The sequence below is a fragment of the Mesorhizobium sp. M1227 genome (assembly GCF_040318315.1).
GTDB lineage: Bacteria > Pseudomonadota > Alphaproteobacteria > Rhizobiales > Rhizobiaceae > Mesorhizobium.
This window is the reverse complement of sequence record NZ_JAMYLZ010000022.1, coordinates 57,672-100,411: the sequence shown is the minus strand read 5'-3', so window position 1 is coordinate 100,411 and position 42,740 is coordinate 57,672. Positions and strand designations below refer to the sequence as shown.

Genomic DNA, 42,740 nt, shown 5'->3' with positions numbered 1-42,740 from the left:
CTGCGCGAGCACAAGAAGGAGAGCCTGAGGGCCTTGGCCGCCTGAGCACCGTCATGTGTCCGCCGCTCCGCTAAACACGGGGGCTGCGCGGCGGACACGCCGACGTCACCGCAATGCCACGCCATTTTGCAGAACTTGACGCACACAACTGACGGCGCTTCGTTTTCTTCCCCTGGCCGTACCACCCCACCCGGCACACCTGGCGGGGACCCCGGTTTGCGTCCATTCCTCGCGGCCCAAGAAAGTCTCGCGGCGCCGTCTTCCACTTCGTTTCAGCCACTTTGGGTGCGGCCCGATCGTCCCCGGTCTCAAGACCACCATCGAGGCCGCGATAGGCGCGGCCCGAGAAACAGAAGGAACCATCACAATGGCGACGATCGGCACATTCTCCCGCACCGCGAACGGCTTCTCCGGCTCAGTCAAAACCCTGAACCTCAACGTCAAGTCGGTGACGTTCACGCCAGCCGAAGGCGACAATGAAAAAGGTCCGGACTTCCGCATTTTCGCCGGCGCCATCGAGTTCGGGGCGGCATGGAAGAAGACCTCGCGCGAGGGCCGCGACTATCACTCGGTCAAGCTCGACGATCCGAGCTTCCCCGCTCCGATCTATGCGAGCCTGGTCGAGACCGAGGGCGAGTTCTCGCTCATCTGGTCCCGCCGCGCCGGCGAGTGATCTGAGCTAACACAAAGCCCCGCGCAAGGCGGGGCTTCGCCATGTTCAGGTTCGCCACTGACCTCTATCTGGTGCAGCACGCTATGCTTTGACGGGTGTCTTGCGCGCCTTCTTCACCGGCGACTTGACTGCCCTTGCGGCTGTTGTCGCTGCTGCCGCGCGAGCAGCTCGTTTTGGTTTTTCTGCCGCAGCTGTTTCTGGCGCTGCCGCCTTGCGTCCCAGGCCTATTGATTTCGCCAGGGCCGAGCGGGTGGCCGCGTAGTTCGGCGCTACCATCGGATAGTCGGAGGGCAGGTTCCATTTCTGCCGGTATTCGTCCGGACTCAGATTGTAATGCGTTCCGATATGCCGCTTCAAGGATTTGAACTTTTTCCCGTCTTCCAGGCATATGATGAAATCAGGTGACACTGACTTCTTGATCGACACCGCCGGCTCCAGCTTGGCTGCGGTCGCAGCCACAGGTCTGCCGATCCCTTGCAAAGCGACATAGACATCCCCGATCAACTTCGACAACTCGCCGACCGGCAGCGGATTGTTCGAAACGTAGGCGGAAACGATGTCGGCGGTGATTGATACGAGATCAGCCTGGTCGCTTGGGTCTGGAGAAACGGTCATCGAGTTTTCCTCTTGTCTGACGGCTCTAATAGCGCGCGTTGAAACGGATGGGCTGTTTATTGCCAATCAGGCAAATAATTCGTTGTTCCACAACAAACCTCATTCGTCGCAAATATCAAGCCGGCAAGCTTTCGCTTCCATCGTTCTGCCCGGCTGCGGACAGAGTTGCTGATAAACCGGTGAAAGCTGCTGCACCGCAGATCGAGCGATGAACATGCGCGTACAATCTTTATCCTCTCGGCACTTGGCGGCGCGGTCCTCCTCGCGGCGGCGGCGGTGAATTGGAGCTTTGGGCGCAATTCATCTGGAACGCGTCGGCGACGTTCAAGTTGCCTGAACCTGTTCGGGCCAACGGGTCCGGCAGGCACATTTCGGGCGGCGTGGCGCTACATCTAAACCGCGCCTGGGTATAGTCGAGGATCTCGCTAATGCTCTCGCAGATGCTGGGCAGGGTGCCGCCGCAACAACGCGCGGCGGATGATCGGGCAGCGGCCCGCGCTTTGGTTGCGCTTTTCCGGGTTCGCTACGGCGCGGAGTGATGTTCGCGCCTTCGCTGATATCGCGTTCGATGTGGTCGGGGTCCATTGCGCTCGGAATCCGAGAAGGGATCCATCTTTCAGCTGCTCCTGGATCAGTATGGCGAGCCCGTCGAGCCTCTTGACGGTCGGTATGACCGAGCGCCAGATGCATCTTCACACCCGCCGCAACGACGATCATGATGCGTTCTCCCTTACCGCGAGATGCCGCTTGACTGCATCCGCATTGCTGCCGACGGACGCAAAGACGCGCCGCCCGTTGTCCAGTCGGACTGCCACCATGCCGTCCGGCGGCCGCACGAGATTGCACAGGGGAGCCGTCGCCGGCGTTCGTTTTTTCGCCCCATGGATGAGCGCAACAGTTGCCAATTGCGGCGTCTTGCGAGCGGTCAGGCCGAAACTCGACACGCCAGCGGAAGGCCGTGCTGGTGGCGACTCCATGGCGGCGGCAACCTCCGCCACTGACACCAGGCTTCTCCGTCTCCTGCACAATCGCCTGCTTCTGCGCGTCGCTGAAGCGGCGCCGGTCCGACCGCCCGTCAACCCGCAGTCTCAAGCGATTGGCGCCGCACGCAATCAGCGCTGCTTAATTGAGCCCGGGCACTCGGATGCAACAGAGATCGCCAGTCCAGTTCGAATTCGAATTCCTCAAGACGAGCGCGCCATTTGCGCAGCGCATGGGGGCGAAAGCCCGAGCGCCACGGCATATTCGGCAGGCCCCAATCCGCTCCAGTTCATCGCCTCCACATGCATGCCCCAGAACGCCTGCAGAGCAAATCGGATCGTGTCCGTACGCACGCTGTAGCAGTAGCGGCGCGGGCTCTTGCGTCGCTTCGGCGGCCCTTTCTTGCCCCGCTTTTGCGGCTTTCCCCGCGCAATTTCCGCAGATATTCCGCACGTTTGCGCCGATCTTCCGCGCTCACCGGATGACGCACCCACAGCTTGAAAGTCGTCATCGAAAGCTTGCGCCGGCGGCAATATTCCTCCACCTCAAAACGGCCCCCGATACCAGGTCGCGACATGCGTCGACCAGTACGAGTTGTCGGCCTTGTCCCAGGAACGTCGAGGCACCGCCGAAGATCCTCCTCGATAAGAAGGAACCCCACACGTTGCGAGATTGCACTAGGTGTGCAGGATCCGGACGGTTACAGAGTGCGGAGAGGGACAGCAAGATAAAGCGAGCTGGCGCTCGCCTCGCTTCGCTCGTAAGTGCTTGTCTGCACATTGTTTTTCCTGCCCGTGCCGACCTCAGGCAGAATGACGTGAGGTGCGGGGCTGACAGGCTATGGCTATGCTGTTGATCCGAAACGCAAAACTATCGTGCCGCAGCGATGTGCGATCCGCCATTCTTCGCCGCAGCAAGTCTTTGCGCGCCGTAGCACGCTCTGCGCTCCGGCCATCTTGAAGCACCAAATCCGACTGCCGATGCTGTCGGCATGGCAGATCGTGACAGCGACCAATTCCAGGTTCGCACTGGCCGGATGCGGCATGGTGGCGCGCCGGTCAATTCACGGACGCTGCCCTTCGTGCGCCAGGTCGAGATTGCCATCCGCAAGCAAGGCGGCAACCCCAATCGCATGGGCGGAAGTGGTCGCGCCGGGAAGGGGAGTGGCCGCTTCAATGCCCGCGGCCGCGGCGGCAAGGTGGTGGCCGGGTTGCCAAGGGACGGTGGCGGGTGGAAGCAGGACTCCAATGGCGTCCGCTTTCGTTCCCGCCGCGTCGTGGTGAAGGCGCGCGTCGTCAAGCTGCCGGCGCGAGGGAAGGCGACCACCGGGCGCGCCCAAAAGTTCGTGACGACCAGCAAGGCCGTCGATGCGCATCTGCGCTATCTCCAGCGCGACGGCGTCACCAGGGACGGCGAGAAGGGCAGGGTGTACTCGGCCTTCGACGACGAGGCCGACGGCAAGGCCTTCGTCGAGCGCGGGCGCGGCGACCGGCATCAGTTCCGCTTCATCGTCGCGCCGGAGGATGCCGCCGAGATGGAAGACCTGCGCTCCTTCACCCGCGATCTCATGCGACAGATGGAGACCGACCTCAGCACGCCTCGACTGGATCGCTGTCGACCATCACAACACCGGTCATCCGCATACCCACGTCCTGGTGCGCGGCATCACCGATGACGGCAAGATCCTGAACATCGCCGGCGACTACATCGCCCATGGCATTCGTCACCGGGCAAGCGAGCTGGTGGAACGGGAACTCGGGCTGCAAAGCGAGCTCGAGGTCGCCCGCAAGCTGGCCAACGAGGTCGGGGCCGAACGGCTGACGCGGCTCGACCGCATGCTGATCGCCGAACAGCAGGAGCACGATCTGGTCGATCTCCGTCCCAATGCCAGCGACAGCTACACCGTTTCCAGCAATCGCTATCTGCTGATCGATCGGGCAAAGAAGCTGGAGCACTTCGGCCTGGCGAGCGAGATGGAGCCCGGCCGGTGGGTCATCTCCGACAGGACCGAAAACGTGCTGCGGGCGCTTGGCGAGCGCAACGACATTATCAAGAGCATGCACCGGGCGCTGGAGGAGCACGGCCTCGCCGATGAACGGGGCGCGGCGCAATATGTCATGCACCGGCAGACCATCACCGAGCCGGTCGTCGGCCGCGTGCTCGCCAAGGGTCTTGCGGGTGATGAGATGAGCGACAAGCTGTCGCTGGTCGTCGACGGCGTCGATGGGCGCACGCACTATGTCGAGACTGCCGATGCGGCAAAGCTCGACGACATTCAGCGCGGCCATATCGTGGCGCTCGATCCGATCCTGCCGAAGGGGGAGCCACGTGCGGCCGACCGCAACATCAGTGTCGTGGCGGGCGAGGATGGCATCTATCGTCCGAGCAGACACCTGGAGGCGATCCGCGAGACGTTTTTGGAGCAGGGCAAGGACCCGGACGCCTTCGTCCGTTTCCATGTCCGCCGTCTCGAAGCGCTGCGCCGGGCCGGCCATGTCGAACGCATCGACGACGACCACTGGCGCGTTCCAAATGACCTGTCCGAGCGCGGCATCGCTTACGATGGCCACAACCGCGGCAAGGACTTCTCCGTCCGCGTGGTCTCGACCTTCGATCTTGACGCGCAGATCGGCAGCGACGGCGCCACCTGGCTCGACCGGGAGCTCACGGCCAGGACCCCCGTCTCGCTGGTCCGGTCAGGTTTTGGTCTCGACGTGGACAACGCGCTCGACAGACGGGCTGCCCAGCTCGTCAGCATGGGGCATGCCGAACGCGACGCGACCAGCGGCACCATCACCTTCTCGCGCGACCTTGTAGCCACGCTGGAGCGCCACGAGGTCACGCGCGTCGGCAAGGAAATGGCCGCTGCCCGCGGCCTCACCTTCGAGCCCGTCGAGCCCGGCAACAATATCAGCGGCACGCTGCTTGGCTCGGTCCGTCTTGCCAGCGGGCGCTTCGCCATGCTGGACGATGGTCTCGGCTTTCAACTGGTGCCCTGGCAGCCGATGCTCGAGAAGCGCATCGGCCAGCACATCACCGGCGCCGTGCAAAGCAGCGGCGGCATCGACTGGAGCTTCGGCAGAAAACGCGGGGTCGGAATCGGGATGTGAGGAATGCTCGCGCCGCAAAATGCGCAGGTGGGGCGAGAGCCGTAATTCAGATCTGCCGGAGAATGAACTGTGTCTCGACCGCGCGTGCGTCGATTGTTCCCAACTTGGGCACTCACTCGTATCAGGTCTCCCGCGACGACCCACAAACGCGCCGCTCCATAGGGCGGACACATCTGCGCCACTTTCCCTGTCCCTGTACGCCTTTGCGAAAGGGAGCCGGTCCATACAAAAGGATCACAGTTTGCCTTGTGCATCGTCTGATCGACGCGCCAGGCGAACGCCAGCACCGCCGCCGTTTTCCGGGATGAATTCGACACCGGCAGCTTCTAATGCTGCAGTTAGCGCCTCTAGAGTGGTCTGCCTCGAAGCCGTTTGGGCATTCTCAATTCTGACGAGCGTGCGAACGTTTATCCCGGATGCGTTGGCCAGATCCTCTCTCGTCCAGTCAATTAAGGCTCTCGCTGCACGAAGCTGGTGGGCCGATATGTCCTTTTTCATGACATTCTTCTTGTTTAAAGTCACAAAAAGTGACATATCAGGAGGGCAACAGAGGCGGCCGCACGAGGTGCTGGTAACACCCTGAGCGGCCTGACCACCACCCAAGCTGATTGGAGCTCGGATCATGGCTGATTCCGACAATACCACGACTCTGCCGTTCGTCACCCGCAGGAGAGTGCTTGCGGGAACAGTGGCGGCAACCACCGCGTGGACCCTTGAAGGGAACGCGTTTGCTGGCGAGGCCGGGATGACGAATGTGCCCCCCGACCCAGCGCTGGCGCTTTGGCGGGAATGGGAGACAACCCACAAGCTGACCGAGCGGCTTTGCCGCAAGCAGCAGCGCCTGGAGACGAGGCTTGTCTCGAACGTCGGCTTTCCTTGCGCAACCGTGTGCCTGCCCGAGGGTGAGGATGTGACGGTCCACTCGATCGAGGCGCTCAATGAAGTGCTCGGCAAGCGCCCGGACACAGCGGATCTCCGGGAAAAGGCCGAAGCTGACCTCGCGGCGCATAAGGCACGCTGGGACACGGCTGCGGAGGAGGGCGGCTATGCTGCGGCCCTTCGAGCTGAGCGCGAGGCTGCCAATCGGGCGCAGGATCTGATGCAAGCGCTCTCAACGACGCCTGCCACGAGTGTCGCTGGCGTGGCGGGCAAGCTCGATGCCGTGTTGCGCGAGGGTGAGGCCTGGGTGGAATGCTCCGAGTTTCCCTGGCCGCAAATCCGTTCGGCGCTCAGCGATCTGGTACGGATCGCCCAGCAGACGACTGACGACGAACCGCCCGCACCTGGCGGGCTGGCACCCGTCTCCGCGAGAAACGGCTTAAGAGCCGGTTGGCCTCGTAACGGCGGCTTGCTTGACTGAGATACGCGGCTGATCTCTTCCGGTCGAGTGGCTGCGCGGAAATAAGCCACCCATTTTCATGACTTACGTCGTGGCAGGCCATTTTGTTTTGGGACGCAATTCTCGGGGAGCGGCTGTCTTTTGCAGAATTGGGGATCGGTGAAATCCAACTCTTCGACTGAGCCGGTGATCAAGCCCCAACTGCGCTGCCGATCGATCGGGACTTCATAAAAGTCGTCGCCGCCATGCTTGAAAGCCTCATCCTCCAGCGCGACGGCTACGCCCATTTCCCGGAGATATTGCTTCTTCTCCAGGTGAGCATTGGCTAGAACTTTGGCAACCCTCTTGGCGGACTTTATTTGAGTGAAGGTCCTGTCGCCATTTGAGTACAGGACGGCTTGTCCCTTGTGGACCGCGATAAAGTTGCGGTCGCTGTTGAGCCTTTTGACGCCACCAGCAAGGAACAAGGGGCAGGCAGACAGGCAGTTGGCTTCTTCGAATCGACCTTGGCCGTCAATCTCTGGCATCGTGCGACAGACCGAGGCTTTGTCTTTGCAAACTACCGGTGAAGTCCCAATAGCGATTGTCAGCTTGTTCTTTCTCGCGATCCTGCCGAGTTCCTGGGCGGACTGACGGTCACCACCGTTCGATGCCAAGACGATGGGCAGGTGAACTGCGCCGAGGCTCTTCAGCAGCTTGCGCAAAGCCGATGGGGACGAGGTTTCAATCGAACCTGCAGCGTAGATCCACGCAGGGCAGGTTGGTTCACATGCGGGGTCCGAGTTCCGGATCACCTGGAAGGTCATGACAGTATCCGGGGCCCATGCCAGTGCCGGCATCTTCGGCAGTGCTGCAAAAAAGGCCACAGTCAAGAGCACAGCACGGCAGAGAGATCGAAAGAAAAGCAAAGCCGCCCCCCGGAAGCATTGTTAGAGAGCAATGAGGTGAACGTTGCACGATGTCAACTCGGTCGATTCATCCGTCGCTCGCGCGCCGTTTTTCCGAGCCAAAGGAAGCTGTGATTGCGGCGGCATATATGCCGGTGTTGACATTCGTGTCGCCCGCCTCGACCCGTTGCAGGGTCGAGCGCGAGGTACAGGCGCGCTCGCCACCCGCGCCATTGGGAGCCGCCGCCGGGCATCGTGGATATTCGCTCCCAGCCTGTGCAGGGCGTCTGACCGCGGCCGGAGGATTGTTGGGAGTGGGCATTGACACCTTTGCACTACTGATTACGCCTTAAGACTCTTGAGATGGACATTCTCGCAAACGGCTACCGATCCGCGCGTTGTCGATCCTCCGCAGAGCGCAGGCTGCGGTCAGGAGCCACCATTCCGGATACGTCGGCCGCCTCCTTCACCTTGCGCTCCCGCTCCTGCGGCGGCACCCCAGAGATCTTCAGTGCGAAGCCCCCTATTCTCGGCCAAGCTCATATGCGGATAGGCCGCATAGGAATGGAACACCATGGCCAGCCCACGCGCGGACGGGTCGATGCCGTTGGCGCGCACGCCGTCGATCATGAGGTCGCCTGCGCTGATCCTTTCCAGCCCGGCGATCATGCGCGGCAGCGTGGACTTCCCTCAACCGGACGGGTCGACGAAGACGATGAATTCGCGGTCCTCGACGTCGAGGTCGATGCCCTTGATGATCTCGGCGGCTCCATAGGATTTGCGCGCGCCGCGCAGCTTGAGCTCAGCCTTGGCTTGCCTCCCTGGCGCCGGTTGTCGTCTCCTCGTTCTGCACCATCGCCAGCGCCGTGCCGGGCTCGCCCTCCCATAGGATCAGGCTCGCCGCGCCGACTAGGCCCGCCCGGTCGCCAAGTTCGGCCGGAACGATCGGCACGTCGCGATAGGCTTGCATGGCGCGGTGCTCGACGGTCGCCCTGATGGTCGGTGCCAGGAGGTCGAAGCCGTTGGAAAGGCCGCCGCCCATGACGATCAGGTCGGGCGAGTAGAGATGCAGGAGGTTGGTGAAGCCGATGCCCAGCCACCGCGCCTCGGCCTCGACCAGTGGGCGAGCCGCCACATCACCCGCCCGCGCGGCCTCGACGACGTGTCGCGCCGAGACGTCGCCATTGTTGGACAGCCGCCGGAGCAGCGAGCCGTCGCCCGGCGCGGTCAGCCGTGTCGCCCGGCGTCCGAGCGCCGTACCGGAGGCGACCGCCTCGAAGCAGCCGACGGCGCCGCAGAAGCAGCGGTCGCCTTCGCCGGTGATGGTCATGTGGCCGATCTCGGCCGCCAGCCCGCGCCTGCCGTGATAGATGTGGCCGTCGGCGATGACGCCGCCGCCAATGCCGGTCGACACGGTCACGAATACCAGCGATCCGGTGCCGCGGCCGGCGCCGAAGCGCCATTCGCCGAGGGCCGCCGCATTGGCGTCGTTCTCCAGCCGCACCGGCAGGCCGAACTGCCGGCTGAGGATGTCGATCAGCGGCACATTGTGCCAGCCGGCCAGGGTCGGCGGCCCGATGACGATGCCCGCCTTGGGATCGAGCGGCCCCGGCGCGCACATGCCGATGCCGACCACCTTTGCCCGCGGATGCTCCGCCAGCAGGGTGCCTGCCAGCGCGATGATCTGGCCGATCACCGCCTCCGATCCCGCGCCTGCCATCGTCGGTGCCGAAACCCGGGCGATGACATCACCGCTGCGTTCGACGAGCGCGCCGCGCAGCTCCGTGCCGCCGAGATCGAAGGCAAGCGCAAGCGTGCTCATCAGGCGGCGACCTTCAGTCCGTGCAGCCAGGCCATGCGCTGCGCAAGGTCGGGATCGCCGAAGGCAAGCGAGCCCAGCACAACCGTCTCGGCGCCGGCGGCGCGCAGCAGCGGCACTGTCTCGTGGCGGATGCCGCCATCGGCGGCAAGCACGATGTCGGCCTCACGGCCGGCCTTCCGCATCAGCGCGCGTGCCTCGATCAGGCGCGGGCAGGCCTGATCGGACAGGCTCTGCCCTTTGACGCCGATGGAGGTGCCGAGCAGCGTCACGAACGCCACTTCAGGCAGGAAAGGCGTGACGACGCTGACAGGCGTTTCCAGCCTGAGCACCACGCCGGCTTCGGCGCCAAGCTCATGCGCCAGCCGCACGGCGCGAAGCCCCGCTTCACCATTCTCGGCATGCACGCTGATCAGGTCGGCGCCGGCCTCGATGAACTGCCGCGTCTGCTCCTCGACGATTTCGGCCTCGACCATCAGATGAACATGGATCGGCCTGGTCGTCAGCTTGGCGATTCGTGCCACCAGATCCGGAAAGAACAGGAAGCCGGGGGTGAAGCGGGCGTCGGCGACGTCGATGTGATGCAGGTCGACGTAAAAGTCTATGCGCTTCAGGTCGCGCTCCATGTTGGCCAGGTCGGCCGACCACAGGGAAAACTCGCCGAGCAGCCGGTTGCGCGGCAAGGCAGCGATGGCAGCACGGCCGGACAGGGATTTGCTCGTCATGACGCAACAAGGCTCCGGATGTTGAAGTGGGCGTGAAGGAAAGTGGTGATCTCGGCCTGCAGCTCGGCGAAATGCCTTTTGCCGTCGAGCGCCTTGGCAGCGATTTCCACAAAGGCCGCGCCGGGGATGGCATCCGCAAGTGTATGCGCGGCCGATAGTGGATGCACTGCATCCACAGTATTGCCGATGACCAGCACTGGAATGCCAAGGGTGGCGGCGTCGCTTGCCGAGACCTCAGGCCCATCGGCAGCGATATCGGCCAGGACTTGCGCAAACAATGCTGCATCCGGTCGGTCGAAATAACCGAACAGCGAGGCGAGATTGTCTGGTGCCTCGCTCTGGAGGCGCGCGGCGACTTCAGACCGCGAGAAGATCGTCCTGGCCTTGTCGGGGCCATGATCGAGGATGAGGCCGGCGACGTCGGCGATCGGCTGCAGGTTCACTGGCGCGCGTTCGAACGTCCAGGCCGGCCGCACAAGCATCAGGCCGACGACGCGGTCCGGACAACGGCAGGCAAGGTGTAACGTAATCCCGGCGCCCATGGACACGCCGCCAGCGACGAAACGGTCGAGGCCGGCCTGATCGGCGGCGGCCAGAACATCGTCCGCAAACATCGCCATTGAAAACGGTCGGCGGCTGCCCAGATCGGAGTCACCGTGTCCGCGGCATTCCAACGTGATGCGCCGGCAGCCGGCGTCGATGGGGAAAGCCTGCGCGACCTGTGCCTCGCCGCCGCCCAGCCCGTGCTGGAAGACGACGGCAAGCCCGTCGCCCTCATCGGAAATCCGCAGCGTGGCATCGTCGCGAAACAAGGTGGTCGGGCGCGCCATCAGACCAGCCCCTTCAGGAACCGGGCAACGCTTGGCGCTTCATCGGCCGAAAGCCCATGCGTGACCAGCGGCCCGTCAAAGCCTGATACTTTGAGCCGGGCGACGAAATCGGCAAAGTCGACGACGCCGCGGCCGGCGGTGGCGAAGCGGCCGTCGGCGAAACGGTCCTTGGCGTGGGCCATGGCGACGTGGCCTGCCGTGCGTTCGACCGCTGCGGCAACGATGGCGCGCGCCTCCTCGGCATTCACTCTTTCGAACAGGTTTGCCGGATCGAGCACGACACGCAGCCGTTTCGAGCCCATCTCTGCGATAAGGCGCACCGCGTCCAATGCCGAAGTGACGATGTTGGCCTGTTCGGGTTCGATGCCGAGGTCGACACCGTGACGCTCGGCCAGAGCAAGTGCCTTTTCCATCTCGCTTGCCATATCGGCCCAGGCCGAGGGATCGGCATTGCCAGGGTCATGCGCCCACTGGTCGTCGGCGTTGCGCGTTCCCGTGCACAGGGTGACGAGTGGAACCGAAAGCGCTGCCGCTGCCTCGATGACCGCGCCAAGACGTCGCAGGCCGTCGTCGCGCACTGCCTGGTCCGGATGCGCCATGTTGTAGGTGCCGGACAGCGCCGCCAAAGCGACGCCGGAGGCACCGGACGCAGCCGCAATAGTGCTGATGGCGTCATCCGGCACCGCATCCGGCATCGACGGAAGGCCGGCACAGGCAAGGTTGAACTGGGTGACGGCAAATCCCGCGTTGCGCACTGCGGCCAGCACGCCGGCCGGCTCGCTGCCCGGGAAGGTCTTGGCGAACACCCCGATCTGCATCAGACCGCTCCCGTCACGCTGGCGATCTCGACGCGTTCGCCGCTCTCGACCGAGCGCGCGATCGCCACCATGGCGCGGATCGAGGCGAGCCCGTCGTCGACATTGGCGCCGCGCATCGGCTTGCCGTCGAGCACCGTCTCAGCGAGGCTTTCGAGCTGGCGGCGGAAGAAATGGCCGTCAGCGCCGAGCGGCTTTCGCGAGGTGGCGTCCTTCTCGTGAAAAATGTCGACTTCACTCGCCCGGAAGTACCAGGGATTGAAGGTCTTCGCGATCACCGAGCCGTTCTCGCCATAGAGCTGGAAACCTTCGTGCCAGTCCATGCGCACGGCGACGGTGAGGTCGAGATGGCCGAGCGCGCCATTGGCGAACTCGGTCTCGACGAACCAGCAATAGGCGCCGAATTTCTCGTTGAGGCGGGCGCGCACGGCGGTGATCTCGCCGCACAGGAAGCGCGCCGTATCGACGAGGTGCGAGCCATGCGCCAGCATGAAATATTGCCTGAGATCGGCCTTCGGATTGCCGGCCGGCTTCCTCGCCAGCTTGCTGGTGATGGGCAGAGGTTGGATCGCGTCGGTGTTGGTGTAGCGATGGGTTGAGTCACAGTACCAGGCCTTCAGCGCCAGGATCTCGCCCATCTCGTCGCGCACGAAGTCACGCGCTGCCTCGAGCGCCGGATCGAAGCGCTTCATATGCCCGACCTGCAGCACCTTGCCGGAACGCCTGACCGCATCGGCAAGCTTATGGCCTTCCTCGACCGAGACGCCGATCGGCTTTTCGCAGAGAACGTGCTTGCCCGCCTCGAGCGCCTTGATCGACATCGGCACGTGATAGGCGTCCGAGGTGGCGACGATCACCGCTTCCAGCGCAGGGTCGGCGAGCATCGCGTCATAGTCGCCATACATCTTCTGCGGCTCGTAGGTCGCGCCCATACGCGCGAGCAGATCGGGTGCTGCGTCGCAGATCGCGTAGAGATCGGCATTGCTCGCCTTCACGCAGGATTCCAGATGCGCGAATTGCGCGATCGGCCCGCAGCCGAGCACACCGACACGAAGGCGACGGTCTTTCTTGCGGATCATCGCCTCAGGCTCCGTAGCCGCGCATGGTCTGGCGGTTGGTCTTGACCGCGCCGGCCGGATCGGCGGCGGCGGTTTCGGATTCCTCCTCCAGCACCAGCCAGCCGTTGAAGTTGGGCGCCGCGCTAGTGATCTCTATCACTTTCGCCGTGTCGCAGACGCCCTTGCCGAGCATCGCCCAGGTGCCGCTCGCATCGACATCCTTCAGGTGCACGTAGCGGATGCGATCGCGATAGGTGGTGAGCGTGTCGGCCATGTCCTTGTGGCCGCGCAAAATATGGCCCGTGTCCGGCACCCAGCCGACCAGCGAGGCATCGAGCAGCCCGAAGATGCGGTCGTAATCGGCGCGGTCGTAGAGCAGCGTGTTGTGGTGCGAGCTCGGATGCACCGCGACCTGGACGCCGACCTTGCGGCCGAGTTCACCAGCCTTGTTGTAGACCTCGGCCGCAATGGCGAACTTGTCGTCGCGCGGACCGTCCGACACGACGGTGGCCGAGCCCATGGAGACCAGCGCGCCCGGAAAGGCGGCGGCGAAATCGATCCAGCGCTTGGCGGTCTCGAGGTCGGCGCCGATCTTCTCCTTGAGTGTGAAGCCGCTGTCCGAACCGAAGGCGAAGGAGACCAGCGTCAGGCCGGATGTCTTCAGCGCCGCAGCGAACTCCGCCGGCTTGCCGGCATAGCGGCCGATCATCGTGTCGGTGATCTCGATGCCGGCATAGCCGCCATCGGCGATCGCTTTGAGCAGGTCGTCGGGGCCGCCGGCAAAACGGTCTCCGAGCATTTCCCAGGTGAAGGTCTGGCAGCCGACTTTGAGGTCTTTCACGTTCATCCTTTCATTCCTTGATTCCACCTGCGAAGGCCCTTCGATGATGTGGCGCTGGAAGAACGGCTCCAGCACGATCAGCGGCGCTGTGACGACGCTTGAGGCCGCGGCGATATCGCCTGCCAGCAGAGAATGTCCAATCCATCGATTTCGATGCGCGGCCTACTCCATCAGTTCTCCGGGGGGGACATCCTACTTGACCGAGCCCGCGGTCATGCCGGCGAGGAAGAACCTCTGGGCAACGAGGTAGATGAGCAAGAGCGGTAGCGAGCCGAGCACGCTCATCGCCATCATCTGGTTCCATTCGAAGGCGTGCTGCCCCATCAACAGCTGGATGCCGATCGGGACGGTGCGCATGGACGTTGACTTCGTCAGCGTCAGCGCAAACAGAAATTCGTTCCAGCACAACAGGAAGGTGTAGACCGACGTCGCCACGATACCAGGCAGTGAAATCGGGACGATCACCCGCCAGAGTGCGGTCCAGCTGCTGCCGCCGTCGACAGCCACCGCTTCATCGAGATCGCGGGGCAAGGTGTTCAGATATCCCGTCATCAGCAGGATCGCGTAGGGCAGCGTAAACACCAGGTAAGTCAGGATCAGTGCAACGTAGGTGTCGAAGATGCCATACGAGACGACAAGCCCGAAGAAGGGGATCAAAAGCGTGATCGGCGGGATCGTCTGCGTGCTGATGATGAGTGTGTTGAGGCTGCCCTTGCCGCGGAAATTGAAACGGCTGAAGCCATAGGCCGCCAGCAAGGCGATCAGCACCGTCAGCACGGTCACCGCTCCGGCCACGAAGTAGCTGTTGAAGAAGAAGCGCAGCTTTACCGGGTCGCCAAGGATGGCCGCATACGCTTCCAGCGTGAAGGCCTTCGGCAGGACGGTTGGTGGCAGGGCAAAGATTTCGGTATTCGACTTGAACGAGCTGCTCAGCATCCAGTAGATCGGGAAGGCCGCGAAAAAGAGCCCTGCGGCAAGCGCGACATGCAGCGCGACGGTGATCAGCCGGTCTTTCGGCGTGTGCCTTTTCCTCATGGTGACTACCGAGCCTTTTGATAGCGGATGTAGAACAGCGTCAGGCCGAGGGAGATCAGCAGGATGACCACGGCGCTCGCAGACGCCTGCGACAGATTGTAGCTCGAAAACGCCAGCTTGTACGTGTAGGTGCTGAGGACCTCGGTCGAGTAAATCGGACCGCCGCCCGTCGTTATCCAGATCAATGGAAAGACCTGCATGGTCCAGATGAAATCCAGCAGTGAGATGCTGATGATGATCGGCATCAGCTGCGGGATCGTGATGAAGATCAGTTTCTGGTAGGCCTTCGCCCCGTCGATATCGGCGGCCTCGTAGAAATCCTTGGGAATGCCCTGCAGGCCTGCGAGGAGGCTGACCATGAAAAGCGGATAGCCCGCCCAGATGTTGGCGAAGGTGACGGCGTGCAGCGCGGTCTCGGGCGAGGAAAACCATTCGACCTTAGAACCGATGATGCCGATTTGCATGAGAATGCTATTCACGACACCGTTCGGCTCAAGCAGGAGGCGCCAGATCACGGCGATAATCACTGCGGTGAACAGCCAGGGCAGTATGTAGAGCACGCGCAGGATATTGCGCAGCGTCGGATTGATGCGCTCGCTGTTCAGCATGAGCGCGAAGGCCATGCCGATGGTCATGTGGAAAATGACACTCATGCATGTGAAGTAGAGCGTGTGCCACAGCGAAGCCCAGAACACGGGGTCGTCGAAGATCGCCTGGTAGTGTTTCAGTCCGGCAAAGGACGGGTCACGACGCAGCACCGCGCTGTTCTGGAACGAGTAGGCAATCACCGTCACCATCGGCAGCAGCATCAGAAGCCCGATTATGAGCAGCGAGGGCGACAGATAGAGGTAGGGTGCGACCGCTCGTTTCAGCTTGTGATGGGAGCGCTTTTGCCGGGTCATGTGCCAACCTTGGGATACGCCTTCAGCGAGAAGGTAAGCTTCGGAAACAGGTCCATCTCAAATTGCCGATCCGTTGTTGCCGGGTGGCCTGCCCGAGTCAGGCCACCCGGTCGAACATAGCAAACGGGAACAGGCCGATCAGAATTTCGCCATCCAGCCCTTCTGAGCGGTGGCTGCAGCTTGTTCCGGAGACTGCTCGCCGGCGAGCATCTTCTGGGCTTGAACGTCGAACTGGGTCATCAGGTCTTCAGCCACCGGCAGGCCCGTGAACTCATTGGCGAGATAACCGGTCTTGAAGATTTCGAAAGCCTTGCCGAAAGCTTTGTCCGAGGTCACGAAATCGGGTTTGGCTTTGACGTTGCCCGGGAAGGCGTTTGCAAGCGACACGAGCTTGGCGTTCACCTTTTCACTCATCAGATATTGGACGAGTTTCCAGGCTTCCTCCTGATGTTTCGAGGCAGCAGAGATGCCGATGCCCCAAGAGGCATAGGGAAGGCCGCGCTTGCCGGTGTAGTTTTCTACGACCGGGACCGGGATGAGGTCGAAGTTCAGCTTGGGGTTGCGTTTGCGGATGAGGTTCACATGCGCGAGCGAGTCGATCATCATCCCGACGCGGTCGTTGACGAATTCCTCGACCTTTTCCTGCTCGGTCTTGGTGGCGATGCCGGGCGAGATGGTGCCGGCGTCGTTGAGTGATTTGACGAAGGTGAGCATATCCACCACCGGCTTGCCCTCGAGAGCGGGCTTGCCGTTCGCCATCATCGACTGACCCGAAGCCCAAACCCAAGACATCATGTCGTTCTGGACGCCGGATGGCGTTTGCAGCGACAGGGGCAACACCCAGCCATACTGGTTCTTTTCGGCGTGCGTCATCTTCTTGGCGGCTTCGAGAAACTCCGCGCGGGTCGACGGCAGCTTGGTCACGCCTGCCTGGGCGGCGAGGTCCAAATTCACGAAGACCGGATAAACGAAGGAGGCCACGGGAAACATCACCGCCTTGCCGTCCACCTTGATGATGTCCGCGACCTGGCTCTTGTCGAAACCACTCGCATCCATCATCGGATTCATGTCGGCGAGTGCGTTCTGCGCATTCAGATTGTTCACCCAGGCGCCGTCGAGACCGACGACGTCGCTGAGCGTTCCGGTTGCGGCACCCACCGAGATCTGGTCTCGCGTGGTCGCGTAGGGGCCGCTGACCAATGTCACCTTGATTCCGGGGTTTGCGGCCTCGAAGTCATCCATGATTGCCCTGAGCGAGCCAGCCGGCAATTCAGGCTCCCACCATTGGGTGAATTCCAGCGTCGTGTCCGCCATGGCGCTGGTTGCGCCAAGCAACCATGCGGCCGCGGCTATTTTCAGCATCGCGGATTGCATCCGAAACATCATGTTCTCCTCCTTCTACAAGATCGACCGCACAATGCGGACGATCGTCTGGTTTATTCAGAAGCCTTCTTGCGAGTATCTTTCGCAGGCGCCTCCCTCTCGCCTGCGGTCTGCTGCAGATCTTCAGATCGCTAGATGCGTCTCAGGATCGAAGAAGTGGAACTTGGCCTCATCCACGGCCAACCGGATTTCCGAGTCGGAGTGGATGGCGCTGGCCGGTTCGAATCTCGCCACCGCGTTCGATGCCAGGCCAAAATCCTCCGCTGCGTCCGGATCGCCGGAGTCCACCCGGACCGCGTCGATGTTCAGGTGGACGATATGTTCAGAGCCGAGCTCTTCGATCGAAGTCACCTTTGCGGGTATCGTCTGATAATTGCGGCCGGATTCGAGGCCGCTGTCATAAAGATCCTCGGGCCGTATGCCGAACACGATCTTGCGCCCCTCATAGGACCTCAGAGCGGGCCTGCCGACGAAAGCTGCATCCTGCAATCGGATGGCGAAGTCGCGAAAACCGAGCTCGCCGCCCTTTAGGGTCGCTTCGAAAAGGTTCATCGACGGAGAACCGATGAAGCCGGCGACGAAGGCATTCACCGGCGACTCGTACAGTCTCTTGGGTGTGTCGACCTGCTGCAGCACGCCGCCCTTCAACACCGCGACCCTGTCGCCCATCGTCATCGCTTCGATTTGGTCGTGGGTCACGTATATGGTCGTTACGCCGAGCTGCTTTTGCAGGCTGGTGATTTCGGCGCGCATTTGAACACGCAGTTTAGCATCCAGGTTGGAAAGGGGTTCGTCCATGAGAAAGGCGGCCGGCTCGCGCACCATGGCGCGGCCCATGGCAACCCGTTGGCGCTGTCCGCCTGACAGGTTCGCGGGTTTGCTGTCCAGCAAAGACGTCAGTTGAAGGGTTTTGGCGATCTCGTCCACGCGCTTCTTGCGCTCGGCCTTCGGCTTGCCTGCCAGCCGCATCGAAAAGGCGATGTTTTCGAACACCGTCATATGCGGGTAGAGCGCGTAGCTCTGGAAGACCATCGCGATGTCGCGGTCCTTGGGCGGCATGTCGACGACGTCGACTCCGCCGATCCGAAGGCTGCCGCTGGTGATGTCCTCCAATCCCGCGATCATTCGCAACGCGGTGGATTTGCCGCAGCCGGACGGCCCGACGAGAATCAAGAACTCGCCGTCCTCGACCGATAGGTTCAATTGGTCGATTGCGCGAAAATTGTTCCCGTAAGTTTTGCAGATATTCTCTAGAATGACTTCTGCCATCTTCCTCCCTCCACAAGTATAAGCCAATGATTCTTATAATTTTCCTCGGCTTATGTTCACCTGCGAAATGTCTCCTCGGATAGTTTCAGCCTATGTTCCAGTATCGACGTACGCATTTTTCAGTTCGACTGCTGACGGCGCGTTCGTCGATGCCAGGAGTTCCGTGACCTGGTCGTCGGTCGGAAGCGCCTCGCGCCCGCCACGCCCCGTTATCGAGAGGGCCGCCGCCGCGGCCGCGAATGCCACCCGGCCTGCGGTGTCGGCTCCGCGCATCAAGGCATGCGCGTAGGCGCCATGAAAGCAGTCACCCGCGCCGGTCGAGTCGACGACCATCACCCGGTGCGGGGGCAGATGCCAGAGACCTGTCTCTTCACGCCCGCGATAGTACACGCCCCTGCCGCCATCGGTCAGAACCACGGCGGACCGCGACGGCGACCACAATGCATCGAGCATCTCGGCGGGCGATCGGCGCCCTGTGGCAGTCCGTGCAAAGCCGAGGGGAAGAATGAGATGGTCGCAGAGCGCGATCAGCCGCTCCGTGGCCGGGCCGCAGCTCCATTCGATATCGCCGAGGATGGCAAGACCGAGATCGCGAGCGCGAGCCACGACATCCAGCGACCGGATCGCGTAGCTATCGACGATCAGGACAGTCGCGCGGCTGAGGACCTCCTCCGGGAAGTCCGACGCGGTGCCCAGCATCGCGTCGTCGTCATACGCGATGAACCGTTCCCCGTCCGAGCCGACGGTAATGTGCGAGCGCACCGGGCGCGCGTCCGGGTGGCGCGGCGCGAATTCGGTTTCAACACCGCTCGCAACGAGATCGCGCAGCACGGCGTCGTCAGCGGCGCTGCCCAGCCATCCGACGAACCCGGCGCTTCCGCCGAGCCGTGCGACGGCGGCTAGCGCCGTCGCGACATTTCCCCCGAAAGACCGGGCACTATGCAGAACCTTCCCCTTGCCCGCCGACAACGGCTGATCGACATAGACGATGTCGTCGATCGCAATAGCGCCGAAGCCGAGGATTGAAGGGAAGGTGGGCATCGTTCAGGCACCCGCCTTTGCCAGGGCGTCTTGCGCCGAAAGGCCGTCATGGATGACGCCCCGAAAGGCAAGCGCAGCCTTCTCCGGATCGCCATGCCCCCAAAGATTGCGGCCTACCACGGCACCGCGTGCGCCGGCACGGATGGCGTCCGCCGTCTGCTTAAGCGCGCCGAGCAGCGTATCGGTTTTCGGACCACCCGCGATCACAACCGGCACCGGGCAGGTCCGGACGGTCTCTCGGAACGACTCGAAATCGCCCGTGTAGCCGATCTTGATCACGTCGACGCCGGACTCGTAGCCGATGCGCGCCGCATAGGCGATCTCGTCGGGGGTGAAGACGATTCTTGCTCCGTCGGTGAAATCGCGTGGGTAGATATGCGCCACCACAGGCATGCCGTAGCGCGCCGCCGCGTTTACCGAATCGGTGAGCCAGCGTATGTATTTGCCCTCGGTCGCGCCGCGCACCGGAATGGCCACGGCCAACGCATCGGCCCCGGCGCGCACCGCATCCTCGGGCGTTGCGATCAACTCGCTGATGCGATCGTCCGGAGTGAAGCAGCCCGCCTGAATCACCAGAGAAGCCTTGCCCGCATATTGCGGCCACAGATGGCGCGCGGTGCCAGGCTGGATGCTGACGTAATCGGGTCTGCCCGCCATGACGCGTGCAAGCGCACCCGGCAGGTCGGCAAGGCCGCCTTTGCGCACGTCACCATAGCCGACGAAGTGGTCGACGGCGCCGCCAAAAAGGTTCCCCGATGGATGCGAGAAGAGGCGCGCAAGACGCACCTTGGTTCCTAGGCTCATGAGTGCAAAATTCCCCAATCGTTTGATTTCAAAATCCTGGACCCAGTGTTTCCGAAAGAAATAAGAAAAACAATCTTTCGAAAGCTTTCGAATTTGCGTATTTTTGCTAAGGTGAGCCGAGGCCAGAGCGGTTGCTTGGCGTAGGGAGGCAAGGGCAGGGCAATGTTGTCGGAGCAGAGACGCCAATCGATCCTGGGTGAGGTGCAACGCAGCGGACAGGTTCGCACGAAGGACCTGTCAGACGGGTTTGGCGTGTCGGAAGTCACGGTGCGCTCCGACCTCGAGATACTGGACCGAAAGGGACTACTGACCAAGACCCGTGGAGGGGCGGTGACCCGTACCACCGATTCGACTACGGCCGCGTTCGCCCGGCGGATGCAAGCGAACCTCGACGCAAAGAAGCGCATCGCGCGGGCGGCGGTAGACCTCTTCGAGGACAACCAATCGGTCATCTTCGACGGCGGCTCGACATTGATGCAGCTTGCCATGCAGTTACCGCCGCTCAGCAATGTCGTGGTCGCGGCCACGGCCATGAATATCGTGCAGCACCTTATGCATCGTCCCGGGCTCGACGTTCATATGATCGGCGGCCGGGTCTATCCCGACACGGTGAGCACACTGATCACCGATGCCGATACGGCTCTCGGCGGCTTGGTGGCGCATCAGGTCTTTGTTGGAGCGCATGCGATAGACTCGTCACTGGATGTGGTCGACGTGAACGAAGACATGGCGCGAACGAAGCGAAACCTCGTTCGCATGGCCCGGCGCGTTGTCCTCCTCGCCGATTCGAGCAAATGGGGCGTCAGCGGGACCTCCAAGGCATTTTCGCTGTCGGCCGTCGATGTGGTGATCACCGACGATGGCCTGCCCGGTCCAATACGCAGCCAGCTTGATAGGATCAGGGCCAAGGTGATCTATGCCTGAACCCGTCTCGGTTCCTACCGCGACGGAAAGATCCAGTGCGCGCATGACTCACGGGATTCGCATCGGCCGTTGGCCGTTTTTCATGTCAGTCATGTTCTCCTCCTCAAGGCTGGCGGCCTCCAATGCTGCGCCAGCGTTTTCACATGCTCTATAAAAATTTTACGCGCGTCAAGATTTAAAATGTTATATAGCGGCTTTCGACTATGAACCTTGCCGTAGCCAGGCCATGACCGCGTTAGAGGTACGATCTGAAATGCACAGAAAATCAAAGACAAAGCTCGGCGTCGGCGTCATCGGATGCGGCAACATCTCGATGACCTATTTGCGCAATGCGGCTCTGTTCGGCGGGGTAGAGCTCAGCGCCTGCGCCGACATTTCGGCCGATATGGCTGCGCTGCGCGCCAGGGAGCATGGCATCCGCGCACTCGGCGTCGACGCGCTGCTGGCCGACCCGGACATCGATCTTGTTCTCAATTTGACGATACCGGCGGCGCATTTCGACATTTCGCTTTCGGCGCTTTCGGCGGGAAAGCACGTCTTTACCGAAAAGCCTTTGGCGACATCGGCCGCCGACGGCCGCCGGCTGGTCGAGGAGGCGAGGGCGCGCCGGTTGCAGCTCGGCTCGGCTCCCGACACCTTCCTCGGCGCTGCCGGCCGGCGGGCGCGCCGGCTGATGGATGAGGGTGCGATCGGCCGCGCTGTGACCGGCACCGCCTTCATGATGGGGCGCGGCATGGAGCACTGGCATCCCAATCCGCAATTCTACTATCAGCCAGGCGGCGGCCCGGTCTTCGACATGGGCCCTTACTACCTGACGATGCTGGTCAACCTGCTCGGCCCGGTCGAGCGCGTCATGGCGATGGCGACGCGCGGTCAGGAGGAACGTCTGATATCAGCCGAAGGTCCTTACAAGAACACCAGCTTTAAGGTCGGCACGCCGACCACCATCCTGTCCCTGCTGGAGTTCCGCTCTGGCGCCACCGTCACCTTCGGCGCGTCCTGGGACGTGTTCAAGCACTCCAACCATCCGATCGAACTGCACGGCACCGAAGGCTCGCTGCGATTGCCCGATCCCGACACATTCGGCGGCACAGTTTCGCTCTCGGCGCGCGGCGACGACTGGGCCGATTTCGCCAGCGAGGCCGAACTCTACGGTGCGCGCAACTGGCCCTATGTCGCACCCGACCGCGCCAACTACCGCATGCTAGGCGTCGCCGATCTTGCGCGGGCGCTGGCCGATGGGCGCAAGCCCCGCGCCTCCGGCGATCTGGCGCTGCATGTTCTGGAGATCATGGAGGCGATCCTGGCTTCGGGCGAAAGCCGCGGCTCAATTGCCGTCAATGGGACCGTCGACCAGCCGCCGCTGCTCGGCGAGGACGAGGCGGCAGGTCTGCTTGCCTGATGGGGAGGGAGATCCATGATGACATCGCCTTCAGCGCCGTCCCTGTCCCCACTCGACCCGGAAGCCCGGCATGTGCTCGAGCTCGGCCGGCAGGCCGACGCCTTGCCATTCGAGACCGGTACACCGCAACAGGCACGCCGTGCCTACGAAGAAGGCCTTCCGGACCAGCAGGGTGAGCGCGAGCCGGTGGCTTCGGTCACTGAGCGCGCCATCCTTGGACCCGGCGGTTCGCTGACGCTCAGGATCTATCGCGGGCAGGACGCGCCTGATGCAACTGCCCCGGCGCTGCTTTACCTGCATGGCGGCGGCTGGGTGATCGGCAATCTCGATTCCCATGACGAGATCTGCCGCTGGTTCGCCAATATGGCGGCTTGCGTCGTCGTTTCGCCCGCCTACCGGCTGGCGCCGGAGCACAAATTCCCGGCCGCGGTCGAGGATTGCCGCGCCGTGCTCTCCTTCATACAAGAGGCACCTGGCGATCTCGGCATCGACGCTCTGCGCATTGCCGTTGCCGGCGACAGCGCCGGCGGCAATCTCGCCACGGTGCTTAGTCTTCTCGCGCGGGGCGATCCTATTCCGTTGACCGCGCAGCTGCTGTTCTATCCCAACACTGATGCCGCGCAGACGGCGGACAGCTATCGCCGTTTCGCCGAAGGTTTTGGCCTGACCGCCTCGACCATGGCCTGGTTTCGCGATCACTATGTCCGCTATGCCGCCGACATCGACGACTGGCGCGCCTCGCCACTCAGGGCGGAAAGCCTCGCGGGCGCGGCGCCAGCCTTCGTCGCCATCGCGGGTCACGACATCCTCGCTGATGAAGGCGAGGCCTACGCCGGGCGTCTGCAAGATGACGGTGTGCCGGTCGTGCTGCGGCGTTGGCCAGGCCAGATCCATGGTTTTGTTTCCATGGGCCGCCATGGCACGGCAGCGCGACAGGCCGTTGGCGCTGCGGTCGCCGCATGGCGCGGCTTCGATTCGGCTTTTGGGAAAGATCAGGCCGACTGACGCATCACCAGCGTCGCATCGAGACTGACTTTGGGTGCGACCGCCGTGTCGTCCTCCTCAAGCACCGCCAGCAGCATCTCGACGCTGCGCCCGGCCATCGAGGCGAAGTCCTGCGCCATGGTGGTGAGACCGGGGCAGGTGTAGCGGCTGAGTGGATGATCGTCATGGGCGGCTACCCGCAGGTCGCAATCGCCCTTGCGGCCGATCTTGAGTCCGCGCGCATAGGCGGCGGCCATCACGCCAAAGGCCAAGCGGTCGTTGTTGCACAGGATGGTCTTTCCCGCCAGGCCGCCATTGTCGAGCATCGTTTCCGTCTGCTCGTAGCCGATCCGTTCGAAATCCCAAGTGTAGTCCTCGGTGTTGCCGATGACGACCGGCTCATGCCCGAGCCGCTTCATCGAGGCGACATAGCTCTCCAGCCGTTCCGGCGAGTTGTGGTTGACATGCGGGATGTCGAAATAGACCGGGGCGCCGCCGGACCGGCAAAGATAATCGACGATGGTCGAGACGCTCTGTGCGTTGTTGTTGCCGACGAACGGCGTCCCGCCTTCGAGATAGGTGTCGAAATAGACGACCGGGATCGCCTGCGTCAGCTTTTCCAGCGTGCGGTGGTCCGAGCGCACGCCGAGCGGTGCGATCAGCGCGCCGGAGACTTTCAGCGACAGGATCGTTCGCGTTGCCTCCACTTCGAGTTCGCGCGAGCCGTGCGAGGAGATCACGATCGGCCAGTAGCCCTCGTCGCGCAGCCTGAGTTCTATGCGGCTGACCATCTCCGAATAGAAGGGATCGGCCACCGTCGGCACCATGATGCCGATGCTGCGGGTACGCTTGCGGTTGAGGTTGCGCGCGAACAAATTGGGCTGGTAGTCGGACGAGCGCAGCGCTTCCTCGATGCGCTTTCGCGTCGCCGGCTTGACGCTGGTCGGATCGTCGAAATATTTCGACAAGGTCGGCCTGGAGACGCCACAGGAGCGGGCGAAATCCTCCATCGTCTTGTGCTTCATCGCCAGCGATTCCCCGCCTTCCGGAAACCTCGTTCCTTGTGCTGTCCGGCACCTACTTACGGTGCGCCGGCGTGCAACCGCAAGGCAAAATTTTACAGAAAACTGTAGCTGTTTTAACGCGTATAACAAAATTATTCCACGCGTAAATTTATTAATTGGCGCAAAAAGTGCAAGCCGTATTGACTCTGGATGTCGGTTGCCGCCAGGCACAATTGTGCGCGACTGAAGTCCGCAGTCGGACTGGAGCGAGACGCCGGGAGGAATTCCGCGATGAAGAAGCTGGTCTCAGCCGGCGAGATCCTCGTCGAGATCATGGCCGAGCGTATCGGCCAGAGCTTTCTCGAACCGGGCCCGCTGCTGGGGCCTTATCCGTCCGGCGCGCCCGCCATCTTCATCGGCCAGGCCGCAGCGCTCGGCCAACCCGCCGGCCTGATCGGCGCGGTCGGCGAGGACGATTTCGGCCAGTTGAACATCGAGCGGCTGCGGACCCTGGGAGCTGACGTGTCGGCGATCGCGGTTCACAAGGGCCACGCGACGGGCACCGCCTTCGTCACCTACCGGGCGGATGGCAGCCGGCACTTTGTCTTCAACATCCGCAACAGCGCCGCCGGCCTGGTCGGGATCGATGCCGCTGCGACAAGCATGCTGGCCGGCGCCGACCATGTCCATATCATGGGCTCGTCACTGTTCTCCGACCGCGCCACCGATGTCGCGTTGTCGGCGATCCAAACGGTGAAGGCCAAGGGCGGGACGGTGTCCTTCGACCCCAACATTCGCCGCGAGATCATGCAGGCCTCCGGCATGCGCGAAGCGCTCGACCAAGTGCTCAAGCAAACCGATGTCTTCCTGCCGAGCGGCAACGAACTGTTCCTGTTTTCGTCGGCCGGCGACGAAAAGGGCGCGGTCGACGACCTCCTGCAGCGCGGCGTTTCCTGCGTCGTCCTCAAGAAGGGCACCGACGGCGCCGCCTTCCACGACCGTCACGGCACGGTGGCCTTGCCGGGCTTTGCCATCAACGAGGTCGATCCGACCGGCGCCGGTGACTGTTTCGGCGCTGCCTTCGTCTCATTCTGGCTTCGTGGTGCGGCACCCGCCCAGGCGCTCATGATCGCCAATGCGTGTGGCGCGCTAGCCGTTACTCGCAAGGGGCCAATGGAAGGTATCTTTCCGCTGGCCGAGGTTGAGGCTTTCGCAACCACCGCCGGGAGGGGCCGGCCGTGAGGGCCGCGATGCAGAGATTTGCCAGCATCGCGGTGAAGCGCGCCGCGGGTGAGAAAGGCGGCATCGCCTCGATCTGTTCGGCGCATCCGCTGGTGATCGAGGCCGCGCTCCGCCACGGCGCGTCGCGCGGTTCCGATGTGCTGATCGAGGCGACCTGCAACCAGGTCAATCACGAAGGCGGCTACACCGGCATGACGCCCGCCGGCTTCCGCAGCTTCGTCGAGGGCCATGCGCAAAGGGCCGGCTTTCCGCTCGATCGCCTGATCCTCGGCGGCGACCATCTCGGTCCCAATCCGTGGAAGCATCTTCCTTCCGCCGAGGCGATGACGAAGGCGAAGGCGATGATCGACGCCTATGCCGGCGCCGGCTTCACCAAGCTGCATCTCGACACCAGCATGGCTTGCGCCGACGATCCAGCCGCGCTTGCCGACGAGACCATCGCTGCACGCGCCGCGGCGCTTGCGGCCGTCGCCGAGGTGGCGGTCGAACGCATTGGCGGCGAGAAACCGGTCTACATCATCGGCACCGAAGTTCCGGTGCCGGGCGGCGCGCTCGAAGCGCTCGACCATATGCATGTCACCGAACCCGATGACGCCCTGCGCACCGTCGAGATCCACCGACAGGCATTTTCGCGCGCCGGCCTCGATGCTGCCTTTGCGCGTGCGGTCGGCGTCGTCGTCCAGCCGGGCGTCGAATTCGGTAATGCCGAGATCATCGCCTACGCGCCGCGGAAGGCGACGCAGCTGGTCGCCGTGCTCGGGCGCATGCCGCAATTCGTCTTCGAGGCGCATTCGACCGACTACCAGCCAAACGAGGCGCTTGGGGCTCTGGTGCGCGACGGCTTCGCCATCCTCAAGGTTGGACCCTGGCTCACCTTCGCGCTGCGCGAGGCGTTGTACGGGCTGAGCCACATCGCCGACGTGCTTGCGCCAGACCCGTCCCGCGAAAGCCTACCGGCGGCGATGGAGCGCGTCATGCTGGCCTCGCCGGACAATTGGCAGAAATACTATCCGGGTACGCCGGACGAGCAGCGCGTGCAGCGGCACTTCTCCTTCAGCGACCGCATCCGTTACTACTGGCCGACGCCCGACGCACAGCACGCGACACAGACGCTGCTGGATTTTCTGGGCGACAGGGACATTCCCCGCCCTTTGATCAGCCAGTATCTGGGGCAACTCGATGCCGAGGTTGCGGCAGGTCGGATCGAGCCCGTCGCGCATGACCTGCTGATTGGCAGCATCACCCGTGTCCTCGATTCCTATGGGCGTGCGACGTTACAGCAGCGCGGATCGTCCTAGATTCGCCGTTGCAGGGTCGAGCCGCGCCCGGAGGACGCGCGTGATCTAAGATGTGCGCTCAGCCGACACACGCGGAGCCTATGCCGGACCTTCGAAGTTGGGCTGCTGTTGGACTAATATAAGCAGGGCACAGCCAATTCGACGGTGAGAGCATCGCGGAACCATACGGAACGATACGGGAATACTTCTGATTTTGGCCCACGAAAAACCCAATCAAATCGACGTTCCTAGCACATCCTCCGGGCCCACCATTATCGTTGTCTTTCAATGATTTAGAGGAATTGTTGCACTTGGTTAGCCAAGTCAAGGCTGGCGAACCGCCGTCCATAGCGTTTGATTTTATTGACTTATGGTGGGCCTGTGGAGGCCGCAGATGTGTTGCCAACCGCCGGTGGAGTGTCAGGATCGTTTATCAAGTGCTTGAACGACGCCGGCACGGTGTTCGGAATAGAAAGCCGCGCATAGTCCCCTACGCAATCGACCTCGAATTACTGTCTGGATGCTACATCGGCCATCGCCGCACCCCACCCTGCGGCGATCTCGTAGCCCATGCGTGAGAAGCCGAATTCGCGATCGAATGTGTTCGGCGCTTTGACACGCCAGTTCTTCATGACCTCGCCCGGGAGGCCGCCAGCAGCGGCGACGACCAAGTCACGCTCGCCGGCACGGAGTTCACGACGGCGATCATTTGGCGTAGCTGGGAACAGGCCGGCTACGTCAGGCAAGACGGTCCGGCTGCAGCTAGGAAGTTAGTCGCGACCCACGGCGGACGGCTCCGTACGCGCGCGCGGCTTACGGCAAGCTGCTAGCCTCAATCTCCGGATGAGATCAGGGTCGCTCAGACCGGGTCTTCAGGATCTGGTACAGCACGTTTCGAATGCGCTGCCCAACGGTTAGCCGGTTGATCACGCCTTCGCCTCCTGTTCATCGCAGATGAATGGGCTGCGGTTCAGATGATCTGTGCCGCCAGCGCCACGCCGACCAACGACGTGCCGACGCCTGCCGTGCGGATGGCTCGCGGCCAGCGCCGAAGTGTCAGGGCGGCTAACGCGCCGGTCGCGTGAAGAGCCGAAGTTGCGACCACGAAGCCGACCGCATAAGCGATGCCGCTGGCCGTCTCGGGAATTTCGAGGCCATGGGCATTGCCGTGGAAGAGGGCGAAGAGAGCAGTCAGCGAGGCGGCCACAGCGAGCGGAAGCGGCTTGGCAAGCGCCATCATCGCGCCGAAGACCACCAGCGACAGCGTTATGCCGGTTTCCAGTGAGGGCAGGCCGATGCCGGCGATACCGAGCAGGGCGCCAGCGAGCATCGCCGAGACAAAGCACGATGGCACGATGATGATCCCCTTGCCGCCGGCGCGAGCGGCAATGATGCCTACAGCCATCATGGCAAGCAGGTGGTCCATACCGGTCAGCGGGTGCTGAAGGCCGTCTACAAACCCGTGGGCATGAAAACCGCCGCTATGGGCGAAGGCCAATGAGGGGATGAGGGTTGTGGCGGCTGCCAGGGCGAGTCTACCGAAGAATGAAAGCGTTCTGTTCATGGTTCTGGACCTGTTTGATAGGGGTGCGATCGGTTCAAGGCCGGTGCTCATTGTCCGGCCCCTGGCATGGTGAATTGTGCGGCGCCGGACCTGTCGGCCAGCAGTCGCGCCTCGCCGAAGTCAAGGGGCGTTTGTGCCTGGCCGTTATGGTAGACGAAGGCCAGGCGGCGCCGGCGCGACGTCAGTTTCGCGGGCAGCGGGTGATAGGTGACGCCGGCGCCGCCAATCAGCGGCATGACGGCGCCGACATCGACCATGTCCTGCGTCTCGACGCGCAGAAGATGCAGCCGCACGCCGTCGGCGGTCTCGCCGACGAACGGAATCCCGGCGAGGCGCAGGAAACTGGACGGGTCGGGCGCCCGCGAAAACCCTTCGAGAAACGCGATCTCGACGAGATCGAGATCGGTCGCCCGCGCGTCGGCGGGTTCGGGCGCATGGTCGTGCGGTAGATGCGGTGTCTGCCATTGCAACGGCTTGCCGGCCGGCCCGTTGTGGCCGACGGGGTGGGGATGGTGATGATGACCGTTCGGCCCGTGATGGTGACCGTCGCCATGATCATGGCTGTGGTGGTGATGATCATCGTGCATGGTCAAAAGCTCGTCGGCTTGTCGATGATGGATTTGTGTTTGCCGAGATTGCCGTGCGCGACCATCGAGCCTAGCGCCTCGACGACAACCCGCACGCCAAACAGCGCCGTGATGTCTGACGTGTCGTAGGGCGGCGACACCTCGACCACTTCCAGTCCGCAGATGCCGGGCGCCGACACTAGCCCGAGCAGCTTCAGTGCCTCGCGCGGCAGGAAGCCACCGGGCTCCGGCCAGCCCGTACCCGGCACGAAACCGCAATCGATGCTGTCGACATCGAAGGAGATGTATACGGCGTCGGTGTCCTTCCATGCGAGCTCGAGCGCGATCTCCGCCGCCTTCTCCAGCCCCATCTGTTCGATATCGGAGATCGTCAGCACGTTGGTTCCGCGCTTTCTCGCCTCGGCCACGCCGTAACGGGGCACCTGCCAGCCGCCGATACCGAGCTGCACCAGATTGGTGGCCGAGACGTTCGGCAGGTTGGTCGCCCAATACCAGGGCGTCGTGTGCATACGTTCGTCGAGATCCTTTTCCTGGATGTCGATGTGGCGGTCGAAATGGATGATGCCGATTCGCTTGGAGGTCACGTCGGCGATACCGCGCACGCACGGAAACCCGATCGAATGGTCGCCGCCGAGCATGATCGGCAGCGCGCCGGACGAGGCGACATGGCTGACGCCCTTGGTGATCTGGTCGAAGCTCTTTTCGAGATTGGCGGGGATGGTGAAGACGTCGCCGGCGTCGCAAAGCGTCATCTGCTCGCGCAGGTCGACACCGAGCTCGTAATTGTAAGGGGTGTAAAGCGCCGAGATGCGGCGCATGCCTTGCGGCCCGAAGCGGGTTCCGGGCCGGTAAGTGGTGCCGCTGTCGAAAGGAATGCCCATGACGGCAGCGTCATATCTGCCGACATCGCGGACGTTCTCGACATAGGGCGCCTTGAGGAAGGTGTTGATGCCGGCGAAGTGCGGCAACTCGCCTCGCGCGAATGTCGGGATCGACTTGTCGATGATCGAATCCGATCCGGGCAGGCCCATGTCGAGTGCCCATTTCTGTTCCTTGCGCCAGCCGTCCTCGGGCAGCTTTCCTTCCGCCTCGATAGACTTCCAGCCCTGCATGTCGCGGATCTCGAAGTTCGGATGGTGGAAGCGTTGGCGTGGCTGGTGGTCGGTGAGCCCGGCGCGACGATGCCGGCGTTCTGGACTATCTCTGTGCATGAAACCTCCTTCACGACGCCGTCGTCGCGATTGCGCTATCCAGTCGGGTCGTCCCGACCATCGTGGCCACTTCGGCCACGTCTCGTGCGGAAGCCCGGTGCTTGCGGTCGAGCTTCAGATCGTAGGTGATCGTCGCGCCATAGGCGGACGGGAACTGGGGGTCGTGGCGCACCTTGTCGAAGACCAGCACGCGGGTGCCGAGCTTGAATGCCTCGCCGATATCGTGGGTGACCATGACCACGGTCATGCCGTGCTCGGTCCAGAGCTCGGTGAGCAGCTCATGCATCTCGATGCGAATACCGGGATCGAGTGCGCCGAACGGCTCGTCGAGAAGCAGGATCTGCGGCCGGCCGAGCAAGGTCTGCGCGATCGCCAGCCGCTGCTGCATGCCGCCAGAAAGCGTGGCCGGATAGAGGTCGCGCGCATGGCCAAGCCCGACCCGTTCCAGCATGGTTTCGGCTTCTTGCCTGGCGCTTTTGCGTCTGGCGCCGAAGACGCGGCCGAAGGGTCCGCCAGAACGGAAGTCCTCGACCAGCAGCAAGTTCTGCAGCGCGGTCAGATGCGGAAACACGGAATAGCGCTGGAAGACGATGCCGCGCTGCGGCGTCGGCTCCGGCACGATCGGCTGGTCGCCGACGACGACCACGCCGCCACTTTGCTGTTCCTGGCCAAGCAGGATGCGCAGGAACGTCGATTTTCCACAACCGCTGGCGCCAACCAGCGACAGGAATTCACCCGCTTCGGCGGAGACATTGACCCGTTCCAACACGCGAGCGTCGCCGTAGCTCTTCTCCAGCCCATGGACGAGGATCCGGCTCATCTGCTCCGCACCGGATGAGCCCAGGGCGAGATGACGTGAGAGAGCCGCACGAGCAGCCAGTCGGTCATCACCGCAAGCAGCGTGATCCAGGCGACGTAAGGCAGGATGACGTCCATCGATAGGTAGCGACGAACGAGGAAGATGCGGTGGCCGAGCCCCTCGGTGGAGGCGATGGCTTCTGCCGCGATCAGGAACAGCCAGGCCGGCCCAAGCGCCAGCCGTACGCAAGTGATGAGGCGCGGCATGACGTGTGGCAGCACCAGCCTGAGCACCATGGTCCAGCTGTTGCCGCCGAGCGTCTGTGCCTTGGCGACGAGCTCCGGCGGCAATTCCATCACCCGGTTGGCGATATCGCGCACCATGACCGGTGCGACGCCGAGAGCGATCAAGGTGATCTTGGCCGTTTCGCCGAGGCCGAGCGCAATGAACAGGATCGGCAGCAGCGCCAGTGGCGGGATGACGCAGACAACTGTGACCAAGGGCAGCAGAAAGGCCCTGACGCGCGGGATGAAACCTATGGCGACGCCGAGGCTGAGCGCCACCAGCGTGGCCATGCCGACGCCGGCGAACAGCCTGATCAGGCTGGCATAGGTGTCGGCCCACAGGATCAGGTCGCCGGAGCGCTTGTCCGGCACTGTCGCCAGGTCTGAAAAGGCCGACCACATCTGTGCAGGGGAGGGCAGCAGCTTGTCGCTGGGATTGACCGCCAGCCTTTGCGCCGAAGCGAAGAGATAGGCAATCGCCACGGCGGCAAACGGCAGCGTCCCAAGCAGCAACGCTCCGCCGCGCGAGACCGTCGCGTTGATGAGGCGAAGCCGCGCTTTCGGCCTGCTAGGTTGCAGGCGGGCGACTTCGGGGCCTGCCGCGGCCTGCATGATGCCGGTACCTCTGACTAGCATGTCGCGCTCCCGCGTCAGAGCGTTCCGCCCGCCGCCTCTGCCATAAAGGCCGGATCGAAGCGCAGCTTGACGTTGTTGACATCGCCCAGCGTCGAGCCATCGGGGAAGCTCATGCCGATCACGTCGACGGTCGGCGCGTTGGTACCAAGAATGCCGTGGCTGAACAGGAAGTTGCGCACCAGATCCATGGTCTTCGGCAGTTCGGCGCCGTTGGTGAATGCGACCGCCTTGGCCGGCTCGAAGAACATCGCCGTTGATGCAAGCTGAGCGTCGAAACCGGCAAGATCCGTCCCCGACGCCTTGGCCATCTCTTCCTTGGCCGCCTTGCCATCGGGCGTGCCCGACGTCATCAGCGCCATGGCTTCATACCATGCACCGACAAGCGCCTTGCCCAAGGACGGATTGTCCTTCAGCGTCGCGGTGTTGACGACCATCATGTCGATGATCTCGCCGGGAATCTCAGTCGAATCGAATACCTTGTGGGCGCCCGGCATGGCGGCGATTTCCGAGACCAGCGGATTCCAGGTGACGACGGAGGTGACATCGCTGGTGCCGTAGGCAGCGACCATGTCGGCATCGGAGGTGTTCACCACCGTAATGTCCTTTTCGGCCAACCCCACCGTCTCCAGTGCGCGCGCAAGTAGGTAATGTGAGACGGAAAGCTCGACGAGATTGACCTTCTGGCCGGCAATATCCTTGAGCGCGGCCTTGTTCTTGAGGATGACCGCGTCGTTGCCGTTGGAGAAATCGCCGACGATCAGGGCCGTCGTGTCGACACCGCCGCCGGCCGGGATCGAAAGCGCATCCATGTTGGTCATCGAACAGCCGTCAAAGCCGCCGGCGGTGTACTGGTTGATGCTCTCGACATAGTCGTTGATGCGGGTGATCTCGACATTGATGCCGTATTTGTCGGCCCACTTCTTCATGATGCCGCTGTCGGAAAGATAGCCCCACGGCATCCAGCCGACATAGATCGACCAGCAAATCTTGAAGTCTTTCTTGGGCGCCGCTTGCGCGGCTGAGATGAAGGGGAGGCTGAGTGATGCGGCTAGGATGATTGCGGCCAGTTTGCGAAGCATTGCATACCCCTGTTTGCGATCCGGATTGCGTCCGAACGTCTGTTTGGGGGGTTCACGGAGCGCGCATCCGGGAGAGGTTCGCGCCAGCAAACCCGTGCAGGGTTCTCCCGGGATTTTGGCCCGCCGTGTTCCGCCGGATGCCTCAATGCATCTCAAGCGGTCGCGTCTCTTGGACCAGCACCGTGATCGACACGGCCGGAACCCTAGACGCTCTGCACGTGAACAACGAAGCAAGGGGCGTGCCAGTCCGGAAAGCCGTCCTGAGGCGGCCTTTCCCCGGATTTGCAGGCAATCGCGTTATGCTGATGCCACAAAAGTCATCGCAACGCCGACGGATTAGGCAAAGAAAATCTAGCGTCAACCAATATGAGCAGCCTTGTGCCCTGGGGAACTGCGCTGAGAAAATGGTACCCTGCTCTATAGTCGCCCCGCACATATGTCCCCAGTAGGGACACATTCAGGGGAGGGCGTGAACGCCGATCCGGATGCCAATTGGCGCCGACCCATGTGACAAGTGCGCCCGATCGTGCAAGGGCAATTCGTGAAATAAGCGCGACTGCAATGATGCTAGGGAAGCCCGATCGCGTGTCGGGAGGCAGTTGTGAAAGTTGCGATCATCGGACCAGGCTCGCTCGGGAAGGCCTTGGCGAAACGTCTTGGCCTCGCCGGGCACGAAATTCGCCTCAGCTTCAGTCGTGACGAAGGCAAGTTGCGCGCAATCGCGGCAACCCTCCGTGTTGGCTTCGGTGCCCCTGACGAAGTAGCGAGATGGGCCGACGTAATTGCCCTGGCGACGCCATGGCCGGCTCTCGAGTTGGCGATGGACGCGCTTGGCGATTTGTCGGGCAAGGTCGTCTGGGACAATACCAATGCAGTCGCGCCTGACCTTTCCACGATGCTGCTAGGCACTGCGACTTCTGTAGGCGAGGAGGTTCAGAGGCACGCGCCGGGCGCGCTTGTCGTCAAGTGCATTCCGACGTTTGCCGAATTGCTTGACAGGGATGATCCGCGTCTCAACGGCGATCCGGTGACGAGCTATGTCGCCGGCAATGACGCTAATGCCAAGGCGGCGGTTTGCCGGCTTCTCGCCGATCTACCGACAATGCCGGTCGATGTCGGCGATCTCACGGCCTCGCGCCTGATCGAGCCGATGATGCTGCTATTGGTCCAACTCGCCTATCGGCGGGGGATGGGGCCGACAATTTCCTTCAATCTCATTCGACAGGACGGAACCGGTTCATGACTGATTATCTACCCGCGCGGCGCAACGCGATTCCAGTAGGACGTCTGCTGATCGATGGCCAATGGCGCGATGCCGTCAGTGGCGAGACTTCGACGACTTTTGATCCGACCACGGAGGCGGCTATCACCGATATTGCGAAGGCGGACGTCACCGACACGAGCGATGCCGTCGCGGCCGCGCAGCGGGCTTTCGAGCAAGGACCCTGGGCGCGGATGCATCATGAGGAGCGCGCCAAGATCCTGTTTCGCATCGCCGATCTGATGGACGAGCGGGCCGAGGATTTCGCGGTGCGCGAGGCGATGGATATGGGTATGCCCTATCGCGATTTCCGCGATATCATCATGCCGCACTGCTCAGGACTGTTCCGCTTTCATGGCGGGCTCGCCATGAGCGCGATGGACGGCGCCTATCGTACAAGCTACGAACCAAATATCAGGATCCTGACGCGGCGCGAGCCGCTCGGCGTGGTCGCTGCGATCACCCCGTTCAATTTTCCCCTCGCGCTGTCCTGTTCGAAGATCGCGCCGGCACTCGCGGCGGGTAACACGGTCGTTCACAAGCCTGCGACCGACACGCCCCTGACGGCCCTCGCCTTGGCGCAAGTCATCCTCGACGCGGGCGTGCCGCCGGGCGTCTACAATCTCGTCACCGGCCCGGGCGGCACCATAGGCGACGCGCTGGTCAACGATGTCCGCGTCGACAAGATCGCCTTTACCGGGTCGACCGCCGTCGGCCAGGGCATCATGCGCAACGGTGCCGGGACGATGAAACACCTGACCATGGAGCTCGGCGGCAAGAGTCCCAATATCGTTTTCGCCGATGCCGATATCGATGCCGCGATACAGGCAGCCTTCTGGGGCATCTTCTGGAACAAGGGCGAAGTCTGCGTCGCCGGATCGCGCCTGCTGGTCGAACGCGCCTGTTATGACGAGGTCGTCGAGAAGCTGAGCGCCATGGCGAAGTCGGCGACGCTCGGCGATCCGCTGGACCCTGCGACGATGATCGGGCCGATCGCATCGCGGGGCGAGTATGACAAGGTCTTGAGCTATGTCGAAGAGGGCAAGCGCACCGCGCGACTGGCCGCGGGCGGCGGCACCCGCCAGGTCAACGGCAAGGGCCTCTTCATCGAGCCGACCATCTTCGCCGATGCGACCAACGACCTAAGGATATCGCGCGAAGAGATTTTCGGCCCTGTCCTGCCGGTGATTCCATTCGACAGCGAGGAGGACGCGATCCGGATCGCCAACGATACGAACTACGGGCTCGCCTCGGGCATCCAGACCAGCGATCTCGGCCGCGCCTTGCGGCTCGCCGACCGGATCAAGGCAGGCTCGGTCTGGCTGAACTGCTGGCACAAGTACCATCCTAATGCGCCGTTCGGAGGTTTCAAGATGAGCGGCTATGGCCGCGAGCAGGGCCGCGAGGCGTGGGAAAGCTACACCCAATACAAGACGATTTGGGCGAATCTTGGCGAACCGGTCGAGATGGCGCGATGAGCGTGCGCGATTCCAACCCACTCGACCCGCGGCATCCTAAACGCGTCGCGATGGTCCTTTCAAACCCGGCTGTGTCAACCACCACAGGCTGGCCGGTCGGGTTTTGGTGGAGCGAGTTAACTCATCCCTGGCTCGCCTTCACCGCGCGCGGATATAAAGTCGCGATCTTCTCGCCTGAGGGCGGCAAATGCGAGGCGGATGCGTTGAGCGACCCGCGCGATCCGTCCGGCTATTCGGATACGGATCTGATCTCGCTCGGTTTCCTGTCGACGCCGAAACTGGCGGCGCTGGTGGAGACGACCCGGCCCATCGCAGAGCTGTCGGTCGACGCGTTCGACGCGATCGTCGTCGCTGGCGGCCAGGCGCCGATGTTCACCTTCGAAGACGCAACTGAGTTGCAGCGGCTGTTCGTCAACTTCTTCGCGGCCGGCAAGGTCGCGGCTGCCTTGTGTCATGGCGTCGCGCTGCTGCGTTACGCGCGCCTCTCAACCGGCGAGCTGCTGGCCAAAGGGCGCACTGTTACGGGGTTCGCCAATGTCGAGGAGGACTTCGCCGACAATGCCGTCTGGGAGATGGGCGCGCTGCCGCACGGTACGCATCTGATGCCATGGCGGATCGAGGATGAGATGCGTGCGCTCGGCGCGAACTATATTCAGGCCGGGCTGTGGCGCGATTTTGCCGTGCGCGACGGCAATTTGATCACCGGCCAGCAGAACTTCTCCGGAGCGGCGACCGCCCGTCTTGTCATCGAGGCGCTCGGTGGCTGAGGACCAAAGACCGCTCCTGTCGGTGAAGTTCGGGAGACAAACTCGCCGTCAGGGCGGGCGATGCCAAACGACATCGGCCCAATAGGATCCGGGGTCCGTCCAAGAACTCCACCTCAAACAACCACTATCAGCAGCGAGGATGAACCATGGCCGTAGTGACGACACTTGATATTGCCGGCCTGACGGCCGAAGATTATAGCCGCATCCTCGATCGGATCGGCGTGGAGAAACGGCCCGCTGGCGGCATCTACCAGCACATCGCGCATGCCACAGACGATGGTTATCGCATCATCGAGATATGGGACGACAAGGCAGGCCTGGAGCTCTTCTTGCAGGACACATTGTTTCCCGCCGCACAGGAACTGCAAGTTCAGCGTGAAATGACCATTATGACCCAGACACTGCACAATATCTTTGTGCCCCGGATTGGTGAACTGACTGCCCTGGCAAATGATGCGCCTGGTGGACCCGACAAACGGGCAAAAGTGTAGGCATCAAGGATCGAGGATGCGGCGATCGATCATCGAAGTCCTGGAGGAACTTGCGTCCGGACGCCCGGTACAACGATGGTGATCGCGGCAAGTGCAAAGAGGTTGTTCTTTCCTGCCGGCGACTATCGCCATGCGCCGGCCGGAGTCGTTCAGCTGCGTGTGATTCGCAGCGGTTCATCCTATGCAGAGATCGATCTTGGCCGCGGGCTGCGGCGCGTCTTCACCCGCCCCGGCGACCTGCTGCTCAGTCTTCCCGAGCGTGCCACGCGGTTCAAGATCGAGGAGCCGCGAGAGCTGACGATGATCACCGTTGACTCCGCGCTGGCGTCAAGGCTCCTGGTATCCGCAGGCGGGACCCCCGAGGACCTGGTAATCCTGACCGATCGACCGATACGCGATTCGCTGGTGGCCGAGTTGTGTCGACGCCTCGAAGGCGACCCGCCCGCCAACCCGATCGTCCGCGAATGGACGCTGGGCCTGGTTTTCGCGAACCTGCTTCGTCTCGGGCATGCACGCCAGCGGCAGCAGAAGTCTCCGGTCCTAACCTCGCAGCGGTTCGACCGGGTCCTCGCTGCGATTGACGGCGATCTGGAAAAGGGGGTGTCGATCGACCATCTTGCTGGAATCGCGGGAATACCACGACGCGCCTTCACCGCCGCCTTTCGCGAGGCGACGCAATTGCCGGTACATCAATTCATTTTACGCCGCCGCGTTGATCGCGCGGTCGAGCTTTTGGAAAATAGCGATCTGCCGCTGGCCGAGATTGCTCAGCACGCGGGTTTCACTCACCAGGCCCATATGAATCGCGTCGTGACCCGATTGAAAGGGCTGTCGCCAGGCCGGCTGCGGTCTCGCAGGCGCGACGGCTGACTTGTGATCTATTCCAGCATCAGGATTCGAATGGCGGAGATGTGAGTTGCTGAAACGTCCGTTGGCTAAGATGCCCGACAGTTTGCGTGCAGAGCTCGAGGCCGCAAATCTGATGACTGCTTTCGAGCAACGGCCTCCCTATCAGCGCAATGATTACTTGCATTGGATCGAGCGCGCCCGTCACCCGGAAACACGCCGAAAGCGCATAAATCAGATGATTGACGAGCTTACGAAGGGAGGAATCTACATGGGAATGCAATAAGAGCTGGCATCGCCGCGAAGCTAGCAGATCCGTCAACGATCATCTTCCGATCCATGGCCTATCGAGATCGGGTGCTTTCCGCATTGATCTTCATCGGTTTCCCACGTTTTGCGCAGAGGATGCAGAGAGCCAAATAGTGACAATCGAACCTATCCTCCATTTTCGTTTGCGGCAGGTGGCCATATGATCGTGACATCGCAAACCAATAACGTGCTCGGCAGCACGTCGGGAAGGTGGCGCGTCTGGTCGCTCTCGGACGGTTACATCGAGATGCCGGCGGACCTTCTGCGGGATCCGCAGGATAATCTGGTGCCGCAAGCTGCGAAGGCAGGGGCGCTTCGCCTGTCTGTCAATTGCTTCGCCCTTGCAGGTCCAGGCGTTGACGGCGTTCTGATCGACAGCGGAGGAGGGGGCTGGGCCCTGACAGTGGGGCGTCTTGAGCAGGCCATGGCGGAAGCCAAGATCGACCCGGCTTCGATCACGGTCTTGGCGCTCACCCACGCCCATCAGGATCATGTGCACGGACTTTTGACCCCCGACGGCCGAGTGCTCTTTCCAAACTTGAAGGCGATCGTAATTCCCGAGGCGGCTGTGCAGAGCTTTTTCGCTTACGCGCACCTTGCGCAGTTCCGGCCCCTGCTGAAGCCTGTCCAGAATGGCGACCAGGTGGGTGAGCGATTGAGGGCGGTCGCCTTGCCCGGTCATGCTGCCGGTCATACCGGCTACACGTTCGACACGGACGAGGATCGTTTCCTATTCTTCGGGGACATCGTTCATGTGCCGGCCTTGCAGTTCGGCAATCCCGCGTTCAGTTGGGGCTATGACGACGATCAGCTGACCGCGCGCGCAACCCGCCTAAAGGTTTTCAGTGACGCGGCCGAGGCGGGGACGTGGATCGCCGGCGCGCACCTTGGCTGGCCGGGCATCGGTCGCGTGGTGCGTAAGGGCGAAGCATACGGCTATGAGCCGGCAGGAGGACGAGTGACCGGATAGGCGGCCCCGTGCTGGTCGGTTTATACCGCTCTCTTCGCCCAAGGCAAGGATCTCGACGAGCAGCGCGCCGCACTCCGGCGTCCTCAACGGCGGCGGTACCATCGTCCGGCCCACCAAAATATCTGATTCTTGATCCACTGGCGGCCGATCTGCCTGAGGCTTACCGGATCGGCGTCTCGCCGCGAAACAGCGGCTGGTGCGCCCGCATCAAGGCGGCAATCCGGTCGGCGACTTTCCGTACCGGCGGGGAGTGACGTTCCTCGTGATGGGTGACGATCCATTGGTCGGTTTCGAGTTCGGGGATAGGCTGAGCAACGCGAACCAGCCGCGGATCGCCGTCACCGACGAAGCACGGAAAGACCGAAAGGCCGGCGCCGGCGGCCACCAGTTCGCGCACCGAGTGGGTGTTGTTGCCGCGTACGGCGATGCGGTCGCCGTGATGGGCTTGCAGCCAGCGCGCCGAGGCAATGTTTGCGCCTTCGCCGGTGACGCCGACGAACAATCCGGCGGCGATGCCGTTGATCAGGTGACGTCCGGAATAAATGGCGTGGGCGACCTTGCCGCTCTGACGGCCGGCCAGCCACTGCTCGGTCGGGCGCTCGCTGCGGATGCCGATGTCGGCGGCACGGCGGCCGATGTCGACCCGGTCGATGGTGGTGACGAGCTCTACCCTTATGCCGTCATCGACCGTCCAGATCTCGCCGATATGGGCGGAAACGAAGGCCGAGGTCCATGGCCCGGCCGAGACGCGGACAATGCGGTCGGGCAGGTTTCCCTCGCGCCAGCGGGTCAGCGACTGCATTGCCGCCTCGACGTCTTCGGCGCGCCGCAGCAGTTCCTCGCCGACCGGGGTCAGCCGGTAGCCGGTCTGCTGGCGCACGAACAGAGGTTCGCCGATCTGCTTTTCGAGCGCGGTGACGCGTCGTCCAAGGGTGGCTGCGCTGAGGCGCGTGGTTCCCGTCGCTGCGCTCAAGCCACCCAGCCGCGCAACGTCGAGAAACAACCTCAGATCGTCCCAGCCGATATCCATTTTGCAGAAATGAAAAACTCCTTGCGACCGTGGCTGTAGCGCAAAGCAGGCATCGTGCGCAAGTATGCAGGCATTGGAGGCGTTGGACAATCCTGCCTGGCGGGACAGGGACAAGCGCCTCGGCTGGCCAAGAAGCAAACTGAACCCTTTCGATCGCGCATGCGATTGGCGCAGAGGTTTTGCGCTTCCGACCAACCCAGGCGCGCAGGCATTCTGCGTACCAAAGGAGACGATCATGTTGGATGAACTTCGATACCGTTTCGCCCGCTGGATTGCCTATCGCCAGACGCTTGCGAGCTTGAGGCAGGCCCGGGACAGCACACTGGCGGATGCCGGCATTTCTCGCGAAGAGATCCGCGAGCGTGCCCGCCACGCCAGCTTGCGTCGTTGAGGAGCCGGGCATGCAGATGATGATGCTTTGGGATGGCCGCTCGGTACCGCGCATCGGCATCGGCACCTGGGCGGCGGGTGGCCCCGCGCGCTGGCGTGACACGGCGACAATCTATGGCGAGGTCGATGATATCAGGTCGCAAGCCGCGCTGGCGATGGCTTATGAGATCGGCGCGCGGGTGTTCGACACGGCTGCCGCCTACGGCGCCGGCAATGCCGAACTGATCCTCGGGCGGGCGTTGAGGGGTAAGGACGAAGCCGTCATCGTCACCAAGGTCGGCTATTTCGGCGATCCCGAAACGCGTAAGATCGCACCCGAGGATGCCTCTGCCGCGGCAATCCGGACATCGATCGACAATTCGCGGCAGCGCCTGCAGCGGGATTGTATCGACGTCGTGCTGCTACATATCAACGAGTATCCGATCGAGCGCGCCGGCGAGGTGTTCGATACGCTCGGCCTGTTGCGCCAGGAGGGCAAGATCGGCGGCTTCGGCTGGAGCACCGATCACCGCGAACGGCTTGCCGCCTACGCGCCGCGCGAGGGGTTCGTCGCCGTAGAGAACGACTTCAATGTGTTTACCCCGGCGAACGAGCTGATGGCCGTTGCGGCGCGCGAGAACCTCGTCTCGTTCAGCCGGCTGCCGCTGGCAATGGGGCTGCTCACCGGCAAATACACGCCGGCCATGCGGCTGCCCACCAACGATGTGCGCGGCGGGAATGCCGAATGGATGGTGTTTTTCAGGGATGGCGCCGCCAACCCGGACTATCTGTCAAGGCTCTCGGCAATCCGCGACCTGCTCACCTCGGGCGGACGCACGCTTGCGCAAGGCGCGCTCGGCTGGATACTCGCCAAGTCGGCAATCGCCTTGCCGGTTCCCGGCTTCACGCGGCCCGAGCAGGTCGAGGACAATCTCGGTGCGCTGGAAAAAGGGCCGCTGCCGGAAACGGTGATGGCCGAGATCGACGCAGTGCTGAATATTGCCGAGACTGCGTAGGGTGTGGTGAATCCGGAATTCGCATTGGCGATAATGCGACCAACTTCGATCTCTCTGATGTCTGCCGATATCGCATTTTTCTTAGTCAAGCTTCCGTGGCGCAATTGAACACGGACGGAGCGGCGGACACGCTCGAGTTGAAGGTCCGCCGCTCCGGTTTTCAGATCAAAGAGTGATGCTGCAACGGGAGATGGGTAGCGAGCTGCGCTTGAGCTGCGCCGCCGACCGCGTCGCTGTCGAGAGAGAGCGACCCGGTTGAGCTGTCAAAGATGATGTGGTGGGAACCATCATCCGTGGCCGTAACAGCAGGGGACGTATGCAATGAAAGCCCTCCCGACTTGAGGTCGGCAAGCGCGGAGTGGTCGAGCTGGACTTTGTCCTGAAGCTTGCTGAAGTCGAAGGCATCGTTGCCGTGACCGGATGTCAGGTCGGCGACGGCGCTCTTGTGGACACCGGCGCCGGCATTTTCGTTGCCCTGGAGCAGTTGGGCGAACCCGTGGCCGGTCAGGCTGGTTGCCGTTTTCTCGGATGGGCTGCTGGTCGCGGCAAGCTCCGAGCCGGACGAAAGCGCGGGGCTCAACGCGGCCAGCACCCGGTCAACGCTGCTGCCTCCCTTGTCGCCGGCAGTATCATGGCTGGTGTCGTTGCTGCCGAACAGATCGGTCAGAGCGTGAAAACCGCCGCGGTCGGAGGGGGAAGCGGCGGTCACAGTCGAACTGCCATCGCTTGCGATGGGGTGCGAAGGCGCCGTCGCGGTCGAGCTGCCATCGCTGGTGCTATCGCCGGTGGAAGGGGCGGTCGCAGTCGAGCTGCCATCGCTCGTGGTGGCGCTGGCGGCGGCGGTCGCAGTCGAACTGCCATCGCTTGCGATGAGGTGCGAAGGCGCCGTCGCGGTCGAGCTGCCATCGCTGGTGCTATCGCCGGTGGCGGCATGGGAAGGCGCGGTCGCAGTCGAGCTGCTATCGCCGGTTGCGGCATGGGAAGGCGCAGTCACAGTCGAGCTGCTATCGCTGGTGGCGGCGTCGGACGCGGGCGCAGCAGCACTGCTGTCACTGCTGGTGATGTCTGAGGCCGCAGCGGTAG

At 62.8% G+C, this 42,740-nt stretch carries 44 protein-coding genes, 2 pseudogenes and 1 riboswitch (1 of these 47 only partly in view); of the genes and pseudogenes, 18 read left to right on the top strand and 28 right to left on the bottom strand.

What is annotated here, in order from left to right:
- Nucleotides 1-367 precede the first annotated feature (367 nt).
- Entirely contained in the window at nt 368-673 is a 306-nt protein-coding gene (locus NKH28_RS22845) for a DUF736 domain-containing protein (protein ID WP_352542838.1), read from the top strand.
- Between the two features lie 81 nt (nt 674-754).
- Here NKH28_RS22845 and NKH28_RS22840 read toward each other — a convergent pair whose 3' ends face one another.
- Both NKH28_RS22840 and NKH28_RS22835 read right to left on the bottom strand, forming a co-directional pair.
- Complete coding sequence (locus NKH28_RS22840) at nt 755-1,288, bottom strand: Ros/MucR family transcriptional regulator (protein ID WP_352542837.1); 534 nt, start codon at nt 1,286-1,288, stop codon at nt 755-757.
- Between the two features lie 324 nt (nt 1,289-1,612).
- Entirely contained in the window at nt 1,613-2,314 is a 702-nt protein-coding gene (locus tag NKH28_RS22835; RefSeq protein WP_352819293.1) for a hypothetical protein, read from the bottom strand.
- Between the two features lie 946 nt (nt 2,315-3,260).
- Between NKH28_RS22835 and NKH28_RS22830 the strand changes: the two genes are divergently transcribed.
- Complete coding sequence (locus NKH28_RS22830; protein ID WP_352980493.1) at nt 3,261-3,944, top strand: hypothetical protein; 684 nt, start codon at nt 3,261-3,263, stop codon at nt 3,942-3,944.
- Entirely contained in the window at nt 3,925-5,379 is a 1,455-nt protein-coding gene (locus NKH28_RS22825; RefSeq protein ID WP_352980492.1) for a DUF3363 domain-containing protein, read from the top strand. The genes NKH28_RS22830 and NKH28_RS22825 overlap by 20 nt, the downstream gene beginning before the upstream one ends.
- A 234-nt stretch (nt 5,380-5,613) precedes the next feature.
- Here the strand turns inward: NKH28_RS22825 and NKH28_RS22820 are convergent, their stop codons facing one another.
- The gene (locus NKH28_RS22820; RefSeq protein ID WP_352980491.1) at nt 5,614-5,877 is read right to left on the bottom strand and encodes a helix-turn-helix domain-containing protein; all 264 of its coding nucleotides are present in this window, start codon (nt 5,875-5,877) and stop codon (nt 5,614-5,616) included.
- Nucleotides 5,878-6,001: 124 nt separating this feature from the next.
- Between NKH28_RS22820 and NKH28_RS22815 the strand changes: the two genes are divergently transcribed.
- On the top strand, nt 6,002-6,739 hold the full coding sequence (locus NKH28_RS22815) for a hypothetical protein (RefSeq protein ID WP_352980490.1): 738 nt from the start codon (nt 6,002-6,004) through the stop codon (nt 6,737-6,739).
- A 56-nt stretch (nt 6,740-6,795) separates the two neighbouring features.
- Here the strand turns inward: NKH28_RS22815 and NKH28_RS22810 are convergent, their stop codons facing one another.
- From NKH28_RS22810 to NKH28_RS22740, 15 genes and pseudogenes are all read right to left on the bottom strand, one after another.
- A complete protein-coding gene (locus tag NKH28_RS22810) occupies nt 6,796-7,524 on the bottom strand; it encodes a hypothetical protein (protein ID WP_352616336.1) in 729 nt (242 codons plus the stop codon).
- 208 nt (nt 7,525-7,732) lie between these two features.
- Nucleotides 7,733-7,927, bottom strand: a pseudogene (locus NKH28_RS22805) (hypothetical protein); the annotation flags it as partial.
- Between the two features lie 127 nt (nt 7,928-8,054).
- Nucleotides 8,055-8,400, bottom strand: a pseudogene (locus tag NKH28_RS22800) (ATP-binding cassette domain-containing protein); the annotation flags it as partial.
- Between the two features lie 7 nt (nt 8,401-8,407).
- Nucleotides 8,408-9,427: an ROK family protein gene (locus NKH28_RS22795; protein ID WP_352542664.1), complete on the bottom strand. Its 1,020-nt coding sequence runs from the start codon at nt 9,425-9,427 to the stop codon at nt 8,408-8,410.
- Entirely contained in the window at nt 9,427-10,149 is a 723-nt protein-coding gene (locus tag NKH28_RS22790; protein WP_352542663.1) for a ribulose-phosphate 3-epimerase, read from the bottom strand. Before NKH28_RS22790 ends, NKH28_RS22795 begins: the two co-directional genes overlap by 1 nt.
- A complete protein-coding gene (locus tag NKH28_RS22785) occupies nt 10,146-10,979 on the bottom strand; it encodes an alpha/beta fold hydrolase (RefSeq protein ID WP_352542662.1) in 834 nt (277 codons plus the stop codon). Before NKH28_RS22785 ends, NKH28_RS22790 begins: the two co-directional genes overlap by 4 nt.
- The gene (locus NKH28_RS22780) at nt 10,979-11,797 is read right to left on the bottom strand and encodes a sugar phosphate isomerase/epimerase family protein (protein ID WP_352542661.1); all 819 of its coding nucleotides are present in this window, start codon (nt 11,795-11,797) and stop codon (nt 10,979-10,981) included. The genes NKH28_RS22785 and NKH28_RS22780 overlap by 1 nt, the downstream gene beginning before the upstream one ends.
- Nucleotides 11,797-12,873 (bottom strand): Gfo/Idh/MocA family protein, encoded by a 1,077-nt coding sequence (locus NKH28_RS22775; protein ID WP_352542660.1) that lies wholly within the window; start codon nt 12,871-12,873, stop codon nt 11,797-11,799. The genes NKH28_RS22780 and NKH28_RS22775 overlap by 1 nt, the downstream gene beginning before the upstream one ends.
- 4 nt (nt 12,874-12,877) lie before the next feature.
- Entirely contained in the window at nt 12,878-13,699 is an 822-nt protein-coding gene (locus NKH28_RS22770; RefSeq protein ID WP_352542659.1) for a sugar phosphate isomerase/epimerase family protein, read from the bottom strand.
- A gap of 186 nt (nt 13,700-13,885) precedes the next feature.
- Nucleotides 13,886-14,728, bottom strand: a complete 843-nt coding sequence (locus tag NKH28_RS22765) for a carbohydrate ABC transporter permease (RefSeq protein ID WP_192254565.1) — start codon at nt 14,726-14,728, stop codon at nt 13,886-13,888.
- Between the two features lie 5 nt (nt 14,729-14,733).
- A complete protein-coding gene (locus NKH28_RS22760) occupies nt 14,734-15,630 on the bottom strand; it encodes a carbohydrate ABC transporter permease (protein WP_352501412.1) in 897 nt (298 codons plus the stop codon).
- A gap of 138 nt (nt 15,631-15,768) precedes the next feature.
- Complete coding sequence (locus NKH28_RS22755; protein ID WP_352980489.1) at nt 15,769-17,016, bottom strand: ABC transporter substrate-binding protein; 1,248 nt, start codon at nt 17,014-17,016, stop codon at nt 15,769-15,771.
- Nucleotides 17,017-17,136: 120 nt separating this feature from the next.
- On the bottom strand, nt 17,137-18,282 hold the full coding sequence (locus NKH28_RS22750; RefSeq protein ID WP_352980488.1) for an ABC transporter ATP-binding protein: 1,146 nt from the start codon (nt 18,280-18,282) through the stop codon (nt 17,137-17,139).
- 90 nt (nt 18,283-18,372) lie between these two features.
- Nucleotides 18,373-19,323, bottom strand: a complete 951-nt coding sequence (locus NKH28_RS22745; protein WP_352980487.1) for a PfkB family carbohydrate kinase — start codon at nt 19,321-19,323, stop codon at nt 18,373-18,375.
- Nucleotides 19,324-19,326: 3 nt separating this feature from the next.
- Nucleotides 19,327-20,127, bottom strand: coding sequence for a beta/alpha barrel domain-containing protein (locus NKH28_RS22740; RefSeq protein ID WP_352501446.1), 801 nt, complete (start codon nt 20,125-20,127; stop codon nt 19,327-19,329).
- Between the two features lie 162 nt (nt 20,128-20,289).
- Between NKH28_RS22740 and NKH28_RS22735 the strand changes: the two genes are divergently transcribed.
- The 3 genes from NKH28_RS22735 (at nt 20,290) to NKH28_RS22725 (ending at nt 23,458) form a co-directional block, all read left to right on the top strand.
- Nucleotides 20,290-21,051, top strand: a complete 762-nt coding sequence (locus tag NKH28_RS22735; RefSeq protein ID WP_352501408.1) for a DeoR/GlpR family DNA-binding transcription regulator — start codon at nt 20,290-20,292, stop codon at nt 21,049-21,051.
- A 253-nt stretch (nt 21,052-21,304) separates the two neighbouring features.
- Nucleotides 21,305-22,453 (top strand): Gfo/Idh/MocA family protein, encoded by a 1,149-nt coding sequence (locus tag NKH28_RS22730; protein ID WP_352819272.1) that lies wholly within the window; start codon nt 21,305-21,307, stop codon nt 22,451-22,453.
- An 18-nt stretch (nt 22,454-22,471) separates the two neighbouring features.
- Entirely contained in the window at nt 22,472-23,458 is a 987-nt protein-coding gene (locus tag NKH28_RS22725) for an alpha/beta hydrolase (protein ID WP_352980486.1), read from the top strand.
- Here the strand turns inward: NKH28_RS22725 and NKH28_RS22720 are convergent.
- Nucleotides 23,446-24,468 carry a LacI family DNA-binding transcriptional regulator gene (locus NKH28_RS22720; protein WP_352587529.1) on the bottom strand — a complete coding sequence of 341 codons (1,023 nt, stop codon included), beginning with the start codon at nt 24,466-24,468 and terminating at the stop codon, nt 23,446-23,448. The two genes, NKH28_RS22725 and NKH28_RS22720, sit on opposite strands and share 13 nt — an antisense overlap.
- A gap of 264 nt (nt 24,469-24,732) precedes the next feature.
- Here NKH28_RS22720 and NKH28_RS22715 point away from each other — a divergent pair, with 264 nt between their 5' ends.
- Nucleotides 24,733-25,683, top strand: a complete 951-nt coding sequence (locus NKH28_RS22715; protein WP_352980485.1) for a sugar kinase — start codon at nt 24,733-24,735, stop codon at nt 25,681-25,683.
- 8 nt (nt 25,684-25,691) lie between these two features.
- A complete protein-coding gene (locus NKH28_RS22710) occupies nt 25,692-26,981 on the top strand; it encodes a D-tagatose-bisphosphate aldolase, class II, non-catalytic subunit (RefSeq protein ID WP_352819276.1) in 1,290 nt (429 codons plus the stop codon).
- A gap of 488 nt (nt 26,982-27,469) precedes the next feature.
- Here the strand turns inward: NKH28_RS22710 and NKH28_RS22705 are convergent, their stop codons facing one another.
- The 7 genes from NKH28_RS22705 to NKH28_RS22675 form a co-directional block, all read right to left on the bottom strand.
- Nucleotides 27,470-27,706 carry a thiamine pyrophosphate-dependent enzyme gene (locus NKH28_RS22705; protein WP_352980495.1) on the bottom strand — a complete coding sequence of 79 codons (237 nt, stop codon included), beginning with the start codon at nt 27,704-27,706 and terminating at the stop codon, nt 27,470-27,472.
- Nucleotides 27,707-27,930: 224 nt separating this feature from the next.
- A complete protein-coding gene (locus NKH28_RS22700) occupies nt 27,931-28,524 on the bottom strand; it encodes a HupE/UreJ family protein (RefSeq protein WP_352449702.1) in 594 nt (197 codons plus the stop codon).
- Nucleotides 28,525-28,571: 47 nt separating this feature from the next.
- Complete coding sequence (locus NKH28_RS22695; RefSeq protein WP_352773579.1) at nt 28,572-29,111, bottom strand: hypothetical protein; 540 nt, start codon at nt 29,109-29,111, stop codon at nt 28,572-28,574.
- A gap of 2 nt (nt 29,112-29,113) precedes the next feature.
- The gene (locus NKH28_RS22690; RefSeq protein WP_023679464.1) at nt 29,114-30,322 is read right to left on the bottom strand and encodes an agmatinase family protein; all 1,209 of its coding nucleotides are present in this window, start codon (nt 30,320-30,322) and stop codon (nt 29,114-29,116) included.
- A gap of 10 nt (nt 30,323-30,332) precedes the next feature.
- Nucleotides 30,333-31,142: an ATP-binding cassette domain-containing protein gene (locus tag NKH28_RS22685; protein WP_352773575.1), complete on the bottom strand. Its 810-nt coding sequence runs from the start codon at nt 31,140-31,142 to the stop codon at nt 30,333-30,335.
- Nucleotides 31,139-32,017 carry an ABC transporter permease gene (locus NKH28_RS22680; RefSeq protein ID WP_352980494.1) on the bottom strand — a complete coding sequence of 293 codons (879 nt, stop codon included), beginning with the start codon at nt 32,015-32,017 and terminating at the stop codon, nt 31,139-31,141. The genes NKH28_RS22685 and NKH28_RS22680 overlap by 4 nt, the downstream gene beginning before the upstream one ends.
- Before the next feature lie 38 nt (nt 32,018-32,055).
- Entirely contained in the window at nt 32,056-33,120 is a 1,065-nt protein-coding gene (locus NKH28_RS22675) for a putative urea ABC transporter substrate-binding protein (RefSeq protein WP_352542647.1), read from the bottom strand.
- Between the two features lie 102 nt (nt 33,121-33,222).
- Nucleotides 33,223-33,338: riboswitch (guanidine-I (ykkC/yxkD leader) on the bottom strand.
- 383 nt (nt 33,339-33,721) lie between these two features.
- Between NKH28_RS22675 and NKH28_RS22670 the strand changes: the two genes are divergently transcribed.
- The 7 genes from NKH28_RS22670 (at nt 33,722) to NKH28_RS22640 (ending at nt 39,242) form a co-directional block, all read left to right on the top strand.
- Complete coding sequence (locus NKH28_RS22670; protein ID WP_352474465.1) at nt 33,722-34,363, top strand: NADPH-dependent F420 reductase; 642 nt, start codon at nt 33,722-33,724, stop codon at nt 34,361-34,363.
- Nucleotides 34,360-35,859, top strand: a complete 1,500-nt coding sequence (locus NKH28_RS22665; protein WP_352474467.1) for an aldehyde dehydrogenase family protein — start codon at nt 34,360-34,362, stop codon at nt 35,857-35,859. The genes NKH28_RS22670 and NKH28_RS22665 overlap by 4 nt, the downstream gene beginning before the upstream one ends.
- Nucleotides 35,856-36,626 carry a type 1 glutamine amidotransferase domain-containing protein gene (locus tag NKH28_RS22660; protein WP_352542646.1) on the top strand — a complete coding sequence of 257 codons (771 nt, stop codon included), beginning with the start codon at nt 35,856-35,858 and terminating at the stop codon, nt 36,624-36,626. Before NKH28_RS22665 ends, NKH28_RS22660 begins: the two co-directional genes overlap by 4 nt.
- Nucleotides 36,627-36,772: 146 nt before the next feature.
- Nucleotides 36,773-37,117 carry a hypothetical protein gene (locus tag NKH28_RS22655; RefSeq protein WP_352542645.1) on the top strand — a complete coding sequence of 115 codons (345 nt, stop codon included), beginning with the start codon at nt 36,773-36,775 and terminating at the stop codon, nt 37,115-37,117.
- Nucleotides 37,118-37,192: 75 nt separating this feature from the next.
- Nucleotides 37,193-37,987, top strand: a complete 795-nt coding sequence (locus NKH28_RS22650; protein ID WP_352474471.1) for a helix-turn-helix domain-containing protein — start codon at nt 37,193-37,195, stop codon at nt 37,985-37,987.
- Nucleotides 37,988-38,057: 70 nt separating this feature from the next.
- Nucleotides 38,058-38,249: a YdeI/OmpD-associated family protein gene (locus NKH28_RS22645; RefSeq protein WP_031212580.1), complete on the top strand. Its 192-nt coding sequence runs from the start codon at nt 38,058-38,060 to the stop codon at nt 38,247-38,249.
- A gap of 183 nt (nt 38,250-38,432) precedes the next feature.
- Entirely contained in the window at nt 38,433-39,242 is an 810-nt protein-coding gene (locus NKH28_RS22640) for an MBL fold metallo-hydrolase (RefSeq protein ID WP_352542644.1), read from the top strand.
- 160 nt (nt 39,243-39,402) lie between these two features.
- Here the strand turns inward: NKH28_RS22640 and NKH28_RS22635 are convergent, their stop codons facing one another.
- Entirely contained in the window at nt 39,403-40,272 is an 870-nt protein-coding gene (locus NKH28_RS22635; RefSeq protein ID WP_352542643.1) for a LysR family transcriptional regulator, read from the bottom strand.
- Between the two features lie 235 nt (nt 40,273-40,507).
- Here NKH28_RS22635 and NKH28_RS22630 point away from each other — a divergent pair, with 235 nt between their 5' ends.
- Together NKH28_RS22630 and NKH28_RS22625 are read left to right on the top strand one after the other, a co-directional pair.
- Nucleotides 40,508-40,663, top strand: coding sequence for a YjiS-like domain-containing protein (locus NKH28_RS22630; RefSeq protein WP_156937304.1), 156 nt, complete (start codon nt 40,508-40,510; stop codon nt 40,661-40,663).
- A gap of 10 nt (nt 40,664-40,673) precedes the next feature.
- Nucleotides 40,674-41,657 (top strand): aldo/keto reductase, encoded by a 984-nt coding sequence (locus NKH28_RS22625; RefSeq protein ID WP_352542642.1) that lies wholly within the window; start codon nt 40,674-40,676, stop codon nt 41,655-41,657.
- 160 nt (nt 41,658-41,817) lie between these two features.
- On the opposite strand, the gene NKH28_RS22620 is transcribed toward NKH28_RS22625, so the two are convergent.
- On the bottom strand, nt 41,818-42,740 hold the 3' portion of the coding sequence (locus NKH28_RS22620) for a calcium-binding protein (RefSeq protein WP_352980484.1). Its footprint extends 739 nt past the window's final position; only the last 923 of its 1,662 coding nucleotides appear in the window; its start codon lies beyond the right edge, outside the window — the gene reads right to left on this strand; its stop codon occupies nt 41,818-41,820.

Coding starts and splice junctions, on each gene's coding strand:
- NKH28_RS22845 (WP_352542838.1), top strand. CDS start 368: ATGGCGACGATCGGCACATTCTCCCGCACCGCGAACGGCTTCTCCGGC.
- NKH28_RS22840 (WP_352542837.1), bottom strand. CDS start 1,288: ATGACCGTTTCTCCAGACCCAAGCGACCAGGCTGATCTCGTATCAATC.
- NKH28_RS22830 (WP_352980493.1), top strand. CDS start 3,261: ATGGCAGATCGTGACAGCGACCAATTCCAGGTTCGCACTGGCCGGATG.
- NKH28_RS22820 (WP_352980491.1), bottom strand. CDS start 5,877: ATGAAAAAGGACATATCGGCCCACCAGCTTCGTGCAGCGAGAGCCTTA.
- NKH28_RS22815 (WP_352980490.1), top strand. CDS start 6,002: ATGGCTGATTCCGACAATACCACGACTCTGCCGTTCGTCACCCGCAGG.
- NKH28_RS22810 (WP_352616336.1), bottom strand. CDS start 7,524: ATGACCTTCCAGGTGATCCGGAACTCGGACCCCGCATGTGAACCAACC.
- NKH28_RS22795 (WP_352542664.1), bottom strand. CDS start 9,427: ATGAGCACGCTTGCGCTTGCCTTCGATCTCGGCGGCACGGAGCTGCGC.
- NKH28_RS22790 (WP_352542663.1), bottom strand. CDS start 10,149: ATGACGAGCAAATCCCTGTCCGGCCGTGCTGCCATCGCTGCCTTGCCG.
- NKH28_RS22785 (WP_352542662.1), bottom strand. CDS start 10,979: ATGGCGCGCCCGACCACCTTGTTTCGCGACGATGCCACGCTGCGGATT.
- NKH28_RS22780 (WP_352542661.1), bottom strand. CDS start 11,797: ATGCAGATCGGGGTGTTCGCCAAGACCTTCCCGGGCAGCGAGCCGGCC.
- NKH28_RS22775 (WP_352542660.1), bottom strand. CDS start 12,873: ATGATCCGCAAGAAAGACCGTCGCCTTCGTGTCGGTGTGCTCGGCTGC.
- NKH28_RS22770 (WP_352542659.1), bottom strand. CDS start 13,699: ATGAACGTGAAAGACCTCAAAGTCGGCTGCCAGACCTTCACCTGGGAA.
- NKH28_RS22765 (WP_192254565.1), bottom strand. CDS start 14,728: ATGAGGAAAAGGCACACGCCGAAAGACCGGCTGATCACCGTCGCGCTG.
- NKH28_RS22760 (WP_352501412.1), bottom strand. CDS start 15,630: ATGACCCGGCAAAAGCGCTCCCATCACAAGCTGAAACGAGCGGTCGCA.
- NKH28_RS22755 (WP_352980489.1), bottom strand. CDS start 17,016: ATGATGTTTCGGATGCAATCCGCGATGCTGAAAATAGCCGCGGCCGCA.
- NKH28_RS22750 (WP_352980488.1), bottom strand. CDS start 18,282: ATGGCAGAAGTCATTCTAGAGAATATCTGCAAAACTTACGGGAACAAT.
- NKH28_RS22745 (WP_352980487.1), bottom strand. CDS start 19,323: ATGCCCACCTTCCCTTCAATCCTCGGCTTCGGCGCTATTGCGATCGAC.
- NKH28_RS22740 (WP_352501446.1), bottom strand. CDS start 20,127: ATGAGCCTAGGAACCAAGGTGCGTCTTGCGCGCCTCTTCTCGCATCCA.
- NKH28_RS22735 (WP_352501408.1), top strand. CDS start 20,290: ATGTTGTCGGAGCAGAGACGCCAATCGATCCTGGGTGAGGTGCAACGC.
- NKH28_RS22730 (WP_352819272.1), top strand. CDS start 21,305: ATGCACAGAAAATCAAAGACAAAGCTCGGCGTCGGCGTCATCGGATGC.
- NKH28_RS22725 (WP_352980486.1), top strand. CDS start 22,472: ATGACATCGCCTTCAGCGCCGTCCCTGTCCCCACTCGACCCGGAAGCC.
- NKH28_RS22715 (WP_352980485.1), top strand. CDS start 24,733: ATGAAGAAGCTGGTCTCAGCCGGCGAGATCCTCGTCGAGATCATGGCC.
- NKH28_RS22710 (WP_352819276.1), top strand. CDS start 25,692: ATGCAGAGATTTGCCAGCATCGCGGTGAAGCGCGCCGCGGGTGAGAAA.
- NKH28_RS22700 (WP_352449702.1), bottom strand. CDS start 28,524: ATGAACAGAACGCTTTCATTCTTCGGTAGACTCGCCCTGGCAGCCGCC.
- NKH28_RS22695 (WP_352773579.1), bottom strand. CDS start 29,111: ATGCACGATGATCATCACCACCACAGCCATGATCATGGCGACGGTCAC.
- NKH28_RS22690 (WP_023679464.1), bottom strand. CDS start 30,322: ATGCACAGAGATAGTCCAGAACGCCGGCATCGTCGCGCCGGGCTCACC.
- NKH28_RS22685 (WP_352773575.1), bottom strand. CDS start 31,142: ATGAGCCGGATCCTCGTCCATGGGCTGGAGAAGAGCTACGGCGACGCT.
- NKH28_RS22680 (WP_352980494.1), bottom strand. CDS start 32,017: ATGCAGGCCGCGGCAGGCCCCGAAGTCGCCCGCCTGCAACCTAGCAGG.
- NKH28_RS22675 (WP_352542647.1), bottom strand. CDS start 33,120: ATGCTTCGCAAACTGGCCGCAATCATCCTAGCCGCATCACTCAGCCTC.
- NKH28_RS22665 (WP_352474467.1), top strand. CDS start 34,360: ATGACTGATTATCTACCCGCGCGGCGCAACGCGATTCCAGTAGGACGT.
- NKH28_RS22660 (WP_352542646.1), top strand. CDS start 35,856: ATGAGCGTGCGCGATTCCAACCCACTCGACCCGCGGCATCCTAAACGC.
- NKH28_RS22655 (WP_352542645.1), top strand. CDS start 36,773: ATGGCCGTAGTGACGACACTTGATATTGCCGGCCTGACGGCCGAAGAT.
- NKH28_RS22650 (WP_352474471.1), top strand. CDS start 37,193: ATGGTGATCGCGGCAAGTGCAAAGAGGTTGTTCTTTCCTGCCGGCGAC.
- NKH28_RS22645 (WP_031212580.1), top strand. CDS start 38,058: ATGCCCGACAGTTTGCGTGCAGAGCTCGAGGCCGCAAATCTGATGACT.
- NKH28_RS22640 (WP_352542644.1), top strand. CDS start 38,433: ATGATCGTGACATCGCAAACCAATAACGTGCTCGGCAGCACGTCGGGA.
- NKH28_RS22635 (WP_352542643.1), bottom strand. CDS start 40,272: ATGGATATCGGCTGGGACGATCTGAGGTTGTTTCTCGACGTTGCGCGG.
- NKH28_RS22630 (WP_156937304.1), top strand. CDS start 40,508: ATGTTGGATGAACTTCGATACCGTTTCGCCCGCTGGATTGCCTATCGC.
- NKH28_RS22625 (WP_352542642.1), top strand. CDS start 40,674: ATGCAGATGATGATGCTTTGGGATGGCCGCTCGGTACCGCGCATCGGC.